Source organism: Arthrobacter sp. ISL-65, assembly GCF_018613795.1.
Lineage (GTDB): Bacteria > Actinomycetota > Actinomycetes > Actinomycetales > Micrococcaceae > Arthrobacter.
On sequence record NZ_JAGGPN010000049.1, the window covers coordinates 50,109 to 107,169 of the forward strand.

The 57,061-nt window shown below is 66.6% G+C and carries 52 protein-coding genes (1 of these 52 running past the window's edge); 35 read left to right on the forward strand and 17 right to left on the reverse strand.

What is annotated here, in order from left to right; all coding sequences use genetic code 11:
* Positions 1-6: 6 nt before the first annotated feature.
* On the forward strand, positions 7-258 hold the full coding sequence (locus J7I85_RS20400) for a hypothetical protein (protein ID WP_214856419.1): 252 nt from the start codon (positions 7-9) through the stop codon (positions 256-258).
* Between the two features lie 64 nt (positions 259-322).
* Here J7I85_RS20400 and J7I85_RS20405 read toward each other — a convergent pair whose 3' ends face one another.
* Entirely contained in the window at positions 323-580 is a 258-nt protein-coding gene (locus J7I85_RS20405; RefSeq protein ID WP_214856427.1) for a mycoredoxin, read from the reverse strand.
* Positions 581-682: 102 nt separating this feature from the next.
* On the opposite strand from J7I85_RS20405, the gene J7I85_RS20410 reads away from it, so the two are divergent.
* Positions 683-1,432, forward strand: a complete 750-nt coding sequence (locus J7I85_RS20410; RefSeq protein ID WP_214856434.1) for an SOS response-associated peptidase — start codon at positions 683-685, stop codon at positions 1,430-1,432.
* Between the two features lie 66 nt (positions 1,433-1,498).
* Here the strand turns inward: J7I85_RS20410 and J7I85_RS20415 are convergent, their stop codons facing one another.
* Positions 1,499-1,921 (reverse strand): VOC family protein, encoded by a 423-nt coding sequence (locus J7I85_RS20415; RefSeq protein ID WP_214856447.1) that lies wholly within the window; start codon positions 1,919-1,921, stop codon positions 1,499-1,501.
* A gap of 14 nt (positions 1,922-1,935) precedes the next feature.
* Between J7I85_RS20415 and J7I85_RS20420 the strand changes: the two genes are divergently transcribed.
* A complete protein-coding gene (locus J7I85_RS20420) occupies positions 1,936-2,262 on the forward strand; it encodes a chorismate mutase (RefSeq protein ID WP_214856449.1) in 327 nt (108 codons plus the stop codon).
* Between the two features lie 176 nt (positions 2,263-2,438).
* On the opposite strand, the gene J7I85_RS20425 is transcribed toward J7I85_RS20420, so the two are convergent.
* Positions 2,439-2,825 (reverse strand): hypothetical protein, encoded by a 387-nt coding sequence (locus tag J7I85_RS20425; RefSeq protein WP_102972335.1) that lies wholly within the window; start codon positions 2,823-2,825, stop codon positions 2,439-2,441.
* A 143-nt stretch (positions 2,826-2,968) separates the two neighbouring features.
* Here J7I85_RS20425 and J7I85_RS20430 point away from each other — a divergent pair, with 143 nt between their 5' ends.
* The 6 genes from J7I85_RS20430 to pdxS all read left to right on the forward strand — a co-directional run bounded on the left by J7I85_RS20430 (position 2,969) and on the right by pdxS (position 11,375).
* Entirely contained in the window at positions 2,969-3,334 is a 366-nt protein-coding gene (locus J7I85_RS20430) for a DUF6504 family protein (protein WP_214856451.1), read from the forward strand.
* On the forward strand, positions 3,331-6,927 hold the full coding sequence (locus tag J7I85_RS20435; RefSeq protein ID WP_214856453.1) for a DNA polymerase III subunit alpha: 3,597 nt from the start codon (positions 3,331-3,333) through the stop codon (positions 6,925-6,927). Before J7I85_RS20430 ends, J7I85_RS20435 begins: the two co-directional genes overlap by 4 nt.
* Positions 6,928-7,130: 203 nt before the next feature.
* Positions 7,131-9,095 (forward strand): threonine--tRNA ligase, encoded by a 1,965-nt coding sequence (thrS, locus tag J7I85_RS20440; RefSeq protein ID WP_251024635.1) that lies wholly within the window; start codon positions 7,131-7,133, stop codon positions 9,093-9,095.
* Between the two features lie 20 nt (positions 9,096-9,115).
* The gene (locus J7I85_RS20445; protein ID WP_214856473.1) at positions 9,116-9,703 is read left to right on the forward strand and encodes an HIT domain-containing protein; all 588 of its coding nucleotides are present in this window, start codon (positions 9,116-9,118) and stop codon (positions 9,701-9,703) included.
* Positions 9,693-10,313 carry a phosphatidylinositol phosphate synthase gene (gene pgsA / locus J7I85_RS20450; protein ID WP_214856474.1) on the forward strand — a complete coding sequence of 207 codons (621 nt, stop codon included), beginning with the start codon at positions 9,693-9,695 and terminating at the stop codon, positions 10,311-10,313. Before J7I85_RS20445 ends, pgsA begins: the two co-directional genes overlap by 11 nt.
* A gap of 135 nt (positions 10,314-10,448) precedes the next feature.
* The gene (pdxS, locus tag J7I85_RS20455) at positions 10,449-11,375 is read left to right on the forward strand and encodes a pyridoxal 5'-phosphate synthase lyase subunit PdxS (RefSeq protein ID WP_214856476.1); all 927 of its coding nucleotides are present in this window, start codon (positions 10,449-10,451) and stop codon (positions 11,373-11,375) included.
* Positions 11,376-11,533: 158 nt separating this feature from the next.
* On the opposite strand, the gene J7I85_RS20460 is transcribed toward pdxS, so the two are convergent.
* Positions 11,534-13,546: a M3 family metallopeptidase gene (locus tag J7I85_RS20460; RefSeq protein ID WP_214856483.1), complete on the reverse strand. Its 2,013-nt coding sequence runs from the start codon at positions 13,544-13,546 to the stop codon at positions 11,534-11,536.
* 100 nt (positions 13,547-13,646) lie between these two features.
* Here J7I85_RS20460 and J7I85_RS20465 point away from each other — a divergent pair, with 100 nt between their 5' ends.
* Positions 13,647-14,963 carry a CapA family protein gene (locus J7I85_RS20465; RefSeq protein WP_214856490.1) on the forward strand — a complete coding sequence of 439 codons (1,317 nt, stop codon included), beginning with the start codon at positions 13,647-13,649 and terminating at the stop codon, positions 14,961-14,963.
* Positions 14,964-15,006: 43 nt separating this feature from the next.
* Here the strand turns inward: J7I85_RS20465 and J7I85_RS20470 are convergent, their stop codons facing one another.
* The gene (locus J7I85_RS20470; protein WP_214856492.1) at positions 15,007-15,759 is read right to left on the reverse strand and encodes a type 1 glutamine amidotransferase; all 753 of its coding nucleotides are present in this window, start codon (positions 15,757-15,759) and stop codon (positions 15,007-15,009) included.
* Positions 15,756-17,045, reverse strand: coding sequence for a Mur ligase family protein (locus J7I85_RS20475; RefSeq protein ID WP_214856500.1), 1,290 nt, complete (start codon positions 17,043-17,045; stop codon positions 15,756-15,758). Before J7I85_RS20475 ends, J7I85_RS20470 begins: the two co-directional genes overlap by 4 nt.
* Positions 17,046-17,136: 91 nt before the next feature.
* Here J7I85_RS20475 and pdxT point away from each other — a divergent pair, with 91 nt between their 5' ends.
* The 9 genes from pdxT to J7I85_RS20520 all read left to right on the forward strand — a co-directional run bounded on the left by pdxT (position 17,137) and on the right by J7I85_RS20520 (position 27,227).
* Positions 17,137-17,868, forward strand: coding sequence for a pyridoxal 5'-phosphate synthase glutaminase subunit PdxT (pdxT, locus tag J7I85_RS20480; protein WP_214856507.1), 732 nt, complete (start codon positions 17,137-17,139; stop codon positions 17,866-17,868).
* Between the two features lie 3 nt (positions 17,869-17,871).
* Positions 17,872-18,627 (forward strand): YebC/PmpR family DNA-binding transcriptional regulator, encoded by a 756-nt coding sequence (locus tag J7I85_RS20485; protein WP_214856514.1) that lies wholly within the window; start codon positions 17,872-17,874, stop codon positions 18,625-18,627.
* Between the two features lie 31 nt (positions 18,628-18,658).
* Positions 18,659-19,237, forward strand: coding sequence for a crossover junction endodeoxyribonuclease RuvC (gene ruvC, locus J7I85_RS20490; protein ID WP_214856526.1), 579 nt, complete (start codon positions 18,659-18,661; stop codon positions 19,235-19,237).
* 82 nt (positions 19,238-19,319) lie between these two features.
* Positions 19,320-19,967, forward strand: a complete 648-nt coding sequence (gene ruvA / locus J7I85_RS20495; RefSeq protein WP_214856533.1) for a Holliday junction branch migration protein RuvA — start codon at positions 19,320-19,322, stop codon at positions 19,965-19,967.
* Positions 19,960-21,048, forward strand: coding sequence for a Holliday junction branch migration DNA helicase RuvB (gene ruvB / locus J7I85_RS20500; RefSeq protein ID WP_214856540.1), 1,089 nt, complete (start codon positions 19,960-19,962; stop codon positions 21,046-21,048). The genes ruvA and ruvB overlap by 8 nt, the downstream gene beginning before the upstream one ends.
* Before the next feature lie 233 nt (positions 21,049-21,281).
* The gene (yajC, locus tag J7I85_RS20505; RefSeq protein ID WP_214856908.1) at positions 21,282-21,677 is read left to right on the forward strand and encodes a preprotein translocase subunit YajC; all 396 of its coding nucleotides are present in this window, start codon (positions 21,282-21,284) and stop codon (positions 21,675-21,677) included.
* 100 nt (positions 21,678-21,777) lie between these two features.
* The gene (gene secD, locus J7I85_RS20510) at positions 21,778-23,535 is read left to right on the forward strand and encodes a protein translocase subunit SecD (RefSeq protein WP_214856550.1); all 1,758 of its coding nucleotides are present in this window, start codon (positions 21,778-21,780) and stop codon (positions 23,533-23,535) included.
* Entirely contained in the window at positions 23,535-24,551 is a 1,017-nt protein-coding gene (secF, locus tag J7I85_RS20515; RefSeq protein WP_214856557.1) for a protein translocase subunit SecF, read from the forward strand. The genes secD and secF overlap by 1 nt, the downstream gene beginning before the upstream one ends.
* Positions 24,552-24,833: 282 nt before the next feature.
* Positions 24,834-27,227: a bifunctional (p)ppGpp synthetase/guanosine-3',5'-bis(diphosphate) 3'-pyrophosphohydrolase gene (locus J7I85_RS20520; RefSeq protein WP_214856565.1), complete on the forward strand. Its 2,394-nt coding sequence runs from the start codon at positions 24,834-24,836 to the stop codon at positions 27,225-27,227.
* On the opposite strand, the gene J7I85_RS20525 is transcribed toward J7I85_RS20520, so the two are convergent.
* From J7I85_RS20525 to J7I85_RS20535, 3 genes are all read right to left on the reverse strand, one after another.
* Positions 27,108-27,845 carry a type IV toxin-antitoxin system AbiEi family antitoxin gene (locus J7I85_RS20525; RefSeq protein WP_251024618.1) on the reverse strand — a complete coding sequence of 246 codons (738 nt, stop codon included), beginning with the start codon at positions 27,843-27,845 and terminating at the stop codon, positions 27,108-27,110. The two genes, J7I85_RS20520 and J7I85_RS20525, sit on opposite strands and share 120 nt — an antisense overlap.
* 122 nt (positions 27,846-27,967) lie before the next feature.
* Complete coding sequence (locus J7I85_RS20530) at positions 27,968-29,722, reverse strand: DUF349 domain-containing protein (RefSeq protein ID WP_214856572.1); 1,755 nt, start codon at positions 29,720-29,722, stop codon at positions 27,968-27,970.
* A 72-nt stretch (positions 29,723-29,794) separates the two neighbouring features.
* The gene (locus tag J7I85_RS20535; RefSeq protein WP_214856580.1) at positions 29,795-30,604 is read right to left on the reverse strand and encodes a peptidylprolyl isomerase; all 810 of its coding nucleotides are present in this window, start codon (positions 30,602-30,604) and stop codon (positions 29,795-29,797) included.
* A gap of 262 nt (positions 30,605-30,866) precedes the next feature.
* Here J7I85_RS20535 and hisS point away from each other — a divergent pair, with 262 nt between their 5' ends.
* Positions 30,867-32,222 (forward strand): histidine--tRNA ligase, encoded by a 1,356-nt coding sequence (hisS, locus tag J7I85_RS20540; RefSeq protein WP_214856592.1) that lies wholly within the window; start codon positions 30,867-30,869, stop codon positions 32,220-32,222.
* A gap of 39 nt (positions 32,223-32,261) precedes the next feature.
* On the opposite strand, the gene J7I85_RS20545 is transcribed toward hisS, so the two are convergent.
* A complete protein-coding gene (locus tag J7I85_RS20545) occupies positions 32,262-33,521 on the reverse strand; it encodes an APC family permease (RefSeq protein WP_214856599.1) in 1,260 nt (419 codons plus the stop codon).
* Between the two features lie 99 nt (positions 33,522-33,620).
* Between J7I85_RS20545 and aspS the strand changes: the two genes are divergently transcribed.
* Together aspS and J7I85_RS20555 are read left to right on the forward strand one after the other, a co-directional pair.
* Positions 33,621-35,408, forward strand: coding sequence for an aspartate--tRNA ligase (aspS, locus tag J7I85_RS20550; RefSeq protein WP_214856606.1), 1,788 nt, complete (start codon positions 33,621-33,623; stop codon positions 35,406-35,408).
* A 127-nt stretch (positions 35,409-35,535) separates the two neighbouring features.
* Positions 35,536-36,333, forward strand: a complete 798-nt coding sequence (locus J7I85_RS20555) for a GNAT family N-acetyltransferase (protein ID WP_374102512.1) — start codon at positions 35,536-35,538, stop codon at positions 36,331-36,333.
* A 103-nt stretch (positions 36,334-36,436) separates the two neighbouring features.
* On the opposite strand, the gene J7I85_RS20560 is transcribed toward J7I85_RS20555, so the two are convergent.
* From J7I85_RS20560 to J7I85_RS20585, 6 genes are all read right to left on the reverse strand, one after another.
* Positions 36,437-36,652, reverse strand: coding sequence for a hypothetical protein (locus J7I85_RS20560; RefSeq protein ID WP_214856626.1), 216 nt, complete (start codon positions 36,650-36,652; stop codon positions 36,437-36,439).
* A gap of 28 nt (positions 36,653-36,680) precedes the next feature.
* Positions 36,681-38,087: an MFS transporter gene (locus J7I85_RS20565; protein WP_374102507.1), complete on the reverse strand. Its 1,407-nt coding sequence runs from the start codon at positions 38,085-38,087 to the stop codon at positions 36,681-36,683.
* Positions 38,088-38,097: 10 nt separating this feature from the next.
* Complete coding sequence (locus tag J7I85_RS20570; RefSeq protein ID WP_214856634.1) at positions 38,098-38,427, reverse strand: Dabb family protein; 330 nt, start codon at positions 38,425-38,427, stop codon at positions 38,098-38,100.
* Between the two features lie 2 nt (positions 38,428-38,429).
* The gene (locus J7I85_RS20575) at positions 38,430-40,115 is read right to left on the reverse strand and encodes an FAD-dependent oxidoreductase (protein ID WP_214856641.1); all 1,686 of its coding nucleotides are present in this window, start codon (positions 40,113-40,115) and stop codon (positions 38,430-38,432) included.
* A gap of 64 nt (positions 40,116-40,179) precedes the next feature.
* The gene (locus tag J7I85_RS20580) at positions 40,180-40,941 is read right to left on the reverse strand and encodes an SDR family NAD(P)-dependent oxidoreductase (RefSeq protein ID WP_214856649.1); all 762 of its coding nucleotides are present in this window, start codon (positions 40,939-40,941) and stop codon (positions 40,180-40,182) included.
* 106 nt (positions 40,942-41,047) lie between these two features.
* A complete protein-coding gene (locus tag J7I85_RS20585) occupies positions 41,048-41,833 on the reverse strand; it encodes an IclR family transcriptional regulator (RefSeq protein WP_214856651.1) in 786 nt (261 codons plus the stop codon).
* Between the two features lie 133 nt (positions 41,834-41,966).
* Here J7I85_RS20585 and J7I85_RS20590 point away from each other — a divergent pair, with 133 nt between their 5' ends.
* From J7I85_RS20590 to J7I85_RS20610, 5 genes are all read left to right on the forward strand, one after another.
* Complete coding sequence (locus J7I85_RS20590; protein ID WP_214856664.1) at positions 41,967-43,703, forward strand: FAD-dependent oxidoreductase; 1,737 nt, start codon at positions 41,967-41,969, stop codon at positions 43,701-43,703.
* A gap of 20 nt (positions 43,704-43,723) precedes the next feature.
* Positions 43,724-44,497 (forward strand): IclR family transcriptional regulator, encoded by a 774-nt coding sequence (locus J7I85_RS20595; RefSeq protein ID WP_214856677.1) that lies wholly within the window; start codon positions 43,724-43,726, stop codon positions 44,495-44,497.
* A gap of 144 nt (positions 44,498-44,641) precedes the next feature.
* Positions 44,642-45,964, forward strand: coding sequence for a cytochrome P450 (locus tag J7I85_RS20600; RefSeq protein WP_214856690.1), 1,323 nt, complete (start codon positions 44,642-44,644; stop codon positions 45,962-45,964).
* Complete coding sequence (locus J7I85_RS20605) at positions 45,957-47,252, forward strand: NAD(P)/FAD-dependent oxidoreductase (RefSeq protein WP_214856699.1); 1,296 nt, start codon at positions 45,957-45,959, stop codon at positions 47,250-47,252. The genes J7I85_RS20600 and J7I85_RS20605 overlap by 8 nt, the downstream gene beginning before the upstream one ends.
* Positions 47,253-47,262: 10 nt before the next feature.
* Positions 47,263-47,616: a 2Fe-2S iron-sulfur cluster-binding protein gene (locus tag J7I85_RS20610; protein ID WP_251024619.1), complete on the forward strand. Its 354-nt coding sequence runs from the start codon at positions 47,263-47,265 to the stop codon at positions 47,614-47,616.
* Positions 47,617-47,717: 101 nt separating this feature from the next.
* Here J7I85_RS20610 and J7I85_RS20615 read toward each other — a convergent pair whose 3' ends face one another.
* Entirely contained in the window at positions 47,718-48,392 is a 675-nt protein-coding gene (locus J7I85_RS20615; protein WP_214856700.1) for an acVLRF1 family peptidyl-tRNA hydrolase, read from the reverse strand.
* Between the two features lie 60 nt (positions 48,393-48,452).
* Between J7I85_RS20615 and J7I85_RS20620 the strand changes: the two genes are divergently transcribed.
* From J7I85_RS20620 to J7I85_RS20655, 8 genes are all read left to right on the forward strand, one after another.
* Positions 48,453-49,925, forward strand: coding sequence for a replication-associated recombination protein A (locus tag J7I85_RS20620; RefSeq protein WP_214856707.1), 1,473 nt, complete (start codon positions 48,453-48,455; stop codon positions 49,923-49,925).
* Between the two features lie 170 nt (positions 49,926-50,095).
* A complete protein-coding gene (gene rpsD, locus J7I85_RS20625; RefSeq protein ID WP_111905420.1) occupies positions 50,096-50,722 on the forward strand; it encodes a 30S ribosomal protein S4 in 627 nt (208 codons plus the stop codon).
* A 144-nt stretch (positions 50,723-50,866) separates the two neighbouring features.
* Positions 50,867-51,241, forward strand: coding sequence for a DUF948 domain-containing protein (locus J7I85_RS20630; protein ID WP_111905421.1), 375 nt, complete (start codon positions 50,867-50,869; stop codon positions 51,239-51,241).
* Between the two features lie 19 nt (positions 51,242-51,260).
* Positions 51,261-51,491 (forward strand): DUF6167 family protein, encoded by a 231-nt coding sequence (locus J7I85_RS20635; protein WP_214856708.1) that lies wholly within the window; start codon positions 51,261-51,263, stop codon positions 51,489-51,491.
* Positions 51,492-51,597: 106 nt separating this feature from the next.
* Positions 51,598-54,276: an alanine--tRNA ligase gene (gene alaS, locus J7I85_RS20640; RefSeq protein WP_214856714.1), complete on the forward strand. Its 2,679-nt coding sequence runs from the start codon at positions 51,598-51,600 to the stop codon at positions 54,274-54,276.
* Positions 54,277-54,282: 6 nt separating this feature from the next.
* Positions 54,283-54,882 carry a Holliday junction resolvase RuvX gene (ruvX, locus tag J7I85_RS20645; protein ID WP_214856721.1) on the forward strand — a complete coding sequence of 200 codons (600 nt, stop codon included), beginning with the start codon at positions 54,283-54,285 and terminating at the stop codon, positions 54,880-54,882.
* Positions 54,879-56,612, forward strand: a complete 1,734-nt coding sequence (gene mltG, locus J7I85_RS20650) for an endolytic transglycosylase MltG (RefSeq protein WP_214856728.1) — start codon at positions 54,879-54,881, stop codon at positions 56,610-56,612. Before ruvX ends, mltG begins: the two co-directional genes overlap by 4 nt.
* Positions 56,609-57,061 carry the 5' portion of a shikimate dehydrogenase gene (locus tag J7I85_RS20655; protein WP_214856740.1) on the forward strand. Its footprint extends 408 nt past the window's final position, so only the first 453 of its 861 coding nucleotides appear in the window; the start codon lies at positions 56,609-56,611; its stop codon lies off the right edge, out of view. Before mltG ends, J7I85_RS20655 begins: the two co-directional genes overlap by 4 nt.

The following is a 57,061-nucleotide window of genomic DNA, read 5'->3' on the forward strand; positions in this document are numbered from 1 at the left end:
TCGGTGATGTGCTATTCATCGCGGGCGGATTTCGGCTGGGACACCCGGAAGGATGCCGTCCGAAAGCCTGAGACGCACCGGAAACCGGCGCCGCCGGAAGCTGCGCCAGGGAAACCGTTGCCTGTGGACCATCCGGAACCCCGGACCCATGCGGACGACACCAGACTGTGGGCCTTCCTGGCCCGCCGTAAGGAGCCCCGCCGCAAAGAAGCCCACGCTCGCAGGCCGGTGCAGGACCGGATCGACGAAAAGGTCTGAACCAAACAGTAAAGGCACCGGATTCCGGTGCCTTTACTGGTGAATCTTAACTGCGGCTTCAGCCCTACGCGGCGAGCCTGCTCTTGACCTCGGCTGCGGACGGGTTCGTGGCAGCGGTGCCGTCCGGGAAGAGAACGGTGGGGACGGTGCGGTTGCCGCCGTTGATCTGCTCCACGAGGTCCGCCGTGCCGTCGACCTCTTCGATGTTGATCTCGGTGTAGCCGATGCCTTGGGCGTCCAGCTGCTTCTTCAGCCGGTTGCAGTAGCCGCACCAGGTGGTCGAGAACATGGTGATGGTGCCGTCTTCGGGGGTAAAGTCCACGGGCTCTCCTCGGATTGATATGGTCCTGTCGGTTTCCTTCCCCACAACCGTAACCCGGGCACCGGTATTCCCCAGCCTCTGTTGCAATGGCATGCTGGTGCCATGTGTGGACGTTACGTCATGGCCCGGGCAGTGGGGGATCTGCTGGCCGAATTCGACGCCGAGCTTGAGAACGAAACCGAAATCCCGCCGTCGTGGAACGTTGCGCCCACAGACGGCGCGCCTATCGTCCTGGAACGGCTTATCGACGGCGATACGGTGCGCCAGCTGCACGTCGCCCGCTGGGGCCTGGTGCCGTCGTGGGCGAAAAGCCCGGGCATCGGCGCGAAGATGATCAACGCCCGGAGCGAGTCGGTCCTCGAGAAGCCGGCCTTCCGCAAGGCTGTGCAGTCGAGGCGCTGCGCCGTCCCGGCGGACGGCTACTACGAATGGAAACAGGGCGAGGGCCGCAGCAAGCAGCCCTATTACGTCCACCCCCGTGACGAGTCCGCCATGGCCTTCGCCGGACTGTACGAGTGGTGGAAGGACCCGTCCGTGCCGCCGGGTGAACCAGCCCAGTGGATGCTCTCGATGTCCATCATGACGGCGGACTCGCCGCCGGCGGGAACTGAAGGCACGGTGTTCGCCGAACTGACATCGCTCCACGACCGCGTCCCGCTGCCCATGAGCCGCGACACCATGGCGGCCTGGCTTGACCCGCAGGTTGATGACGCCGCCGGCCTGGTGGACCTCGTCCGGTCCGGAGTGAAGGACGTTGCCGCCGGCTGGCGGGTGGATTCCGTGGGCAAGGCCGTGGGCAACGTTCGCAACAACTCCCCGGAGCTCATCGAGCCCGTGGAGGCACTCTTCTGACCCTGACTTTCTGAGGCTGCGGGTGCCGGGCAGGGGAGCTGACCGGAATCAGAGCCGAGCCTGCAATCAGACGGTGACCTGGCCGCCGTCGTCCACTGTCCAGGTGGGGTTGAAGGCAATCTCCCAGCGGAAGCCGTCCGGATCGGCGAAGTATCCGGTGTAGCCGCCCCACGGTTGGGTCTTGGGAGGGGCCACGACGGTCGCGCCGGCCGACTCTGCCTGGGCTATCACCTGGTTTACCTGCTCGGCGCTGCCGACGTTGTGGCTGAGCGTAATGCAGGGGACCGCGGTGGGAGCATCAACGGTGGCCTCGGCCTGCATCTGCCCGGCATCCCAGAGGGAAAGAATCAGACCGTGGTTGGCCTGGATAAAGACCGCCTCATCGGGAACCTCACGGTGGACCGGCCAACCCAGGCCGTCCACATAAAAGCGCCGGGAGGCGGCCACGCTGCGCACTCCCAATGAAATAAAATCGACTCTGGGCTGCATGGTTCGATACTGTCATGATCATGCCCACAAATCACGGAGACGAGAAAAATGCCCAGGCTGACCGGGAACAGCTCGCCGCCGTGCGGGTTGCGGTGGACGAGGTGGACGAGCAGATCGTCCACCTGATCGCCCGCCGCGAGCGCCTGATCCGCATCGCGGGAACCCTGAAAGGGGACGACGCCGAAGTGCGGGCGCCGGGACGCGTGGAGCGGGTCATCGAGCATGTGCGCTTGGCCGCCGAGAAAAAAGAAATAGACCCGGACATCGTGGAAAGCACATACCGGGCCATGATCTCGAAGTTCATCGAGCTTGAGATGAAAATCCACAACGACAACAGCTGAACTGTTGCTTCTGGCGGCGGACGCGTTCCGTCCGCTGAAGCGTTCTGGCGGCTGACGGGTTCCCCCGCAGCCGGGTGCATCCTGCAATGGGGGCCCCGCCGCTGACGGGCGCGCCGAGGCGCGGGGCCGGCTGATCCGGGCTGCTGCCCGGTGCCGCTCACGGGGGCGCTGCCCCTCTAGAGCTTCTCCTCGACAGGCACGCCGGACTGGAATTCCCGCCCGTCGGCCTCGCTGAACGCGGACATCAGGTGGCTCTTGTCCAGCCCCAGTACCGTGCTCATGGGGAAGTTGCCCGTGATGGTGTTGCCCGAGTGCTCAACGCTGCTGAGGTCGAAGTTCTCCTCCGTGCCGTCATGGCTGAAGGAGTAGATCGAGACCGCCTCGCCGTTCATGAACTCGATTCCCAGCCTCCGTTGATGAGAATAATCCGGAGTGGCAGCCACGAGCCCCACAACAAAGGCGCCCGATGCTGGAATGTTGCCGTCGATATCGAACCTGGCCACCAATGTGCTTTCTTTGGCGGCGATGCTTACCTGCTTCAGGAGCGCGTCATTGGAACTCATGGGACCATCCTGCCCTGTGAGCCGCCGTCCGTCCACACCCATCTAGGTTTTGTCCCCGGCCCGGCGTAGACTGGAACTATTCGAATACATATTCGAATGACTGCGTATTTTCTGCAGGATGAGATTGGTATCCGGAGGCACCCATGGGAACGTTCAGCGAGTCTGTTGACGTCGTCTGCGCACCTACCGGTGAGCCAGCGGAGCTTCGGTGGGGCGGCAGGGAATACCGGGTCTGCGCCGAACCCTTGCGCTGGTATGAACGCCGCCAGTGGTGGGCCGAAGAGCGGCGTGCCCCGCTGGGAAGCGGCCCCGGGCTTGTGGACCATGAGATCTGGCGGGTGCAGGTCGTGCCTGCCGGCAGAAGCAGCCCGCCGGAAACACCGGCTGCAAAACCACTGGAACCACTAACCCTTGACTTGGTGCGGCATGCCGGCAGCGGGCGCTGGCGGCTGCTCCGTATCCACGACGCCCTCCGGACCAAAGACGCACTCCATCACAAATCAGCATGAGCTTCACTCACCTACACGTTTCCACCGCCTTCAGCGCCCACTACGGTGTCTCCTGGCCAGACCAACTTGCCCAGGCAGCAGCGGCCCAGGGGGCAACCGCCCTTGGGTGCACTGACAGGGACGGTCTCTACGGCACAGTAAAACACCTCAAGGCATGCATGGCTGCCGGGATTGACCCGGTGGTCGGCGTGGATCTGTCAGTGTTCGACGACGAGGAGGACCACGACGCCGGGTTACCTGGTGAGCAGATGGCTGGCGTCCAATTTTCCAAAACCCGGTTTTCGGCAGCCCGCGTCACCGGACGGGTTGTGGTCCTGGCACATGGCCATAACAGCGGTGCGGGGTACAAGGCACTGTGCCGGCTGATTTCCGACGCACACGCCCGCACCACGGGCAAGGCCGGCGGAGCTGTGCCCGTTGCTGTCACCAGGGCTGAACTCGCCTCACGCGTGCTGGACCCGGAAACCCTGAAGCCGGTGCTCACCGTGCTGTTGGGCCCGGATTCCGACGTCGGCCTCGCACTGGGCGGGAGGCGGTACCTCCGGCCCCGCACCCTTTTCAAAGGCTGGCTGGACGCCATGCCCGCCGGGAGCGTCGCGGCAGAGATCGTGACCCACCTCAGTGCACCGGGTGCGCCCTTGAGCACGGCCCATGCGGTCCGCATGCTCAAGCTGGCGCAGGAGTATGGCGTGCCGGCTGTGCTCACCAACGCCGTCCGTTACTGCGAGGAGGACGGGGCGGCCACCGCCGACGTCCTGGATTCGGCCCGCACGCTCAAGTCGCTGCCCGAACTCTCCGCCGAGCCGCTGCTCCAGCCCAACGGGCAGGGCTGGCTGAAATCCCCGGACCAAATGGTGGAGCTGGGCAAGGAGATCATCCATGCCGCCGGCTACGGTGCCGCCGATCTCCAGGTGCTGCTCGCGCAGACTGCGGCGCTCGCGGACCGTTGCCGCATGGATCCCGTGTCCGACATGGGCTGGAAGCAGCCGGTGGTGCCCGAGGCCGCCGTCATCGGCATTGAGGGGGATCCGCTGGCAGAACTGGCCCAGCGCTGTGAGGCCGGTATTGCGCGGCGATTCCCCGGCATCTCCGGGAAGGCGGAAGCAGACATGCGCGCCCGGCTGCAGCATGAGCTGAAGATCATCGCCCGCCTCGGCTTTGCCTCCTACTTCCTCACCGTGGCCGAGGTTTCCCGCATGATCCTTGACATGAATGTGAGGGCGGCAGCCCGGGGATCGGGCGCTTCCAGTTTGGTCAACTACCTGATCGACATCAGCCAGGTGAACCCCCTCCAGCATGACCTGATCTTCGAACGGTTCCTCTCCGGGGACCGGTCCACGCTGCCTGACATCGACATCGATGTGGAAAGCGCTGAGCGGCACAACGTCTACCGGAAAATTTTTGACCGGTTCGGCTCACAGCGCGTCACGCTGATGAGCATGCAGAACGGCTACCGCGCTCGCGGCGCGGTGCGGGACGCCGGTATGGCTTTGGGGATGGACGACGGCGATGTCGGCGAGATTGCCAAACAGCTGTGGCGCTTTTCGGCACGGAAGTTCCGGGAGGCACTGGAGGAAAAACCGGAACTTCGCGAGTTCGCCGGACGGCTGGAACAGCGGGACTTTTCTGAGAACCAGCAGCTGGACCTGTTGGTGGACCTCACCGAACGGCTGGACCGCCTTCCGCGCCACATCTCCATGCACCCCTGCGGGGTGATCCTCGGTGATGCCACCCTGCTGGACCGGACCCCGGTCCAGCCCAGCGGCCTTGGCCTGCCCATGAGCCAGTTCGACAAACACGACATGGACCCGATGGGCATGCTGAAGCTGGATGTCCTGGGCGTCAGGATGCAAAGTGCCATGGCCTTTGCCGTGCGGGAGATCATCCGGATCCACCCCTCCAAGGCTGAAGTGGTGGCAGCCGGAGCCCATCCCGCTGGACCTGGTGGCAGCGGGCCGGACTACATCGCCGAGGACGGCTTGATCGACCTCAATGCCGTTCCCCTGGATGATGAGCCGACCTATGAGCTGATCAGAAGCACGCACACCCTGGGGTGCTTCCAGATCGAATCGCCAGGCCAGCGGGAGCTGGTGGGCAAGATGGCCCCGCGCGAGTTCAACGACCTCATCATCGACATCTCACTGTTCCGCCCGGGGCCCATGAAATCGGACATGGTGCGGCCCTTCCTTGAACACCGGCACGGCTTCGCGCCGGAGACCTACCCGCACCCTGACCTGAAGCCGGTGCTGCAGGAAACCCATGGGGTGACGGTCTTCCATGAGCAGATCCTGAGGACCTTTGATGTGATGACCGGCTGCGGGCTGGCGAAAGCCGACGAGTTCCGCAGGGCGCTGAGCAACGAGGTCAAGGAAGGCCAGGTGGAGGAGTTTTTCCGCCGCGAGGCAAAGGTCAGGAACTATTCGCCGGAGGTAGTGGACAAGGTCTGGGGCACCCTAAAGTCGTTCGCCAGTTTCGGATTCTGCAAAGCCCACGGCGCCGCCTTTGCCGTGCCCACCTACCAGTCGGCCTGGCTGAAGGCCCACCATCCGGAGGCGTTCCTTGCGGGCCTGTGGGAACACGATCCGGGCATGTACCCCAAGCGTCTCCTTGTGGCCGAGGCGCGGCGCATGGGCATCCCCATTCTTCCGCTGGACATCAACCGCAGCGGTGCCGAATACCGGGTGGAGCGTGTCACGGAGGGCCATGACCGTGGAAAGCTGGGAATCAGGCTCAGCCTCAACGGCATCTTCGGGCTGTCCGGTTCTGAACTGAAGCGGATCGTTGCAGGCCAGCCCTATGACTCCCTGGCGGATCTGAGGGCACGCTCCAGGCTGAGCAAGCCCAGCATCAAGCGGCTTGCCCAACTGGGTGCCTTTGACACGCTGCACCGGGAATCCGGCGGGACAGCCAACCGGGCAGACCTTGTCCACCACCTGCAAAGCCTGCAGAGCAAGTCAGTAAAGAAAGGCGCCGAGGTCATTGAGGGGCAACTCGCGCTGCCCCTCGGAGATATCGAGTTGCGGAACGTCAAGCCCGGGCTTCCTGAGCCCACCACGGTGGAGAATGTCCGGGCGGAACTTGACCTGATGGCGGTTGATGTCAGCGAACACCTGATGTCCAGCCACCGGCCGCTCCTGGACCGGCTGGGCGTCACCACTGCGGACAAGCTGCTGGGGCTGCGAAATGGCACGGAGGTACTGGTGGCCGGTGTGAGGATCGCCACCCAGACCCCGCCCATGCGCGGCGGCCGGCGTGTGGTCTTCATCAGCATCGACGACGGTACCGGGTGCGTGGATTCCGTGTTCTTCCACGAGGCCCAGGAGCACGCGGGCCCGCTGCTGTTCGGGACCCGGCTGCTGCTGATCCGGGGAACCACCAGGCGGACCGGTCCGCGCGGCATTAGCCTCAGCGCCAGCATGGCCTGGGACCTCAGCCAGGTGGACACCCTGCCGTTCCCTGAACGGGGGAACGCTGACCCGGGAAATCGGGAACCAAGGGACGTCGGACCAGATAAACCTGAACAGGACTTCTGGCAGCCGGGGCCGCTGGATGGCATCAGCAGAAACCTGGCCATCACCGGCCTCGGAAGCTGACCGGCCCTCCCATTTCCGCTTTGCCACCGCCATGTTCCTCTTTGCCACCGCCGTGGCGCTTTGGCTCGCCACTTCCGCAACAGATAACATTGACGAGGCTGGCTGTGGTCCCCGTACGCCACAAGCTACGAAGCCTGAACTTTGAATAGGAGACACCCGTGTCAGATGCCCAGCAGATCACCCTCATCGTCGATGGCGAAGAAATGAAGGTGACTACCGGGACCACCGGCGCGGAACTCTTCTTTGAGCGCCGCGACGTCGTTGTGGCCCGTGTTGACGGCGAACTTAAGGACCTGGATCAGCCCCTTGCCGAGGGTGCCGAGGTTGAAGGCGTCACCATCGATTCCCCCGACGGGCTCAACGTGCTGCGCCACTCCACCGCCCACGTCATGGCCCAGGCCGTGCAGCAGCTGCGCCCGGACGCCAAGCTGGGCATCGGCCCCTACATCACTGACGGGTTCTACTTCGACTTCGACGTCGCTGAGCCGTTCACCCCGGAAGACCTGAAGACCCTGGAAAAGATGATGCTCAAGATCATCAACCAGAACCAGAAGTTCGTCCGCCGCGTCGTCTCCGAGGACGAGGCCCGCGAAGCCATGAAGAACGAGCCCTACAAGCTCGAGCTGCTGGGCAAGAAGAACGAGGCCGCCGATGCCGGCGAAGGCGTCAACGTCGAAGTGGGCGCCGGCGACATCACCATCTACGACAACGTGGACCGCAAGAGCGGGGACAGCGTCTGGTGCGACTTGTGCCGCGGCCCCCACCTGCCCAACACCAAGCTCATCTCCAACGCCTTTGCACTGACCCGCTCCTCGGCGGCGTACTGGCTGGGCAACCAGAACAACCAGCAGCTGCAGCGCATCTACGGCACCGCGTGGCCCACCAAGGACGCCCTGAAGGCCTACCAGGAACGCATCGCCGAGGCCGAGCGCCGCGACCACCGGAAGCTTGGCGCCGAGCTGGACCTGTTCTCCTTCCCCGACGAGCTCGGGTCGGGCCTGCCGGTCTTCCACCCCAAGGGCGGCATAATCCGCAAGGCCATGGAGGACTACTCCCGGCAGCGCCATGTGGATGCCGGCTACGAGTTCGTCTACACCCCGCACATCACCAAAGGTCACCTGTACGAGGTGTCCGGCCACCTGGACTGGTACCGGGACGGCATGTTCCCCGCGATGCACATCGACGCGGAGCACAACGAGGACGGCACCGTCCGCAAGCCCGGCCAGGACTACTACCTGAAGCCGATGAACTGCCCCATGCACAACCTCATCTTCCGCTCGCGCGGCCGGTCCTACCGCGAACTGCCGCTGCGGCTCTTCGAATTCGGTTCCGTCTACCGCTACGAGAAGTCCGGTGTGGTCCACGGCCTGACCCGCGTGCGGGGCATGACACAGGACGACGCCCACATCTACTGCACCCGCGAGCAGATGAAGGACGAGCTCACCACCACACTGAACTTCGTCCTTGGCCTGCTCAAGGACTACGGCCTGGACGACTTCTACCTCGAGCTGTCCACCAAGAACGAGGACAAGTTCGTCGGCGACGACGCCACCTGGGAGGAAGCCACCCGCACCCTGGCCGAAGTGGCCGAGGCGTCCGGGCTGGAGCTCGTTCCGGACCCGGGCGGAGCCGCGTTCTACGGCCCCAAAATTTCGGTGCAGGCGAAGGATGCCCTGGGCCGCACCTGGCAAATGTCCACGATCCAGCTCGACTTCAACCTGCCTGAGCGCTTCGAACTCGAGTTCCAGGCCGCCGACGGCACCCGCCAGCGTCCGGTCATGATCCACCGGGCCCTGTTCGGTTCGGTGGAGCGGTTCATGGGTGTCCTCACCGAGCACTATGCCGGTGCCTTCCCGGCATGGCTTGCTCCCGTGCAGGTGGTGGGCATCCCGGTGGCGGAGGCCTTCAACGACTACATGTTCGACGTCGTCGACAAGCTCAAGGCTGCCGGCATCCGCGCCGAGGTGGACATCTCCTCGGACCGCTTCCCGAAGAAGATCCGCACGGCCAGCAAGGACAAGATCCCGTTCGTGCTCATCGCCGGCGGTGAGGACGCCGAGGCTGGCGCCGTCTCCTTCCGGTTCCGGGACGGCAGCCAGGACAACGGCGTGCCCGTGGCCGAGGCTGTCCAGCGGATCGTGGACGCCGTCCGCAACCGGACCAGCTAGCCGCGGCGGAGGGGGCACACGTGCAGGAGAACACAGGGTCGGGCTATCCGGGGGACGCGGAAGCAACGGACGATTTTGGCCTCGCCGGCGTTCCTGACGCCTTCCAACGGCTGTGGACTCCGCACCGCATGGCCTACATCAAGGGCGGGCAGCACCAGTTCAAGAACGAGGACGACTGCCCGTTCTGCATCGCGCCCGCGCGCACCGATGAGGAGTCGCTCATCGTGTACCGCGGACGCACGAGCTACGTGGTGCTCAACCTGTTCCCCTACAACCCCGGCCACCTGCTGGTGTGCCCCTACCGCCACGTTCCCGATTACACGGACCTGACGGTGGAGGAAACCGCCGAATTCGCCGACCTGACGCAGACCGCCATGCGGGTGCTGCGGAAGGTGGCGAATCCCGGCGGCTTCAACCTAGGCATGAACCAAGGGGTTGTGGGCGGGGCCGGCATCGCGGGCCACCTGCACCAGCACATCGTTCCGCGCTGGGGCGGGGACGGAAACTTCTTCCCCATCATCGCCCAGACCAAGGCAATCACGCAGACGCTCGACGAGGTCCGCCAGCAGGTTGCCGACGCCTGGCCCGGGGAGACGCATGCTGAATAGGCATGCGCGCGGGTTCTTCACCGCCCTGTTTACCCCGCTTGCACGCTGGCTTCTGAAAATTGGCGTCTCGCCGGACGCCATCACCATTGTGGGAACGGCCGGCGTGGTGGTCGGGGCCCTGGTGTTCTATCCGCTGGGCCAGCTCTGGTGGGGAACGATCTTTATCACCCTCTTCATCTTCTCCGACGTCATCGACGGCATCATGGCCCGGATGCAGAACCTCGGCGGGCGCTGGGGCAACTTCCTGGACTCCAGCCTGGACCGGTTGGCTGACGGTGCCCTCTTTGCCGGCCTGGCCATATGGTTTTTCACCGGCGGTGAGGATGCCCCCATAGCCATTGCCGCCGTCGTCTGCCTTGTCCTTGGCATGGTGGTCTCCTATGTCCGGGCGAAGGCCGAATCCCTCGGCTTCCAGGCGAACGTGGGCATTGCCGAACGTGCTGAACGGCTGGTCTCCGTGCTGGTGATCACCGGCCTCACCGGCGTCGGACTGCCGCCCGTTGTGCTGCTGGCGACCCTGGTGCTGCTGGCGGCGGCTAGCCTCGTCACGGTGGTCCAGCGCGTCCTGGCTGTGCGCATCCAGTCGCTGGAAGACTCCGAGCAAACCTGATTAAGCCGGGCTGCCGCCGTGGGACTAGTATTAGAACTGCCCGGTCAATGGATCCGGTAATCCGGTGTGTGCAAAAACGGCATGTCCGTGCCTGCGCTGCCGGCGAAGGTCATCTAGCTACCCATAGGGGTTTTTGTGTCTACACCTGATGTAAGCAACGAAGCCGGCTCGTCCGCCAACAGCGTGACGGGCAGCAACCGCGTCAAGCGCGGCATGGCAGAGATGCTCAAGGGCGGCGTCATCATGGACGTCGTCAACGTCGAACAGGCCCGCATCGCCGAAGACGCCGGTGCCGTTGCCGTCATGGCGCTGGAACGCGTTCCGGCCGACATCCGCGCCCAGGGCGGCGTGTCCCGCATGTCCGATCCGGACATGATCGACAAAATCATCGACGCCGTGTCCATCCCGGTCATGGCAAAGGCCCGGATCGGTCACTTCGTCGAGGCCCAGGTCCTGCAGTCCCTCGGTGTCGACTACATTGACGAGTCCGAGGTCCTGACCCCGGCCGACTACGTCAACCACATCGACAAGTGGAACTTCACGGTTCCGTTCGTGTGTGGTGCCACCAACCTCGGTGAGGCCCTGCGGCGCATCAACGAGGGCGCGGCGATGATCCGGTCCAAGGGCGAGGCCGGCACCGGGGATGTCTCCAACGCCACCGGGCACATGCGCCAGATCCGCGCCGAGATCGCCAAGCTTGCTGCCCTGCCCGAGGACGAGCTGTACGTCGCGGCCAAGGAACTGCAGGCACCGTACGAACTGGTCAAGGAAGTTGCCGCGGCCGGCAAGCTTCCCGTGGTGCTGTTCACCGCCGGCGGTATCGCCACCCCGGCCGACGCCGCCATGATGATGCAGCTCGGCGCCGACGGCGTGTTCGTCGGCTCCGGTATCTTCAAGTCCGGCAACCCGGCCCAGCGTGCGGCCGCCGTCGTGAAGGCCACCACCTTCTTCGATGACCCGGACGTCATCGCCAAGGCCTCCCGCGGCCTGGGCGAGGCCATGGTAGGCATCAACGTGGATGAGATCCCGCAGCCGCACCGCCTCTCCGAGCGCGGCTGGTAACAGCCGCCTTGCGCTCCTAATTAGTACGACGACGACGGCCGGTCACCTTCCAAGGTGACCGGCCGTCGTCGTGCGTCTAACCCAACAAGGTAGCAGCTGTGGGCGTTTCCATCGTGGGGAACGCCCTGTGGTGCTACCTACTTTGGGGAGCGGGGCGATTACTCGAGGCCGCGGCGCTTGAGGAGGGGCTCGAGGGCGGCGTCGCGGCCGCGCAGGGTGCGGAACGACTCGAGCGGATCCCGGCTGTTGCCGCGGGAGAGCAGCTCGGCGCGGAACCGGTCGCCGTTGGCCCTGCTGAGACCGCCGTTCTCGGTGAACCAGTCCACGGTCTCGGCGTCCAGCACTTCGCTCCAGATGTAGGAGTAGTAGCCCGCAGAGTAGCCGTCGCCCGCGAAGATGTGTTGGAAATAGCCAGTGCGGTAGCGCGGCGGAATCAGCGGATGGGCAACCCCTGCCGCGGCCAGTGCCTTCGCCTCGAATTCCAGGGCGTCCTGCGGAACGCCGTCGGTGTCCAGAACGTGCCAGGCCAGATCCAGCAGCGCCGCACCGAGGTACTCCGTGGTGGCGAACCCCTCGCCCCACAGGCGGGACTCGTTGAGCCGGTCGACGACGTCCTGGGCCAGCGGCTCCCCGGTGGCATGGTGGCGGGCGTAGTTGGACAGCACCTCGGGCCACATGATCCACATTTCGTTGACTTGGGACGGGTACTCCACAAAGTCCCGCGGCACCGATGTGCCGGAGAAGCGGGGGTAGGTGACGTCGGAGAACAGCCCGTGCAGGGCGTGGCCGAACTCGTGGAACGCCGTGCGCACCTCATCGAGCGTGAGCAGCGTGGGCTCACCTGCGGGCGGCTTGGAGATGTTCAGGTTGTTGATGACCACCGGCTTGGTGCCCAGAAGTGCCGACTGGTCAACCAGCGAATTCATCCACGCCCCGCCCCGCTTGGTTTCGCGGGTGTAGTAGTCGCCGAGGAACAGCCCCAGTTCTGTTCCGTCCGCGTCCCGGACCTCCCAGATCCGGACGTCCTCGTGGTAGCCGGCAAGGTCCCTGCGCTCATGGAAGGTGATGCCGAAGAGCGAGGTCGCGGCGAAGAACACGCCATCCGTCAGTACCCGGTCCAGCTCGAAGTACGGCCTGAGGGCCTGCTCGTCCACCGTGTACCGGTCCCGCCGCACCTTGGCGGAGTAGTAGGCCCAGTCCCAGGCCTCCAGCGGGTGGCCTGCGCTCTCGGCCAGGGCGGCTGCCTCGGCGTCGGCGTTCCGGACGGCGGCGGGCGCCAGCCGGTTCAGCATGGACCGGACGGCTCCGAAGTCCGGAGCCGTCTGCCGGTCCACCACCAGTTCGGCATAGTTGGCGAACCCCAGCAGGGCGGCTTTTTCGGCGCGGAGCCGGACCAGGGAGTTCACAACGTTGAGGACGTCGAGGTCACCGCCGGTGCTGCCGCGGGCCACGGACGCTTCGAAGAGCCGCCGGCGCACGTCCCTGTTGTCCAGTGCGGCCAGGGCCGGCTGGTTGCTTGGCTGGATAAGCGTCAGGAGGAACTTGCCGTCATGCCCGGCTACCCGGGCTGCTTCCGCGGCGCTGGCGATCTCGTCTCCGGGTAGGCCAGCCAGGTCATCGGCGCTGTCCAGCAGCAGGGCGGCGGACTTCATCGCCTCCTTGACGCGCTGCCCGAATTCCGTGCCCAGCCGGGACAGTTCGGCGTTCAGCGAACGGAGCCGGTCCTGGCCGGCGTCGTCCAGCTGAATCCCGGACTGGCGGAATTCCTTGAGGTACTCCTCGACGAGCCTTCCGGCTTCGGCGTCCAGACCCGCGGTATCCACGGCGGCGAACCGCTCGTAGAGTGCCCGGTTCAGGTACACGGCATCCTGATGGGCGGCGAAGCGGGGCGACAGTTCGGTCTCCAGCTTCGTGATGGCCTCGGAGGCGTCGGCCGAAACCAGGGTGAAGAAGGAAGCCGCGGCCCGGTCCAGCAGCCGGCCGGACTTCTCCATGGCCAGTACCGTGTTGTCGAACGTGGCCGGTCCGGGGTTGTCCACGATGGCCTGGATCTCGGCCAGGTGCTCGGTGAGCCCGGCGTCAACCGCCTCGGCGTAGTGGTCGTCGTCGATGCCGGCAAACGGCGGCAGTCCGAAGGGCAGGGCGCTGGGGGAGAGGAGGGGATTGGTCATGAAGCAACCCTTTCATGCAGCTCAGCGGTGCACAATGTTTTGGCGTGGTTCTACGGGCGGGTTGCCTGCCGTCGGCGGGCCGCGGACTTACGCTGGGGTCATGGGGAACAACAACGTCTCTGGCCGTGCGTTTCAAGCGGCCGCTGCTGCACTGCTGATGGCGGGGCTGGTGTCCTGCGGCGTGGCCGCCGAGCAGGCCCGGCCGCAGCCGGCCAGTGAGTCCGGCAGCCAGTCCGGCAGCCAGCCTGCCAGTGCGGCCGGCCAGCCCTCGAGCCCGGCAGCGCAGTCCAGCGCCGGGAGCAGTGCAGCGCCCACGTCGACGGCGGACCCCACACCTAGTGCCGTTGCGACCCCAACCCCGGGTGCCGGTCCCGCGTGCGCGGCGATCCGCTGCACGTCCGTCCTGGTCACCGGTGACATGCTGGTGCACACCCAGCTGTGGCAACAGGCCCACGAAGATGCCGTAGCCGGCGGGGTCAAGGGACTGGACTTCGGTCCGCTGCTGGAAGGGCAGAGGCGCTACATCGAACAAAGCGACATAGCCATCTGCCACCAGGAAACGCCGGTGGCCCTGCCCGGGGGACCCTTCTCCGCATACCCTTCCTTCAACGTCCCGCCGCAGATTGCCGCTGCCGCCAAATCGGTCGGCTACCGTGCCTGCACCACGGCCAGCAACCACACCATCGACCAGGGCACCGAGGGCCTCGCCAGGACACTGGATGTGCTGGATACAGTAGGTCTGCAGCACACCGGCTCCTACCGCACGCAGGCTGAGTCCAAGGGCATCCTCATCCTGCAGACCGACGCCGCCCGGATTGCCGTCATTGCGGGCACCTACGGACTCAACGGGCAGGTCCCGGAACAGCCGTGGCAGGTGGACATGCTCGACGCGCCCGCCATGATCGCCAAGGCCAAGGAGGCCAGAAAGCTGGGCGCGGACATCGTCCTGGCCGCCATGCACGCGGGGGACGAGTACGCCAGTGCCCCGAACGCCCAGCAGCTGGAAGTGGCGCACGCGCTGGCCGACAGCGGCCAGTTCACCATGATCTACGGGCACCACACGCACTCGGTGCTTCCCGTCGAAAAGTACAAGGGAACCTGGATCGCCTACGGCCTGGGCAACGGCGTGACAGAACTGTCTCCGACGTATGTTGTCAACAACGAGGGCCTGCTGCTCCGGGCACAGTTCAGCCAGGACAGTGCCGGCAAGTGGACCGCATCCGACGTCGCCTGGGCGCCGTCGGTGATCGTCAGCGCCCCCTATCGCTGGTGCTCTGTGGCCGCGGACGCCCCGCAGGGCGTCTGCGCCAGTCCCGCGGCAGACGCCGACACCCGGCTGCGGACCAAGCAGGTAGTGGAGTCGATGGGCGCGGCGCAGGCCGGAGCCCGGGAGCTGCTGGTCACCAAGGAACGTTGAATCTGGAGCGGTGAAACAGGACGCTGACCCGTTCGGGTTATTCCTAACGCGGCCGGCGGGCCGCGTGCTCGCGGGCCAGAACGGCGAAGCGGTCATCCGCTTCGCCGGGAGTGAAGGTTCCATACTTGCGTTCGACGGCGGTCCGGATCAGGAAGTCGGCAATGGCCGGGTTCTTGGGCAGCAGGGAACCGTGCAGGTAGCTGGCCACGATGTTGCGGTACCGGGCTCCTTCCTGGCCGTCGCTGCTGTTGTTGCCGGTGCCCTTCGCCACCGTCCCCAGCGGTTCGACGCCGGGACCAAGGGTGGTCTGGCCGCTGTGGTTTTCGTAGCCCAGGACCTCGCCGAACTCGGCGGTAGTGACCTTGACGTTGCCGATCAGCCGCTCATCCGTGCCGTGGGTCTCCACGTCCAGAACTCCGATGCCTGGAATGACCGGGCCTGAGCGGGTCTTGAAGAAGCGACCGAACAGCTGGTACAGCCCGCAGATGAGCAGCATCGGCGTGCCTTCCTCGGCCATTCCCTTAAGGAGGCTGGATCGTGACTGGAGGTCGTCCTGGATGACGAGCTGGCCGCTGTCCTGCCCGCCGCCGCCAAGGATGATGTCCACGCCCTCCGGGAACTCGTCGCCCACGTTGTACTCGAGCAGCTCCGGTGTGTATCCGTGCCATTTCAGGCGTTGCTGCAGCACCAGGGCGTTGCCCCAGTCGCCGTAGATGTTCATCTCCCGCGGGTACAGCTGCAGAACCCGGATGGTTCCCTTTGACGCGGTAGTGCCGGCGGTCGATTCGGGGGTCATGAGACCACCTCCACTGTGGTGATTTTGGACAGCTCACGGCGTATGGCGAGCATTGCGGTGTAGGTGCAGAAGACGCGCTTCGGCTTGCCTTTGCCCTTGCGGATGAAGTCGGCCAGTGCAGCCGGGATGTCGGTGTCCACCGCCCCGATCTGCACTTCGTCGTACTGCAGGCGCAGGGCCATGTCATACGCCCGGGAACCGCTGACCTGGTCCACGCCGTCCGCGCGCAGTGAGTCGAAATCAACGTCCCACAGCCAGGACATGTCGCGGCCGTCAGCGTAGTTGTCGTTGATCGCGATCATCGTGGCGTAGCCGCCCGAGGGGAACGACTTGAGGCCCAGACGGAAGCCGCTCGGGTTCTTGACCAGGACCAGATCCAGCGGGAGCCCGTCCACCGTGAGGCTTTCGCCGCGCCCAAATGCCGGGGCCACCTCGGACAGGGCCTTCAGCAGGGTGCCGTGGTCCGCCGTGGCGGCGCCGCTGCCGCAGATGCTGCGGGCCAGGGCCAGCGCAGCCGCGGCGTTGAAGATGTTGTAGACGCCGCGGAGCTTCATCCCGGTGGTGACCGTGACGCCGTCGTACTCAAAGTCTGCGTCATCGGCACCCACGCGGCGAAGAACGACGTCGGCCTGGGGCCTTTGCGGTACCGCAGGTACGGGGCTGCCCGGCCCAGCGCGGAGTTCATCGTCGCTGGGGAAGGTGCCCAGCAGGGAGTCGTCCAGGCCGAAGTAGAGGACCTCGGGGCCCTGCAGCGTACCGGCGATCCGGGCCACCCGCGGGTCCTCGCGGTTCAGCACCACAGTCCCCGTTGTCTTGGAGGCGATGTGCTGGAGGAGCTGGGCTGTCTTGTCGATCTCACCGAAGCGGTCAAGCTGGTCGCGGAGCACGTTCAGCAGGAGGCTGTAGCGCGGCGGGACGCGGTTGACGAAATGCACGGCGTGGGCCTCGTCCAGCTCCAGCACGGCGATATCGGCCTCGAGCCGTCCGCGCCAGTCGACGTCGCCGATCAGGGCGGCTGCCACGCCCCGGGTGAAGTTGCTTCCCGTGCGGTTGGTGAACACCTTCAGGCCCTGGCTTTCCAGCAGCTCTACCACCATTTTGGTGGTGGTGGTCTTGCCGTTGGTGCCGCTGACTACGGCCACGCCGTGGGGGAGGGTGGACAGGGTCCGCTGCATGAACCCGGGGTCGATTTTTTCGACCACCAGACCGGGTAATGCAGAGCCTCCGCCTCTGAGCCGGGAAACCCGGCGAACGAACTTGCCGAGCGGAACGCTAAGGGAAAACATGCTCTGTAATATATCCCAGCAACGGCATGCAATGTGGCGGACGGCCGGCGGCGGGAGCGGCTGCCCGCCGCCGGGACACTATGCTGTTTGGATGACCGATTCCCTTTCCAGCGCCCTTCCGCGCCCTGCCGGCGTGCCCGAAAAGCCCGGCACTGGCCTGCGCATAGGCGTCCTGGCGCTGCAGGGCGACTTCCGTGAGCACCTTCGGGCAGTCGAGACAGCGGGCGCCGCCGGCGTGGGTGTCCGCCGACCCGCGGAGCTCGACGGACTCGACGGACTCATCATCCCCGGCGGCGAGTCTACGGCGATCGACAAGCTGGCCCGCGCGTTCGACCTCGCCGAGCCGCTGCGCCAGCGGATCGCCGAGGGCCTCCCGGTGTACGGCTCCTGCGCGGGCATGATCCTGCTGGCGCACGACATCGCCGACCCCGCCGCAGACCTGGCCGGCAACCCCCAGCAGACGTTCGGCGGCCTGGACATCACGGTGCGCCGCAACGCCTTCGGCCGCCAGCGGGAATCCTTTGAGACTGATCTTGAATTCAAGGGGCTGGAGTTCAGCGCCACTGAGCACGGCGTGGCGCCGGTGCACGCGGTGTTCATCCGCGGCCCCTGGGTGGAGCGCGTGGGCCCTGGCGTTGAAGTCCTGGCGCAGGTGGAACCGGCCGACCAGGAGCACGCCTCCCACGCGGCCGATCTGCAGGGCACGGCTAGAATTGTTGCAGTGCGTTCAGGCCAGCTGCTGGCCACCTCCTTCCATCCGGAAGTGACAGGCGAGAAGCGCGTGCATGAACTTTTTATCCGCATGATCAGAGGAGAAGCGTAAAGCATGTCAGGCCACTCCAAATGGGCAACGACCAAGCACAAGAAGGCCATCCTTGATAGCCGCCGGGCAAAGTCGTTCGCCAAGCTGATCAAGAACATCGAAGTTGCCGCCCGCATGGGCGGCCCGGACCTTTCCGGCAACCCCGGCCTTGAACTGGCCGTCACCAAAGCGAAAAAGACGTCGGTTCCCGCCGACAACATCGACCGTGCCATCAAGCGCGGCGCCGGCCTCACCGGCGAGGTCGTGGACTACACCGAGATCATGTACGAATGCCGTGGCCCGCAGGGTTCGGCGCTCCTGATCGAGTGCCTCACGGACAACAAGAACCGCGCGGCCTCCGAGGTCCGCCTCGCAATCTCCCGCAACGGCGGCACCATCGCCGATCCCGGTTCGGTCAGCTACCTGTTCTCCCGCAAGGGCGTTGTCACCCTGCCCAAGAACGGCCTCAGCGAGGACGACGTCCTGATGGCGGTGCTGGACGCCGGCGCCGAGGAAGTCAAGGACAACGGCGAGACCTTCGAAATCCATTCGGACCCGAAGGACCTGCAGGCCATCCGCGACGCGCTCAAGGAAGCCGGCATCGACTACGACACCGACGAGGCCGAGTTCGTGCCCTCCATGGAGGTGCCGCTGGACCTGGATGCCGCCAAGAAATTCATGAAGCTCGTCGACGCCCTCGAGGACCTCGACGACGTCCAGAACGTCTACAGCAACGCTGACCTCAGCGACGAAGTTCAGGCTGCCCTGGACGCCGAGTGATCTTCGGCGTGGCGGACCGGGGCGGTTGCACGTGACGCTGCGCGTACTTGGCATCGACCCCGGACTGACCCGCTGCGGCATCGGCGTGGTGGACGTCGAAAAGAACCGCCGGGCCACCATGGTGGCGGTTGGCGTGGTGGGAACGTCGCCCGAGGAGACCCTCGACCAGCGGCTGCTGGTGATCGCCTTGGCCATCGACGACTGGCTCGACCGTTACGAGCCGCACGTGCTGGCGGTGGAACGTGTTTTCTCGCAGCTCAACGTCAGCACGGTCATGGGCGTGGCCCAGGCTTCCGGCGTCGTCATCGCGGCCGCGGCCCGGCGCGGCATCCCCGTAGCTTTACACACGCCGTCGGAGGTCAAGGCGGCGGTGACCGGGAGCGGTTCCTCGAACAAGGAGGCCGTCACCAAGCTGGTCACCAAGATTCTCCGGCTCGATGCTCCGCCGCGTCCCGCGGACGCGGCCGACGCTCTGGCCCTCGCCATCACGCACGCCTGGCGGGCGGGCAGCGGTGCCACCGTAGCCACCACCGGCCCCGGCAGCCAGTCGCTCACGCCCGCCCAGCGCGCGTGGGCCGAGGCGGAGGCCAAGGCGCGCCGTGCACGGTGAATGTCGCCGGCGCTTGTTAGGGTATTCGTAGATATGTTCGGATAGTCGGTTCTTTGCCGGCGCAAGTTCAGGAGCCCCGGCCTTGATTAGTTTTCTCCGCGGAACCGTGGCGCACGTCGGACTGTCCACCGCCGTCATCGACCTCAACGGCGCCGGCATGAGCGTCTACGCGACGCCGCAGACGCTCAGCAAGCTGCGGGCCGGCGAGGAGGGAAAGCTTTTCACCTCCCTGATCGTCCGGGAGGATTCCCTGACCCTGTTCGGCTTCGCGAGCGACGACGAACGGGAAGTTTTTGACGTTCTGCTCAGTGTCAGCGGAGTGGGTCCGAGGCTCGCCCTTGCGGTCCTCGCCGTGCACGACCCCGAAGCCATCCGCGTGGCGGCGCACACCGGGGACAGCAAGACGTTCACTAAGGTCCCGGGCATCGGCCCGAAGGTCGGCGGGCGCATCGTTCTTGAACTCGCCGGGAAACTGGTTCCGCACGGCACGGCGACGCCCGCGGGAGCGCCGGCTGCGTCATCGGAAGGCGTCTGGAAGCCGCAGGTCGTGGCCGCCATGACCAGCCTGGGCTGGTCCGAAAAGGACGCCACGGGCAGCATCGACAAGGCCCTCGCAGACGCGCCGGAACTTGCCGGCGAAGGCAACGTTGCCGAGATCCTGCGCACCACGCTGCGCTGGCTCGGCCAGGACGGAGCCCGGGCGGGCAACAGGGTAGGCAGCCGTGGCTGAGCCGTCCCTGGTCGCCGGGGGAGAAGAGCCGGAGGAGCGGGCCATCGAGGCGGCGCTCCGGCCCAAGAACCTCGATGACTTCGTAGGCCAGCACAGGGTCCGCAAACAGCTTTCCCTTGTGTTGCAGGCATCCCGGATGCGCGGGCGCAGCGCGGACCATGTGCTCTTTTCCGGTCCTCCCGGCCTCGGCAAGACCACACTCGCCATGATTGTCGCTGCCGAGATGAACGCCCCGCTGCGCATCAGCAGCGGCCCGGCCATCCAACACGCGGGCGACCTCGCCGCCATACTTTCCTCACTGTCAGAGGGCGAGGTCCTCTTCCTCGACGAAATCCACCGGATGTCCCGTCCGGCCGAGGAAATGCTCTACATGGCCATGGAAGACTTCCGGGTGGACATCGTGGTGGGCAAGGGGGCCGGTGCCACGGCCATTCCGCTGGAGTTGCCGCCCTTCACGCTGGTGGGTGCCACCACGCGCGCCGGACTTCTTCCGGGTCCGCTCCGGGACCGGTTCGGGTTCACGGGCCACCTGGAGTTTTATTCGGTGGAGGAACTGGAGCTGGTGCTGCGCAGGTCCGCCGGCCTCCTCGACCTGAAGGTGAATTCGGCTGGTTTCACGGAAATCGCCGGACGGTCACGCGGCACCCCGCGCATTGCCAACCGGCTGCTGCGGCGCGTCCGGGACTGGGCGCTGGTCCACGGGATTGAACAGATTGACGCCCGGTCCGCTTCTGCCGCACTGGACATGTATGAAGTGGATAAACGCGGGCTGGACCGGCTGGACCGGTCCGTGCTGGAAGCGCTGATCACCAAATTCGGCGGCGGTCCGGTGGGACTGTCAACCCTGGCCATCGCCGTCGGGGAGGAGCCGGAGACCGTGGAGACGGTCGCCGAGCCGTACCTGGTCCGGGAAGGGCTGCTGGGCAGGACGCCAAGGGGCCGGATCGCCATGGCCCCGGCCTGGACCCACCTTGGGCTGGCAATACCAGCGGGGGTCTTTGGGCAGGAAACCCTGGACCTTTTCGAGGCCGGGCCGGGCGATGAAGAATCGTCATCTGAATGGGTTTCCAGCACCCAATAGCAGCGCCCTCCCAGCTTTTCCCTCTAGACTGGAAAGACGCTCGGCACGTCCGGGCTTTGTTTCCGTGTCCCGCTTCGGCGGGCCGCCCGCGCCGGTTTCCCGTGTCCGGGCGGGCAGCCCGGTACAAAGCGGACGTCGCTGTCAACCAGCTACGCAAGTACAGAACGGAACTTCACTTGTTCGGACATATTAGTGCCCAGGCCCAGCCGCAGTCCGGCGGCGGCATCGACATCATGACCATTCTGCTGTTCGTCATGCTCGGCGTTTTCATCTTCATGATGTTCCGCCGCAACAAGAAAACCCGGCAGCAGCAGACCGAGCTGCAGTCGCAGTTCTCTCCGGGCGTCGAGGTCATGACCAGTTTCGGACTGTTCGGCCGGATCGTGTCCATTGACGAGGCGGAGAACAAGGTTGTCCTGGAACTGTCGCCCGGCCACCTGGCCACCGTCCACCGCCAGGCCGTGAACAAGATCGTGGAACCCGCCGTCGAAACAGAGGCTGTTCCCGACGACGCGTCGGCACTGACGGCCGAGGACTCGCTGGCCCCTGAAGCCAAGGCCGGTACGGTCGACGAGACTCCGGACGAAACCCTCAAGCGCCTCAATGACGAGGGCAAGAAGGACATCTAGTCCGCTGCTTCCGCACAGCACAGCTGTCTACGGCTGCGGAGCCGCCGGGTGCGACAAGGCTCGCACCGGCGGCCCTCCGCAATTAATAGAAAGATAGGCAATGGCACGAACTGGCCGCAATAAACCATCCCTTCGGGTGCTGGTCTGGCTTGGCGTAATCCTGGCTGCCATGACGGCCGTCCTTGCGGGCGGCACAATGTCCGGGGTTGCCAGCTGGACCCCGAAGCTTGCCCTGGACCTGGAGGGCGGCACCCAGATGATCCTGGCCCCCAAGGTTGAGGGTGGCTCGGACATCAATGAGGAGCAGCTCAACCAGGCGGTGGCCATCATCCGCCAGCGTGTGGACGGCTCCGGCGTTGCTGAGGCTGAGATCAGCACCCAGTCCGGCCGCAACGTGGTGGTGAGCCTGCCCGGCACCCCGTCCACGGAGACCCGCGCCCTCATCCAAGCCTCCGCGGACATGAATTTCCGCCCGGTCCTCGTCACCGGCGCGGGCGCAGCGGTGCCCGCCGCGGAGCGGACACCCGCCGCCCAGCTGCCGAAGCCGACGGCCAAGCCGGCGAATGCCAGTGATTCCAACTGGATCACCGCGGACGTCCAGAAGCAGTTCGAAGCCCTTGACTGCGACAACCCGGCCCAGGACAAGCAGGAACGTTCCGATCCCGCCAAGCCGCTGGTCACCTGCGAGCCTGCCACGGACCAGACACCCGCGATCAAATACATCCTGGGTCCGGTCGAGGTCAAGGGTGTGGAGATCCAGGGCTCGACGTTCCAGCTCCAGCAGGGCGCCCAGGGTGCCGTCACCAACGAATGGGCTGTGAACATCCAGTTCAACGCGGAGGGAACGGCCAAATTCAAGACCGTCACCGAGCGCCTTAACCAGTTCTACGTTGCCGCAGGCGGCGAGACCGGCAGCGATCCCAAGTCGCAGTTCGCCATCGTCCTGGACAACCAGGTCATTTCGGCCCCGCGGTCCCAGGCAGTGATCACCGACGGACGCCCGCAGATCACTGGCGGGTTTACGGAGCAGTCGGCCAAGGCACTGTCCGACCAGCTCCGGTTCGGTGCCCTGCCCATCAGCTTCGACATCCAGAGCGAGCAGCAGATCTCCGCCACCCTCGGCGGTGAGCAGCTCCGGATGGGCCTCCTCGCCGGCCTGATCGGCTTGCTGCTGGTGGTTGTTTACTCCTTGTTCCAGTACCGTGCGCTTGGCTTCGTCACCATCGCGTCGCTGGTGGTGGCGGGTGCGCTCACGTACCTCGCCATTGCCATCCTTGGCTGGACCGAGAATTACCGGCTCTCCCTCGCCGGTGTGGCCGGCATCATCGTGTCAATCGGCCAGACCGCGGACTCCTTCATCGTCTACTTCGAACGCATCCGTGATGAGCTCCGCGAAGGCCGCGGCCTGGTGTCGGCCGTGGAGAACGGATGGAAGCGGGCCAAACGGACCGTCCTGGCATCCAAAGCGGTCAACCTCCTGGCCGCACTGGTGCTGTACTTCGTGGCCGTCGGCAACGTGCGGGGCTTTGCCTTCACCCTCGGCCTGACCGCCATCGCCGACCTCATCGTCGTGTTCATGTTCACGCACCCGACGCTGCAGCAGCTGGCCAGGACCCGGTTCTTTGGCGAAGGCCACAAGTTCTCCGGTCTTGACCCCGAGCGCCTCGGTGCAGTGCCGCTCTACCGCGGCGCCGGCAGGCTCCGCAGCCCCGAGGACAAGCCGTCAGTGGTGCGCGCCAAGAACACCGGTGCCGCGGCTGAGGCTGAGCGCCGGATGACCATCGCTGAACGCCGCCGCGCGGAGCAGCAGGAGCAGCTCGCCGGTTCCTCCAAGGGCCCGGCCAAGGAGGGCAAGTAATGTCCAGTTTCGCGAAATTCGGCAACGAGCTCTACACAGGGAAGCGTTCCTACAACTTCGTCGGGGCCAAGAAGATCTGGTTCATCGTGGCCGCCGTTGCGGTTGCGCTGTCGATCCTGATCCCGGTGGTGAAGGGCGGCTTCAACCTGGGCATCGAGTTCCGTGGCGGTTCCGAGTTCACGGTGTCCAACGTCAAGACCACCGAGGCATCCGTAGGCGAGAAGGCTGTCCACGACGTCGTTCCCGGCAGTGTGCCGCGCGTCGCCAACGTCGCCGGAACCACCATGCGGATCCAGACGGACAAGCTCTCCGACGACGAGACCCTCAAGATCAAGGAGGGCCTCACCAAGGCCTACGGCGTGACTGACAACGAGGTGACCTCCACCTTCGTCGGCCCCACCTGGGGCGCTGACGTCACCAAGCAGGCCCTGATTGGCCTGGTGGTCTTCGTTGCCCTCGCGACGGTCCTGATGGCCCTCTACTTCCGGACCTGGAAGATGTCCCTCTCGGCGATCGCGGGCATGCTCGTCACCATGTTCATCACGGCCGGTGTGTACGCCCTCAGCGACTTCGAGGTCACGCCGTCGGCGATCATCGGGTTCCTTACGGTGCTCAGCTATTCGCTGTACGACACCGTGGTGGTGTTCGACAAGATCCGTGAAAACACGGCGGACATCGATTCCTCCACGCGCCGGACCTTTGGCGAGGAAGTCAATCTGGCCGTCAACCAGACCCTGGTACGCTCCATCAACACCATGATGGTTGCCATCCTTCCGGTCGGGGCGATTCTGTTCATCGGGGCCGGCCTGCTGGGTGCCGGAACCCTGCGCGACCTGTCGCTCGCACTGTTCGTCGGGATCCTGATCGGCACCGCCGCGACGATCTTCATCGCCGCACCGATGTACGCCTGGCTGCGCCAGGGCGAGGCGCCGCTGGTCAAGCAGGCCCAGCGTGTCAAGCAGCGCCGCGCGGACGCCGCTGCCAAGGCTGCAGCCGTCGAGCCAGCAAAAGCCTAGGGCCCGCAAAAGCCTAGGGCCGCAAAAACCCAGGGCGCCTGCCAACGCCTGGAGTACCTGCCCTTAGACCGGATGCCGTCACCGTGACGGCATCCGGTCTTTGCGTTGAGCCCCTGTGTGCCTCCCGTTGAGCGCCTGTATGTCTCCCGCCGGGCCCTCCGGGTACCCGGCTGGGTACTGGGCTGCATACTGGGCGGGGCCGTTGGTGACGGACGCGGTTATCGGTCGGGCCCGGAGCGGGAATACACTGGGATAATTAAACGGGTCGTGAGGGGTACTTCATTGGAAGAAGGTTCGACGTCGGCGCCAACGGCTGCCGGAGGCAACGGTCCGGGCCAGGGACAGCAGACTGGTCTGGTGGCTGCCGGGCGCCCGGCGCCGGGCGTGCCCGTGGACAGCTCCGGCGTCCGGCCCACCTTCCCGGGCCGGCGTGAGCGGACGAGGTCCCGCCTGGCACGGCTGACGGGCCGGAGCACCGCGACGTACTCACCCATCCTGGAACCGCTGCTGCGGACCGTCAGGGCGAACAACCCCAAGGAAGACTTCGACCTCATTCAGCGGGCGTTCGTGGTGGCGGAGCAAAGCCACCGCGGGCAGAAGCGCAAGAGCGGCGATCCCTACATCACCCATCCCGTCGCCGTCGCGACGATCCTCGCCGAGCTGGGGCTGAGCGGCACCACCCTGGCGGCTGCGCTGCTCCACGACACCGTGGAGGACACGCCCTACACCCTTGAGGACCTCCGGGCGGACTTCGGCCCCGAAGTCGCCATGCTGGTTGATGGCGTTACCAAGCTGGACAAGGTCAGCTTCGGCGAGGCAGCCCAGTCCGAGACTGTCCGCAAGATGGTCGTGGCCATGGCCAAAGACATCCGCGTACTAATGATCAAACTTGCGGACAGACTGCACAACGCGCGCACGTGGCGGTTCGTCTCCGCCGAGTCTTCGGCCCGCAAAGCCCGGGAAACCCTGGAAATCTTTGCGCCGCTGGCACACCGGCTCGGCATGAACACGATCAAGTGGGAGCTCGAGGACCTGTCCTTCGCGGCGCTGTATCCCAAGGTGTACGAGGAAATCGTCCGCATGGTGGGCGACCGCACGCCGGAGCGCGAAAAGAGCCTCAGCGTGATCCGGAACCAGATCGCCGACGATCTGCGCACCGCCAAGATCAAGGCCACGATCACCGGCCGGCCCAAGCACTATTACTCGATCTACCAAAAGATGATCGTCCGGGACAAGGACTTCGACGACATCAACGACCTCATGGGCGTCCGAGTCCTGGTGGACTCGGTCCGCGACTGTTACGCCGCCCTGGGCACCCTGCATTCGCGCTGGAACCCGCTGCCTGGCCGGTTCAAGGACTACATCGCGATGCCGAAGTTCAACATGTACCAGTCCCTCCACACCACGGTGATCGGCCCGGGCGGCAAGCCTGTTGAAATCCAGATCCGGACGCACGAGATGCACCGCCGCGCCGAGTACGGCGTGGCCGCGCACTGGAAGTACAAGGACCAGCCGAACCGGACCGCCACCGGACCCGGCAGCCCGCGAGACGGTGACATGGGCTGGCTCCGCTCCCTCGTGGACTGGCAGCAGGAGACCTCCGACCCCGGCGAATTCCTCGACTCGCTGCGGTTCGAGATCAACGCCCGCGAAGTGTTCGTCTTCACCCCCAAGGGTGAGGTCATGGCGCTGCCCGCCGGGTCCACGCCGGTGGACTTCGCCTATGCCGTGCACACCGAGGTGGGCCACCGCACCATCGGAGCCCGGGTCAACGGCAAGCTCGTGCCGCTCAACAGCGAGCTGAACCATGGCGACTGGGTGGAGATTTTCACCTCGAAGGCCGAGGGCGCCGGGCCCAGCCAGGACTGGCAGCACTTCGTCAAGAGCGCCCGGGCACGCAACAAGATCCGGCAGTGGTTCAGCAAGGAACGCCGCGAAGAGGCGATCGACCGCGGCAAGGAGCTGCTGACCCGCGCCATGCGGAAGCAGAACCTTCCCCTGCAGCGCCTCATGACGCACGACGCGCTTGCCGCCGTGGCCGAGGACTTCAAGTACGTCGACATTTCCGGGCTGTATGCCGGAGTTGGCGACGGCCACACCTCCGCGCAGTCCGTCATGGAAAAGCTCGTCGAGAGCCTTGGCGGCAATGAAACACCCGATGACGACCTCACCGAAGTCAGCATTCCCACCCAGGTCAGCAAGGCGCGGTTCTCGGATTCCGGCGTGGTGGTCCGCGGCGTGGGCGACGTCTGGGTGAAGCTGGCCCGCTGTTGCACTCCCGTGCCGCCGGACCCGATTCTCGGTTTCGTCACGCGCGGCTCGGGCGTGTCGGTGCACCGCACGGACTGCACCAACGTCGCCGGCCTCAAGGACCAGCCTGATCGGATCGTGGACGTGGACTGGGCGCCGACGCAGTCAAGCGTCTTCCTGGTGGAGATTCAGGTGGAGGCGCTGGACCGGAAGTCGCTCCTCTCCGACGTGACGCGCATACTTTCGGAGAACCACGTGAACATTCTGGCGGCGAGTGTCCACACGTCCACGGATCGCGTGGCCATCTCAAAGTTTGCCTTCGAGATGGGCGACCCCAAGTACCTCAGCCACGTGCTCAGTGCTGTGCGGAGGATCGACGGGGTGTTCGACGTCTACCGGACCACGGGCAACCGCCGGAGAAGCTAACAGCGACAGCTTCTCCAGGGCTGCATTCTTGTGCGGCAGCCGTGGCATCGCCTCGACCGCCAGGACCAGGAGCCGGAGCCTGACATCGAGTTCGGGCTTCGCCAAGAGCAGCCGGAGGGCAGGAACTGCCCTCTCGGCCTCAACATGCAAGGCGATGTCCAGTGCCGTCCGGAGCGGACTCGAGACCATCAGGCCGCCCAGGCTGACGACGTCGAACGGTCCGAGCCGGACTTCGTGGAGCGTGCAGCCGCGGGTCGAGCGAAGGCTGGAGATGCGGCGTTTGGCGTCCACCAGTAAGGCCAACCGGTCCGGCTCGCGGGCGCACCCGTAAATCCAGGCCGCCGTCATCCGCCCCGCCACCACACGCCGCCGCACCGGCGCCGGCACCCCGTGGGCAGCGGCCCGTGCCCGCAGCTGCGGGGAGGCGGCAGTCCCGGGAACGGTGTAGCCGTGCTGATAGAGCTGCGTGAGCACGCCGTCGGACGCCATGGACTGGAGCTCCGGCCAGGTGAAGGGCAGCCCCGGCGAATAGAGCTCCAGCAGCTGTGCGGGGGAGTCCGCGGGCGGTGAATCGCCCCGTGCCTGCGAAAAAACAGGGGGCTGGGAGTACGGTGCCATTCCGTCATCCTGCCGGACGCGGCCTTAACAGGTAAGGCCCCGCCCCGGTTATGTGGATAACCGGAACGGGGCCCGTACGGCTGCTGCTTGGGAGAGCCGGACTAGCTTGGTAGGGCTGTTGCTTAGGAAAGCTCGCTAGCCGAACGCTGAATCTGGTCCAGCCATGCCTGGCGTGCTTCCAGGGCTTCCCGGGCGGCCTTGATCTTGCGCTGGTCGCCCTTCTTCTCTGCCTCGGCCAGGTCATCCTTCAGGCCGGCGATGGCGGATTCGAGCTGGCTCAAGGCGCTGTTGGTGCGGGCCTTGGTCTCCGGGTTGGAGCGCTGCCACTTCTCGTCCTCGGCCTGGCGGACTGCATCCTCGATCCGGCGCAGCCCGGCCTCAATCCGGCCCATGTCCGCACGCGGAACCTTGCCTGCCTCTTCCCAGCGGTCGTGAATGGACTGCAGGGCCTTCTTGGCGGCGGCGATGTCCTTGACCGGTACGATGCCGGAAGCCTCCTCGAGGAGCGCCTCCTTGACCACCAGGTTCGCGGCGTATTCCTGGTCGATCTCGTCGTTGGCAGCCTGGCGCGAGCTGAAGAAGACGTCCTGCGCGGCACGGAACCGGGCCCACAGGGCGTCGTCATCCTTGCGGCTGGCACGCGGCGATGCCTTCCACTCGTCCATCAGCCGGCGGTATTCTCCGGCGGCGAAGCCCCAGTCTGTGGACGTCGACAGTGCCTCGGCGTCCGCAATCAGCTTCTCCTTGGCCGACTTCGCCGCCGAGTTGTTGCTGTCTAGCTGGGAGAAGTAGGCGCGGCGGTGCCGGTCGAAGACGGTCCGGGCGGCGCGGAAACGCTTCCACAGGGCGTCCTCGTTGCTGCGGCCGAGCCGTACGCCGCTCTTCTGCGCGGTCTTCCAGCTTTCAAACAGCTCGTTCATGCGCGCGCTGGACGTCTTCCACTGAACCTGGGCCGGATCGGTTCCGGAGATGGCCTCGGCTTCGGCCACGATGGCCTCACGGGCGGCCAGCTCGGCGGCGCGAACGGCGTCGTGCTGAGCCTTTTCCGCCTTCTCCAGCTCCGTGATCTGGGTGGACAGGGTGTCCAGCCGGCTCTCAGCGGAACGGATGTCGCCCACCATGTTCCGTTCGGCGAGCTGCTCCCGCAGGTGCGTCACGGTCTTCTGCATGTCAGTGGTGGGGGCCTTCGAGGCCACGCGCTGTTCCAGCAGGACAACCTGGGCGACGATGTCGTCGTACTTCCGCGCGAAGTAGGCCAGGGCCTCGTCGTTGCTGACGTCCGGGTACTGACCGACCGGATGCTCCTCGCCGTCGATGGTCAGGAAGACGTGGCCGTCGCCCTCCACCCGGCCCCAGCGGGCGGCTTCGGCAAGCGACGTGGCAGGCGGTGCCTGCACCGGAGCCGTAGTGGAAGCCGGACCTGCCTTGGGTCGGGCGGCAAAGGCGGCCGGCGTCGGCGCGGGCCGGGGTGCCGGCGTCGGACTCGGTGACGGTGCGGGGCTGGCTGCCGGCTTCTCCTGCACGGCGTCCGGCTGCGGGCTGGCGGCGGCCTCCGCCGGGGCAGTGTCCTCCGCCGGAGCGTTGTCCTCCGCCGGGGCAGTGTCCTCCGCCGGAGCGTTGTCCTCCGCCGGGGCAGTGTCCTCCGCCGGAGCGTTGTCCTCCTGCACAGCCTCCGGTTGCGGGCTTTCCTGGGTGGCGTCGGGCTGTACCGCCTCGTCGGGCTGTGCCGCATCGTCGGGCTGTACCGCCTCGTCGGGCTGCGTCGCCTGCACGGGCTCGGCCGCTTTCACGGACTGTGCTCCATCCACGGTCTCGGGGGAAGCCTGGACCTCGGTCACTTCGGCTGCTGTTTCGTCGGATTTCTGACTGTCTGTCACCGCTAAAAGTCTTTCGCTTGGAGGAAAATACTCATTCACTAGTCGCCTGTGGCCGCTGGCTCCACAAGGTTCCTACTTCAGAGAAAATGAGTCTATCGTGACTGGTTCCGCAGGTGCGCCGTCCGTGTCACTTTCGCCCGGCTTAAGACCTGCCGCCGCAATCTTGGTCACGGCGTCCAAGCCTGACGTCACCTTGCCCACGACGGTGTAGCCGCCGGCGGAGTCGGCCGGAATGACCGTGTCCTTGTAGACGATGAAGAACTGCGTGCCGTTGCCGTAGGCGTTATTACCCGTGCGGGCCACGGCAATGGTGCCGGCAGGGTATTTGTTGTTTGCCGGCGTGTTCTCCAGCGGCCCCCAGGTGTAGTTGGGGTCGCCCTGGCCATCGCCGGTCTTGGAGCCGCACTGCAGGACGCCGAAGTTCTCGGCGGTGGTGAGGCGGTGGCAGCTGACGCCCTTGTAGTAGTTCTGGTCGGCCAGGGACTTGAACACGGCGGCTGCCTGTGGGGCCTTGGTGCCGTCCAGCTGCACGCCCAGGGTGCCGCTATTCAGCTTCAGTTCGCCGGTGAACGTCTTGCCGGCCGCCGTCGCGGGCTTGGGGATGTTCGCAGCATTGGTCTGGGACGCTGACGGAGTGGCGGAGCCGGACGCCGAACCGGACGGCGTCTTCAGGTCCGCCTCGGCGGCAGCGAATTCCTCTTCGGTCGGGTTCCCGGCAAACAACGTCAGTTGAAGCACGACGGCGAGCACCACCGCTGCGGCTCCCGCACCTCCCGCTACCAGGTTGTCCCGCTTGCGGCGCTTCTCCTGGTCACGTCGAAGCTCGCGTTTGGCTTCCATCTGCTGGATGCGCCTCTTGGCTTCGCGTGGACTGGCCGCCACGGGTCCTCCTCATTGTTTGTCACTGCCGGACCGGGCTAGCCCCTGAAGGCATTCCCGGCTGCAGATTGCGCTGCGGCAGCCCGCCAGTGCCCGGCCTCCCGCATTAGAGATGCAGGCGCCGAAAGCATAAACTGACTGCCGCACATAAGTTTATGCAGAACAGGCTGGACTCCCGCCGCTGCCGCCCCCGTTTGGTTCACATGTCGACGCGGAACACGGCGCAGCGGCTCCGGCCTTCGTTTACCTGAGGAGAAATTCCACCATGGCACGCACCGCCTCCCTGTCCGGATTCCCCGAGTGGCTTCCCGAGGAGCGGCTGGTGGAGCAGCATGTCCTGGACTCGCTGCGCCACACCTTCGAACTGCACGGCTTCTCTTCCATTGAGACCCGCGCCGTGGAAACCGTGGGCCAGCTGCTCCGCAAGGGCGACATCGATAAAGAGGTGTATGGCCTGAGCCGGCTGCAGGACGACGAGGGGGAGGAAGCCGGGAAGGGCAAGCACGATCCGCACGCCCTAGCACTGCACTTTGACCTCACAGTGCCCTTCGCCCGGTACGTCGTGGAAAACGCCGGCTACCTGGCCTTCCCGTTCCGCCGTTACCAGATCCAGAAGGTCTGGCGCGGGGAGCGTCCGCAGGAAGGCCGCGCCCGCGAGTTCACCCAGGCTGACATTGACGTGGTGGGCGACGGCGAGCTGCCCTTCCGCTACGACGTCGAAATCGCCCTGGTCATCGCGGAGGCGCTGGGCGCGCTTCCGATTCCGGAGTTCCGGCTGCGCATCAACAACAGGAAGCTTGCCGAGGGCTTCTACCGCGGCATCGGCCTGACCGACACCGCCGGAGTGCTGCGCAGCATCGACAAGCTGGAGAAGATTGGCCCGGACAAGGTGGCTGAGCTGCTCAAATCCGAGCTCGGCGCCACCGACGAGCAGGCGCAGGCGGCCCTGAAGCTTGCCGGCATCAAGACCGAGGACACGTCCTTCGTGGCGCAGGTCCGGTCGCTCGGGGTCAGCAACGACCTCCTGGAGGAGGGCCTGAACGAACTCGAACAGGTGATTGAGGCTGCTGTGAAGCGGGTTCCGGGCAAGGTTGTCGCAGACCTGAGCATCGCCCGCGGACTGGACTACTACACCGGAACTGTCGTGGAGACCGTCCTGGTGGGCCACGAGCAGCTCGGATCAATCTGCTCCGGCGGCCGCTACGACGCCCTGGCCAGCAAGGGAAACCGGAAGTTCCCCGGCGTCGGGCTGTCCATCGGCGTGACCCGGCTCGTCTCGCGCATCCTCAGCCAGGACTTGGCCAAGGCTTCCCGTTCCGTGCCCACGGCAGTGTTCGTGGCGCTCACCTCGGACGAGAGCTGGGGCGAAGCACAGGACGTGGCCACGGAGCTGCGCAGCCGCGGCATCGCCGCCGAGGTGGCCGCCAAGGCCGAGAAGTTCGGCAAGCAGATCAAGTTCGCAGACCGGCGCGGCATCCCCTTCGTCTGGTTCACTGACGAGGACGGCAAGCACCAGGTGAAGGACATCCGCTCCGGGGTGCAGGTCGACGCCGATCCGGCGACGTGGACGCCGTCGGACGAGGACATCCGCGTCCAGGTCGCAGCCACGCCGGCGAGCTGATCACCGCGGCGCCGGCTTCCTCCGCCGTCCCTTCCCGGATCAGCGCAACCGCCGCTTCCGGAACGCAAGCACGACGGCGCGCCCGGCGAGTCCGGCGCCCATGACGGCCGCCATGCCGAGTACCGAGGCCGTCGGCAGGGTGAACGCCAGGACCAGGCAGCCGGCCAGCCCTACGGCGTTGAGCCACTTGGGCGCGTGCCGGGGCCGCTCCCGGAGCGTGAACGCGGCGGCGTTCGTTACCGCGTAATACAGCAGGACGCCGAAGCTGGAAAAGCCGACCACCGTCAGCACGTCGGTGGTGAGCAACAACAGGACGACGACGGCGGCCACCGCCAGTTCGGCGGTTACCGGCACCGGATGGCGCCCACCCAGCCGGGCCAGGGGACCGGGGAGGTCGCGTTCGCGGGCCATCGCCATGGCCGTGCGTCCCACGCCGGTGATGAGGGCGAGCAGAGCGCCGAGCGAGGCGGCGGCGGCGCCTGCCTGGACGGCCGGTGCTCCGGCGGCCAGCCGGGACTGTTCCACGGCGTCGAGCAGCGGCGCCGTGGAGGAGGAAAGCACGTGCGCCGGAAGATGCGCCAGGAGCAGCGCCCCCAGCAGCAGGTAGATGACCAGGGCGCCGGCCAGGGCCCCGAGGATAGCGCGCGGAATGACGCGGGCCGGGTCCTTGACCTCTTCGCCGAGCGTGGCGATGCGCGCGTATCCGGCAAAGGCGAAGAACACCAGGCCTGCGGCGGGCAGAATGCCCCAGCCGCCGCCAGCCTGTGCAGAAACGGTGCTCCCGCCGTCGGCAACATGCGGCCCCACAATGCTCGCCGCGGCCACGAACGCCAGGGTGGCCAGGACGATGGCGAGCAGGATGCGGGTCAGGAAGGCGGTCCGGGTGATGCCGAGCAGGTTCACGCCTGTCAGTGCGGCGACCGCTGCTATGGCCACGGGCGTGGCGTAACCCGGCGCAACGTACTGGCCGAAGGTCAGCGCCATGGCCGCGCAGGAGGCCGACTTGCCCGTCACGAAACCCCAGCCGGCGAGGAAACCGGGCCACTCGCCAAGCTGCTTCCGGCCGTAGACGTAGGTGCCGCCGCTTTGCGGATACCTTGCCGCGAGCTGGGCCGAGGCGACGGCGTTGCAGTACGCCACGGCGCCGGCAAGGGCTATGGCCACGAGCAGCAGCTCTCCGGCCAGGCGGGCCGCCGGTGCGAAGACGACAAAAACGCCGGCGCCGAGCATGGATCCGAGCCCGATGGCTGTTGCGTCGCCCACACTGAGTCTTCGTTGCAGCTGCTGGTGCTTGGTCATGGCAGGGCAGGAACCTTTCAAACGGGTAAACTCGGACGGGATCGTTTCCGCAACGATCGTATTTAAACTTCATTCTGTCTTCCTTCTGAAAGGAATGCTGTGCTGCGCACACATGACCTCGGATCCCTTCGCTCCGAGCACATTGGACAAACCGTAACCCTGGCAGGCTGGGTCGGCCGCCGTCGTGATCACGGTGGTGTCGCATTCGTCGATCTGCGTGACGCCTCGGGCGTGGCGCAGGTGGTGGTCCGTGAGGAAGAGGTCTTCCACGGGCTGCGCAACGAATACGTGCTCCAGGTGACCGGAACGGTCTCCAAGCGCCCGGAAGGCAACGAGAACGCTGCCCTGGCCACGGGCGAGGTGGAGGTCATGGCGGACAAGGTGGTCATCCTCAACACCGCCGACGCACTGCCCTTCCAGATCGATGAGCACGTGGAAGTGGGGGAGGAAGCCCGGCTCAAGCACCGCTACCTGGACCTGCGCCGCCCCGGCCCCAGCCGCAACATCCGCCTCCGGTCCGAGGCCAACCGCGTGGCCCGCGACCTGCTGCACGACGAGGGCTTCGTCGAAATCGAGACGCCGACCCTGACGCGTTCGACGCCGGAAGGCGCCCGTGACTTCCTGGTCCCGGCCCGCCTGGCGCCGGGTTCCTGGTACGCGCTGCCGCAGTCACCGCAGCTGTTCAAGCAGCTCCTGCAGGTGGGCGGCTTCGAGAAGTACTACCAGATCGCGCGCTGCTACCGCGATGAGGACTTCCGTGCCGACCGCCAGCCGGAGTTCACCCAGCTGGACATCGAGGCGAGCTTCGTCGAGCAGGACGACATCATCCGCCTCGGCGAGAACATCGTTAAGGCCGTCTGGAACCTGATCGACGTCGAAATCCCGACGCCGATCCAGCGCATCACCTACGCCGACGCCATGGCCCGCTTTGGCTCGGACAAGCCCGACCTGCGGTTCGGCCAGGAGCTGACCGAGCTGACCGAGTTCTTCAAGGACACCAACTTCGGCGTCTTCAAGGCGCCCTACGTCGGTGCCGTCGTCATGCCCGGCGGTGCCTCGCAGGCCCGCCGTGCACTCGATGCCTGGCAGGAGTGGGCCAAGCAGCGCGGCGCCAAGGGCCTGGCGTATGTCCTCTACAAGGAGGACGGCGAGCTCGCCGGCCCGGTGGCCAAGAACCTCACCGAGACCGAACGCGCCGGCCTGGCCGACGCCGTGGGCGCCAAGCCGGGCGACTGCATCTTCTTCGCTGCCGGCGAGAAGACCCCGTCCCGCGCGCTGCTGGGTGCTGCCCGCGTCGAGATCGGTCACCGCACCGGCCTGATCGACCCCAGCGCCTGGGCCTTCTGCTGGGTGGTCGACGCCCCCATGTTCGAACCCGCCGCTGCCGCGGTGGCGTCGGGCGATGTGGCCGTCGGTACAGGCAAGTGGACGGCAGTGCACCACGCCTTCACCTCGCCGAAGCCAGAATTCCTGGACAGCTTTGACCAGGACCCGGAGGCCGCGCTGTCCTACGCCTACGACATCGTGTGCAACGGCAACGAGATCGGCGGCGGATCCATCCGTATCCACGAACGCGAAGTGCAGGAGCGCGTCTTCGAGCTCATGGGCCTGGACAAGGCCGATGCCCAGACGAAGTTCGGCTTCCTGCTGGAGGGCTTCAAGTACGGCGCCCCGCCGCACGGCGGCATCGCGTTCGGCTGGGACCGCGTGGTGGCTCTGCTGGCAGGCGTGGACTCGATCCGCGACGTCATTGCCTTCCCGAAGTCCGGCGGCGGCCACGATCCTTTGACCGACGCCCCGGCGCCCATCACCGGGCAGCAGCGCAAGGAGGCCGGCGTCGACTTCAAACCCGAGGCCAAGAAGCCCGAAGAGAAGAAGGCCGACTAGCTTCGACAGGCTGGTTGGCTGAACGCAGCAAGAGCTCCCCGGAAACGGGGAGCTCTTGCTCTTTACTGCCCGGTCGCGGCGGATGGAGGATACCCGCGTGGAAGTCTTGTCCGGTCTGGAAGCGTTGATGGATGCCGCCTGGCCGGCCCCCGAACGTCACGATACCGGCGCGTGGGTGCTCCGCGCTGCCCGCGGCGTCACGCAGCGGGCGAACTCAGTCTGGCCACGGGTGCCTGCCGCAGACGCCGCCGCTGCTGTCCGGGACGCCGCTTCCTGGTACCGGCAGCGGCGGCTTCCGGTGATCTACCAGATCTTCGACCACGACGACGCTGCCCCGCTGAATGCCGTGCTGGACACCCTGGGTTACACCAGGCAGTCCGAGACCCTGGTCATGTCCCGGCGTGCGGAGCCGCGGGACAGCCTTCCGGTAAGTGCCGGCGTCGAAATCTCGGAGCGTCCGTCGGCGGAATGGCTGGAACTGTGGTGGTCCGTGGACGGCCGCGGCGGCGCCGCGGAGCTGGAGACTGCCCGTGCCATCCTCACCGGCTGCCCGGCGCTGTACGCCCTGGTGAGGGACGACGACGGCGGGCCGGCCGCCGTCGGACGCCTTGCCGTTGTTCACGGCTGGTCTGTTGATCCCGGCGGGGCTGCTGTTCCCGGCGCGGCAGTTCCCGGCGCGGCGGGCAGCTGGGGCGGGCTGTACTGCATGGCCACCAGGCCCGACGCGCGGCGCCGCGGCTACGCCACCCGGATCCAGCAGGCCCTGGTCCGTGCGGGTGCGGAGCGGGGGCTGGCCGGCTACTGGCTGCTGGTGATGGCTTCGAACTCCGTTGCCCGGGAGCTGTACACCCGGGCAGGGTTCGGTGAGGTGTCCCGGTATTGCTACCGGCAAGAGCGGCCGCGGCGAGCCCTGACCGGCTGCTGAGCTGTGCCTCCACCCCGCCGTTTCGACGGTTCCCCGCCCCTACGACGTTGCGCAACGTCTAACGGGCAGGGAACCGTCGAAACGGAGCGGAAGCTGCGCGGTGTTACGGGGCTTCGGGCACGTAGTGGAGGCCCATCCACGGGGCGGTGACCAGCTCGCCGTCGAACGCGTCCTGCGTGTCCGGGGACTGTGTGGCCGCCGGGAGTACTTCAGCGGTAGCAGCGGCTTGCGGATGTTGCTGCCGGGTCGCCGGCAACTGCGGGACCTGGACCGGCCAACGGTGCGGGTACCTGATGCGGCGGCTGGTGTGTTGCGTCATGGTCTTTTCCTTCCGGGCGGTTTTGGGCTCAGCGGTGCTGAAGGGCGGGCTGCTGTGCTTCGGCCTGTCGCCGGCGAGCGATGCCCGCGAGGTACGGGCCGCCGAGCTCCTCGATCGGTGTGGTCGCCGTTTCCCGGGACCAGAATGCGGACCCTGCGGCGATGAGCATGCAGACGGTGCCGAAGACGGCAACCGGAACCCAGCACCATGCCCCGGGAGCCAGCAGCATCCCGGCGATCATCGGGCCAAAGCCGGCGAGGACCAGGCCGAACTGGTTCCCCAGCGCCATTCCGGAGTACCGGACCGGCGCTGCGAACTGTTCGGCGAAGAACGCCGGCCAGATGCCGTTGAAGCCCGAGTACAGCAGCGTCATGTTCAGGAACGCGGCGAGGAAGACCAACACGATGTTGCCCGAGGACAGGGCCATAAAGTACAGGAAGATCGTGACGGAGCAGCCGATCGCTGCAGTCAGCAGGAGCGGGCGGCGGCCGATCCGGTCGGACAGCCTGGCCGCCAGCGGCATGGTGAACATGGACAGGCCGATGGCCACGGCGTTCACGGTCAGGATGGACGCCCGGTCAAAACCGGCGCCGGACGTGGCGTAGGCGAGTCCGAAGACGGTGAAGATGGTCTGCATCACGGACATGATGGACATTCCCGCCACCCGCAGCACATCCGCGGCCTGGAAGCGGAGCACTTCCTTGACGGGCATCGGGGCCACCTGGCGGCGCTCCTGGGCCTCTTCGAAGACTGGTGTTTCGTCCAGGTGCGTGCGGACCCAGTAGGCGATGGCCAGCACCACGATGGAGAGCCAGAACGGGATGCGCCAGCCCCAGCTCATCATGGCTTCCCGCGGCAGTGCCGTAACCGGGATGAAGACCAGGGTGGCCAGCACCATGCCGGAGGCGTACCCCGTCATCACGAAGCTGGTGAAGAACCCGCGCCTGCCTTCGGGCGAGTGTTCGAGCGTCAGGGTCGAGGCGCCCGCCGATTCCGCGCCGGCGGAGAAGCCCTGCGCCAGCCGGCCCGCCACCAGAAGGATGGGAGCCCAGACGCCGAGCTGCTCGTAAGTGGGCAGGAATCCGATGCCGAGGGACGACAGGCCCATGATGCCGAGCGTCAGCAGCAGGATCTTCTTGCGGCCCAGCTTGTCGCCGAAGTGGCCCATCACCAGTCCGCCAACAGGCCTCGCCACGTACGCGACGCCGAAGGTGGCGAAGGCGCCGATCAGACCGATGGCCGGGTCCGCGGAGGGGAAGAACAGGTGGGGGAACACAAGTGCGGCGGCGGTGCCGTAGATGAAGAAGTCGTAGTACTCCAATGTGCTGCCGAGGAAGGACGCCAGGGCGGCCTTGCGGGGCGTCTTCCGCGGGGCCTGCTGGGGAACCTGGCGCGGAACCGGCAGAGGAACCCGCGGTGATGGGGTAGTGGTCACGGGAATCTCCTTAAGACTGCGTTGTCTCCATGGGCGCCGGCGCGGTGTCCGGGAGGTGGAAGTCCACCGCGAGGATCTGCCGGCTGTTGGGGAACGAGTACGCCTTCAGCGGCTCGTGGAGCGGGTGCGTGTTGTAGACGGCGATGTCCTCGACGTTTTCAAAGTCGGCCACGATGGCGTAGTCGAAGGAGCGTTCGGTGTTGAGGACGTCCGGGCCATGGCTCAGGCTGAGCATGCCGGGGATCTTTCCGGCCATGTTGTTGAGCCCGGCAATCCAGGCCTGCCGGTGGGCCGGCGGAAAGTCGGGCTTGAACTGGAAGAGCACGGTGTGGCGGATCATTTTCAGGCACCCACCAGTTCCGTAGCCGGCTGGGCCGCAGTGCTGTCCTCGGCGGACCAGTACTCGGGGGACTGGCCGGCAAGGGTGCGGCCGGCGAGGTAGCCCATGGTCATGATGGGCCCGAGGGTGGCGCCGGCGCCCGGGTAGCCTGCCGCGTAGGCGTTTTCCGTGGTGTTGCCGGCGGCGAACAGGCCCGGGATGGGGCGGTTGTCGACGTCGAGCACGCGGGCTGACCCGTCGGTGGCCACGCCGCCATTGGTGCCGAAGGCGCCGTTCACCACCTCCAGCGCGTAGAAGGGCCCGGATTCGAGCGGGCCCAGTGAAGGGTTCGGCCACGGGCAGTCGGCGTCGCCCCAGTACTTGTCGTAGGCGCTTTCGCCGCGGCCGAAGTCGGGGTCCTCGCCGTTGGCCGCGAACTCGTTGAACCGGGTCACTGTGGATTGCAGGTTCTCCTCCGGAACGTTGATCTTCGCGGCGAGTTCAGCCAGCGTGGGCGCCTCGATCAGGTAATCCGGCGTCGGCTGGCCCGCGCGGTGGGCAAGGATGCCGTAGCGCTCCAAGTAGCCGTGGTCCACAATCACGTGCGCCGGGGTGTTGAGCGTGCGGTTGGCGGCGGAGTCCCAGGACTGCAGGCTGCGGGCGAGGTCGTTGTAGTTCTGCGACTCGTTGGCGAAGCGGCGGCCGTGGCGGTTCACCATGATGGACCCCGGGCCCTGGCGCTCGAACCGCAGCAGGGTGCCGATCGCCTGCCCGTCTCGGGTGTCGCCGGTGACGGCCATCGGCGCCCACCAGGCTTCGCGGGTGCCGCGGGTCTGGCCGCCGATGCGCTGCGACATCCGCAGCCCGTCACCGGTGTTCGAGGGCGGCGAGCACATGGTGTAGAGCCGGGACGCCAGCATCGAGTCGGCCAGGGCCTTGTCCCATTCGAAGCCGCCCGTCGCGAGCACCACGCCGTCGCGGGCATGGAACGCTTCGCCGGTTTCCAGTTCGACGCCGGTCACCCGGCCGCCGTCGGTGAGCAGGCGGTGCCCGCGTGCCGCGGTGACAAGCGCGGCTCCGTCGCGGACCAGGCTGGCGAGCAGCATGGACACGAGCGCCTGTCCCTTGGCCACGAGGCCGGCGTCCTGACGACCAGCCAGTTCGTCCCACGGGAACTTCGTGAAGGCGCCCCACTCCTCGTATTCCTGCATGGTGAACGGGGCCCGGCCGTCACTGCGCACGTGCGCGCGGAGGCCGCCCAGCGCTTCGGCGCTGTTGAACAGCTCGGGCTCAATCGTGCGGCCGCCCGCCACTGCACCGGGGAGATCCTGCCGGTAATCGGGGAAGTTGTCGAGGAAGATGAAGCGGACGCCGCACTCCGCCTCGACGAAGCGGAGCATCTGGTCGCCATAGTTCAGCGCGGCGTCCAGCAGGTCCTCGCGGCCCCGGCCGCGGGCTACGGCCCGCACATACTCGGCGGCCGCTGCCTTGGAATCGGTGATCCCGGCCTTCCGTGCGTGGTGGCTGTCCGCCACCCAGAGCATGCCGCCGGACACGGCGGAGGTCCCGCCCAGCAGTTCACTCTTTTCGAGGACGACGACGGACTTGCCGGCGCGGGCGGCGGTGGCCGCCGCGGTGAGTGCGCCCGCACCGGAACCGACGACGACGACGTCGTAAGTGTCCGCGAAGGTGCCGTTGATGAATTTCATGGGGTGTTGCCTTTCAAAACGAAGATGAGGGGTGCTGCCGCAGTTGGGCAGCGGGGGCGCGGCGTCAGACAGCGGTGTAGCCGCCGTCGATGACGAGCTCGGAACCGGTGGTGAAGCGCGACTCGTCCGAGGCCAGGTAGAGCACGCCGTACGCGATCTCGTCCGGTTCGCCCTGGCGGGGCAGCGGGTTGGAGCCCACCAGCTGCTTGTAGTAGGCCTCAGGACCGATGTCCGACTGTTCGGCGGAGCGGCGGCTCATCCTGGTGTTCATGGATCCGGGATGGATGGAGTTGACCCGGATGCCGTGGCCGCCGTAGGCCGCTGCGTCCGACTTGCTCAGGAGCCGCACAGCGCCCTTGGTGGCGTGGTACAGCGGCACGTTCCGGCCGCCGGTGAGGCCGTGGATGGAGGAGAAGTTGACGATGCTGCCGGTGCCTTTTTCGATCATGCCGGGGACAACGTGCTTGGTCATCAGCCAGACGCCCTTGACGTTGACGTTGAAAATCGTGTCGAAGTCGGCCGTCGAGGCGGTGTGGGAAGCTCCTGCCGGGCCGATGATGCCGGCGGCGTTGACCAGGATGTCCGGGGTGCCCAGTTCGTCCCGGACCCGGCGGATGGCGTCGGCGACGCTGGCCTCGCTGGTGACGTCGACGTCGTACTCACTGATGTTTTCGTGGGCAGTGGCGGCGGGGGCGCCGGCAACGTCCATGCTGGCAACCTTCGCGCCGTGTTCGGCAAGGAGGGCGGCGGTGGCGCTGCCCAGGTCTCCGCGGCCTCCGGTGACAATGGCGGTCTTTCCGGCCACGCGGTTCTGGATGGGATTCATGTGGTGCTCCTCGTGATCCTGCAGCCTCGTCGCTGCTTCCCAGCCAGCGTGGCAGGGGACCTATGAGGGGAACCACACGATTGCCGATGAACGGCAAAACCGGCTGTCAGTGGCTTTGCCGGAGCGTTCCCTTCAGCTCGCCCCGCCAGCCCAGGGCGCGGGAGATCCCGCGCGCCGCGGCCATCAGCACGGGCACCCGGGCAGGCGCGTTCTCCTCGTTGCGCGGCACCACCACGCTGAGCGCGGCGCGGACAGTGTTGTCGGGTCCGAACACCGGGACGGCGATGCCGCTGGACTCCGGCACGATCACCCCTGGCATGGCGGCAAACCCGCGCTGCCGGATCTCGGCCAGGTGGCGCCGGAGCGCTGCAGGCTCGGTCAGTGTGGTGTCGGTGAACTTCGTCAGGGGCCGGGCCAGGAAGGCGTCCTGGTACGCGGCGGGGGAGTGTGCCAGCAGCACCAGTCCCGAGGACGTGGCGTGGACCGGCAGCCTGCCCGCGATCTTGGTGATGTCCACGATCGTTTTATCTGAGCCCAGCCGCTCGATGTACAGGACCTCGTCCGAATCGAGGATGCCCAGCGTGGTGGAGTGCTGCACCACCGCCTGGACGTCCTCCATGAACGGCAGCGCGGCTTCCCGCAGGCCCAGCATCTTGGAGCCCCGGGAAGCCAGTTCCCACATCCGCGTGCCGATGTGGATGTCGCCGCCGGGCTCTCGTTCCAGCAGCCGCTCGAGCAGCAGGTCATTGACCAGCCGGTAGACGGTGGTCACCGGCAGGCCGGTGCGGCGCCCCAGCTCGGCAACGCTCATGGCGGGGTGCCGGTCATCGAAGGCGCTCACGATCTTCACGAAACGTCCGATGATCGACTCGCCGGATGCGGAGTTGGCCACTGTTCCTCCTGTCGATTCCCGCTCAATGGTAATCCTCCTCCCGGGTGGGCGTGCTTCCGGATCTACTGGGGGTTTGTCAGTCAACGCCTGCCGCCGCAATGGGGTGGCCCGCAGGCAGAACGGAGCAGGAACCATGACAGAAACCGCAAAGACGGCGGTCTGTGACGTCCTCGTCATCGGATCGGGTGTGGCCGGGATGGCCGCAGCATTGAAGGCCGCCTCGCAGGGATTGAGCGTGATCGTCGCGGAAAAGGAACAGTACTTTGGCGGAACCACCGCCATTTCCGCGGGATGGGCCTGGGTCCCCGGCAACAAGCACGGCGTGGCGCAGGGTGATACCCGCGGGGACGCCGAGACCTACCTGAAGAACCTGGCGCCCGAGACGTTCAACGAAGCGGGAGTTCGGAACTTCCTGGACACAGTGCCTGAAGCGATCTCCTTCTTCGAAAACGAAACCGACGTGAAGTTCACTTACCCCGAGAAGGCCCCGGACTACCAGATGGATCTGCCCGGGGCGAAGCTCTCCGGCCGGGCCATCCTCCCGCAGGACGTGGACGCGCGGGTGCTCGGGGACAAACGGCTCCTGATGCAGCCGTACATGAGCTCCTACACCGTCTTCGGTTACATGCCGCAGGTGGGGCCGGACATCAACGAGTTCTTCCACGTGAACCAGTCGGTCAAGTCCTTCATCTATGTCGCCAAGAAGCTGCTGCGCACCTGGGCCGACGCCGCCCGCTACAAGCGTCCGGTTCTCCGCTCCAACGGCAACGCCCTGATGACCCGCATGGTCAAGAGCGCCGACGACCTGGGCATCAGGCTGTGGAAGTCCTCACCGGCGCTGTCCCTCACCAGGGACGACGCCGGGACCGTCACCGGTGCGGTCATCGGGGGAGAGCACGCCGTCACCGTCACAGCGCGTGCCGGCGTCATCCTCGCCGCCGGCGGCTTCTCCGGGAACAGGGAACTGCGGCAGCGCTATTTCCCGCACGACGCCGGCGGCGACGACCACTTCACGCCCACCGTGGGCCACGGCGGGGACGCCGCCACCCTGGCCATGGGCGCCGGCGGATACATTGACGATTCCGTGTTCAGCGTTGGCTCCTGGGCGCCGGTGACCGTGTTCAGGTACCTCAGCGGCGGACAGCGTCTCTTTCCGCATCTGCGGGCCATCGGCCTGCCCGGGCTGATCGCCGTCGACCGCCACGGCAGGCGCTTCGGCAACGAGGCCCTGAGCTACCACGACTTCGGCGGGGCCATGATCGGGCACAACAAGGACGAGGACGGGACCTTCGGCTACGTGATCGGCGACGCGAAAACGATGCACAAATACGGCATCGGCTACGCCAAGCCCTGGCCGATGCCCCGCGGCTACTTCTACCGGACCGGCTACCTGGTCAAGGGGAACACCCTGGCGGAGCTGGCCGGGAAGCTCGGCATCGATGCCGCAGGCCTGGAAGCCACCGTCGCTGAATTCAACCCGGCGGCTGAGCGCGGCGTGGACCCGGCGTTCGGCCGCGGGTCCACCCAGTACAACCACTTCCGGGGCGACCTCGAGCACAAGCCGAACCCGAACCTCGCGCCGGTGGGCAAGGGCCCGTACTACGCGGCGAAGATCCAAATGGGCGACCTGGGCACCTTCGCCGACCTCGGCGTCAACGAACACTCTGAAGTGGTCACGGCTGAGGGATCAGTTGTTCCCGGGCTCCTGGCCGTGGGCGCCGCCGCAGTGAGCGTCTTCGGTGGCGGGTACCCCGGCTACGGCTCCCACATCGGCCCGGCTTTGGTGTTCGGTTACCGTGCGGGACGGGACATCGCCAGGCTCGCGGCGGAGCGGAACGCGGCGCGGCCGGCCAACGTGGCGGCGAACTAGACGCCGGGCCGGAGACAGCCATGGCCAATTCGACATCGGGGGAATCGGTGATCAGCCGCGTGGTGCGGCTCATGAGCGCCTTCGACCGGGACCTGCCGGCCATGACGCTCTCCGGCCTTGCCCGCCGCGCCGGCCTCCCCCTGACCACCGCGCACCGGCTCGTGGATGACCTGGTCCTCCACGGCCTGATTGAGCGGCTGCCGGACGGGAACCTCTGCTCCGGGATGCGCATGTGGGAGCTCGCCGCCCGGGGCTCGCGTGCGCTGAACCTGCGCGAGCTGGCGCTGCCCTTCATGGAGGACGTCCAGGCCGCCGTCCACCAGCACACCACCCTGGCCGTGCTGGACCACGGCACCGTGCTGTACGTGGAGCGCCTCTCCTCTCCGCACTCCAGCCTGGACGCCGCTCACATTGCCCAGCGGATGCCCATTCATGCAGCTTCGTCGGGCCTGGTGCTGCTGGCGTTCTCGCCGCCCGCTGTCCAGGCCGAGGTGCTCGCGAAGCCCCTAAAGGCGGTGACCCCTGAAACCATCACCGACCCAGCCCTCATCCGTAAGCACCTGGCCGAAATCAGGCAGCGCGGCTATGTGGCCCTGCCCGGCATTGGCGTCACCGAGTGGACGGGCATCGCCGTGCCCGTCTTCGGGCCCGGCAACACGATCACTGCGGCGCTCAACGCCATCGTGCCGCGGCAGGAAGCGGCCGTTCCCTCGACCGTCCCCGCCCTGCTGACCGCGGCGCACGGGATCTCCCGTGCACTGAAATCCGGCCCGGCTGAAGGCCGGCCCAGCTGAATTCCGCCCAGCCTGTAGAGCAGGCAGACTTTCGCAACCGATGAACGGAAGACCTCTGGGGGCGGACGCGGCGGATCCCGCACTGTGGAGTGAGAGGCGGATCACATCGGATCACGCCGAAGCCAACCGGAAAGAAGGACGATGATGTCTTGCCCACTGACAGCAACACCCCCGCTCTCCACGCTCGTCGCCACCGTTGAAAGCAGGGACGTCAGCACCGGCGGAAGCGCAGGTGAAAGCAGCACCGCACTGCCTCCGTACTCGCACGAACTGGACTGGCCCAAGGACATGGCGCCCTTCAAGGTGGTGGACGACGGGACCCAGGGGGATCCTTACCGCCACTACCAGTGGATGCGCGAGAACGCCCCGGTGCTCCGTGCCCATTCACCCGTATCGGATGTCTGGTTCATCTCCCGGTACGACGACGTCCGCCGGGCCATGCGGGCACCGAAAGTCTTCTCCTCGCAGGTTGTGGACCCGGTCCCGCTGACCTTCCTGACGCTGTTCGACGCACCCAACCACACGAGGCTCCGCCAAGTTGTAGCGCAGGCCTTCACGCCTAAGGCCATCGCCCGCTTCGAGGACCGGGTGCGGGAGAACGCCGAAAAGTACCTGGCACCGATGCTCGCCGCCGGCGGCGGGGACGCCGTGGACGAGTACGCCATCCCGCTCAGCATGTCCACCATCAGCGCCCTGCTCGACGTTCCGGCCGAGGACTTCGAGAAAATGAAGTTCTGGTCAGACGAAACCTTCAGCTACTTCGGCCGGCTGGCCCGCAACGCCCAGGGCACTGGTACCGACGAGCAGAGCACCCTCGAGTTCTTCGCTTACCTGAAAGGCACCATGGAGCGCCTGTACCGCGAGGAGAGCGACTCCGCCGGCGGACACATCGCCCGGATGTGGAAGGAAGGCCTGCTCAGCGAGAAGGAAGCCAAGGAACTCTGCGCCTTTGTCTTCGTCGCCGGCCATGACACCACCACCATCCTGCTGGCCAACGCGTTCCGGATTTTCAGCGAACAGCCGGCCCTGCTGGAGCGGATCCGGCGGAATCCGGACGACGCGAACCTCTTCGTCGAGGAACTGGCCCGCTACCGCGGCACCGTCCAGCGGGCCAGCCGGATCACCACGGAGGAGGTGGAGGTTGCCGGTGTGACGATTCCCGCCGGCGCCATTGTCCGCCTGCTGCCCGCCGCAGCGAACCGGGACAGCAGCAAGTATCCCGACGGCGAGCGCTTCGACATCGACCGCAACACCGACGGCCACCTGGGCTTCGGGCACGGGGTCCACAGCTGCCTCGGTGCGCCCCTTGCCAGGCTTGAGGTCCTGGTGACGGTGAAGCTCCTCGCGGAGAAGCTCACCTCGCTCACGCTGGATCCGGACAAGCCCATCGAGTACGTGCGCGGCAACAACCTGACCAACTCGGGCCCGGAACACCTGCACGTGATGCTGGAGGAGACTAATGCGTAGCGGGACAGGCGCCGCACCTGTAATGACCCGGAACCCGGTGGTCATCGCCGGCGCTGGACACTCCGGCGTCGCTGTCGCCGCGGGGCTCCGCTCCCGGGGCTGGGAAGGCGGCGTCTTGCTGATCGACGCGGAGAACGAACTGCCCTATGAACGGCCGCCGCTCTCCAAGGAACTCCTGAAGGACGGCGCCTCCGATGAGTCAGCCGTGCTCCGCAAGGAGAAGTTCTATGCGGACAAGGGCATCGACCGGCTCGCCGGGGTAACCGCGGAGTCCATCGACAGGGACAGCCGGACAGTGCTGCTGTCCGACGGGACGCGGCAGGCATACCACCGGCTCGTCATCGCCACAGGTTCGCGGGCGCGGCCCCTCACCGTGCCAGGTGCCGGTCTGCCGGGAGTCAGATCCCTGCGGACCCGGGGCGACGCCCTCGAACTCAAGCGGCTGCTGGTCCGGGGAGCGCGCGTGGCCATCATCGGCGCCGGGTACATCGGACTGGAAGTGGCCGCAGCGGCGGCCGCGAAGGGCTGTGAAGTCACAGTGCTCGAATTCCAGGACCGCGTGATGAGCCGGGTAACGTCAGGCCCCGTCTCGCGCCACTTCGAGCAGCTCCACGGGCGGCACGGGGTGCGGTTTGTCTTCGGCGCCGCGGTCACGTCGATCGACGGCGGACAACGGGCCGAAAGCGTAACCGTCGCCGACGGCACCGTCTTTCCTGCCGACGTCGTACTCGCCGGGATCGGCGTCCTGCCCAACGAGGAGCTGGCCGCGGACGCCGGCCTCGAGTGCCGGGACGGCATCCTCGTGGACGGGGACGGCAGGACTTCCGATCCCGCCATCTATGCCAGCGGGGACGTCACGCGGTTCACCAGTCCCATCGACTGCGCCAGCCAGCGGCTCGAGTGCATCCAGAACGCGCAGGCACAGGCAGACCGGGTTGCCGCGCACATCACCGGCCAAGCGGCCGCTGAACCGGAAATCCCCTGGTTCTGGACCGTCCAGCACGGTGTCCGGCTGCAGACCGCGGGCGTCCGCCATCCGGAGGACCAAGCGATCGTCCGGGGCGAACCCTCCGACGGCAAATTCTCAGTGGTCTACCTCCGTAAGGGCCGACTCGCCGCCGTCGACACCATCGCGCACCTGGCCGACTTCCGCACGGCCAAGCGGCTGATCGCGCAGGGAGCCCGGATCGACCCGGCCCTGGCCGCGGACCCCGGCATCCCCCTCTCCGAAGCCACTTCCGGCACCCCCAACCACTCCGACGCTGACCTTGCAGCAGCCCGATCCTAAGGAAACCGACATGAGCAACACCAGCATGAGCAACACGGCCATGAGCAGCAACACACTGACCGTCGTCGACCGCGAAGGCGCCACCCATGACCTCGAATGGGAGCCGGACCAGAGCATGATGGAGGCCCTGCGGGACAACGACCTGCCCGTGCTGGCATCGTGCGGCGGCACCGCCTCCTGTGCCACCTGCCATGTGTTCTTGGAGCAGGACGTCTTCTCTACCTTGGAAGAGCGCAGCGAGGACGAACTCGAGCTGCTCGTGGAGGCCGAGGGCTACCGGGAATGCGGCTCGAGGCTCTCCTGCCAAGTGGGCTTCAGCCGGGACCTCAACGGGGTCACCGTGACGCTGGCCCCTGAGGACTAGACGCCCGACGGCCGATACGACGGTTCCCCGCCCACACGACGTTGCGCAACGTCTAGTGGGCGGGGAACCGTCGAAACGGCCGCTTCTCCCGCAGCAGGGCGCTACCTTCCGGGCGGGTCCGTCACTGTCACCCGCACCGCGCAGGCGTCCGCTGCGGCCTTCTTCAGGACAGCCGCACGGGGATCGGGAACATCAAGGTAGGCCAGGCGCGGCAGGCCTGCCCAGGGCTTAAGGGCAGGGTGCGCCAGGACTTCGTCGGCCAGGCCGCGGTCGCCGCCCGGGAGGATGTACTCGAAGGCCTGGCCGCCAAACACAAGCCGTGCCTGCTCCGCCACCGCCTCCACCACGGCATCCGCCTGGTTGGCGCGGCGGCGGGCGAACCTCTGCTGCGACTGGCCGCCGGCGGCGGTGCGGGACTGCACATACTTGGAACCGGTCTTGGCGGCGAGGATGGTCCCCTCGCTGGCCACGGCCACGCCGTATCCTCCGCGGCGGACCAGGACCAGGCCGAGCGTGCGCGGCTGGGAAGCCAGGGAAGCCAGACGTTCCACGAGGCCGGATCCCCGCCCCGGCCGGCCGTCGTCCGGCCACGGTGCCACCAGCAGTGCGGTGGCACCGTCTGCGGCAGCCAGCCGTATGCCGTCGTCGTGGTCCTCATACTCCAGGTCACCGTGGCTGGCGGCGAACCGTTCAACCCATCCGGCCAGCCGCGGACCGGGGACGAGCGCGGTCCTGGTGGACACCGGACGTCCCTGCGTCGGACGGCTGCCTGGCATCGCCATTCCCTGCTTTCGTGGCCGGATTTTTCCTGCTGATTCTAGAAGTAGCCTATCTATGTGGATGATCTCTTTGGTTCGGCGGCACAGGACAGCGACGACGGCGACAACGACGCCGACGGCGACGCTGCCGAATCGGCCCAGTCCCGATCGGCCCAGGCCCGGACCAGCCAGTCCCGTTCCACGCAGCCGCGCAGCCCGCTGGCGGTCAGGATGCGTCCCCGCACGGTGGACGAGGTGGTGGGCCAGCAGCATCTGCTGGGCCAGGGTTCGCCGCTGCGGCAGCTGGCAGCCGGTGCCGATGCCGCCGGTCCGGCTGGCCCCAGCTCGCTGATCCTGTGGGGGCCGCCGGGGACCGGGAAGACCACGCTGGCCCACGTGATCGCGCGGGGACCCGGGCGCAAGTTCGTGGAACTGTCCGCCATCACCGCCGGGGTCAAGGATGTCCGCCGCGTCATGGACGACGCCCTGACCGCCCGTGACCTGTACAAGACCACCACCGTCCTGTTCCTCGACGAGATCCACCGCTTCAACAAGGCGCAGCAGGACGCGCTGCTGCCCGGCGTCGAAAAGGGCTGGGTGGTCCTGGTGGCGGCAACGACGGAGAATCCTTCGTTTTCGGTGGTGTCGCCGCTGCTGTCCCGCTCCCTGCTACTGACGCTCAAGCCGCTCACCGACGCGGACATCGAGGGCCTGTTGGTGCGGGCCGTCGAGGATTCCCGCGGGCTGAACGGCAACGTCCGGCTCAGCGACGAGGCCCTGGAACATCTCGTCCGGCTTTCCGGCGGGGACGCCCGCCGGGCGCTGACCGCGCTGGAAGCCGCGGCCGGCGTCGCGTTCGGTGACGCGGACGACGTCGAAAGTTCCGGTGCGCGGGGAGGTGACGCTGAGCAGCCGGTCACCGTGGAGCTGCAGCACACCGAGCGTGCCCTGGACGCCGCAGCCGTCCGTTATGACCGCGCCGGGGACCAGCACTACGACGTGGCCAGCGCGTTCATCAAGTCCATCCGCGGGTCCGACGTGGATGCGGCACTGCACTATCTCGCACGGATGCTGGAGGCGGGGGAGGACCCGCGCTTTGTCGCCCGGCGGATCGTGATCTCGGCTGCGGAGGACGTGGGAATGGCGGATCCGACCGCGCTGCAGACCGCGGTGGCCGCGGCGCAGGCCGTCCAGCTCATCGGAATGCCCGAAGGCCGGATTGTCCTCGCCGAGGCGGTGGTCCACCTGGCCACGGCGCCAAAGTCCAACGCGGCCTACATGGGCATCAACAAGGCGATCGCGGACGTGCGGGCGGGACTGGGCAACGGGATCCCGGCGCACCTGCGCGACGCGCACTATCCCGGGTCCAAGCAGCTCGGCCACGGGGTGGGCTACAAGTACGCCCATGATGCGCCGCATTCGGTGGCCGCCCAGCAGTATCCGCCGGACGACCTCGTGGGCCGCGACTACTACGAGCCCACGGCCAACGGTGCGGAGCGGGACATCGCCGTCCGGCTTGAGCGGCTGCGGAAGATCATCCGGGGCCAGTGAGGTTCTGGTAAGCTTGATCGTTGTCTGGCAAGGCGCGGACGCACAATCCACCAAATTTCTTATTTGATGAGGTTATGCCTGTGCCCAGTAGCAAAAGGCAGCGGTTGGCCGATGCTCTCCATCTGGGAGGCCAGTAACACTGACACACCGCAGATATTGGAAGGACACAAGTGGCTAACAACACTCGTGCTCGCCGTACCGCACGCCTCTCGCGTGCACTCGGCATCGCTCTGACCCCCAAGGCCGCCAAGTACATGGAGCGCCGTCCGTACGGCCCCGGCGAGCATGGCCGTGCCCGCAAGAAGCAGGACTCCGACTACGCCGTACGTCTGCGCGAAAAGCAGCGTCTGCGCGCCCAGTACGGCATCCGCGAAGCCCAGATGACCCGTGCCTTCGAAGAAGCACGCCGCACCAAGGGCCTGACCGGTGAAAACCTGATCGAACTGCTCGAAATGCGTCTCGACGCCCTCGTGCTGCGTGCAGGCTTCGCCCGCACCATCGCCCAGGCCCGCCAGCTGGTTGTGCACCGCCACATCCTGGTTGACGGCATCCGCGTTGACCGCCCGTCGTTCCGCGTCGGCGAAGGCCAGCTCGTCCACGTGCACAGCCGCAGCGAGACCATGGTCCCGCTCCAGGTTGCAGCAGCCGGCGCGCACCGCGACGTCCTGCCCCAGGTTCCGGCCTACCTGGACGTCAAGCTTGACGCCCTGCAGGCACGCCTGGTCCGCCGCCCGAAGCGCTCCGAGGTCCCCGTGACCTGCGAAGAGCAGCTCGTCGTCGAATTCTACGCACGCTAAATTCCGGCAGCGTATACAAAGAAGCCCGTGGCAAGCGCCGCGGGCTTCTTTGTATGTAAGGTACTCGGGGGACATTTGCGGCTGCAGCAGTTTGGCCGCCGCGCCCCGGTACGGTTCCACGGAGTTTCAAGGAGATGAACGTCTATGTCTGGTGGCGATATTGCCGGCCTGATCGCGGCCGGGGTATTTGCGCTCCTGGTCCTGTTGCTTGCTGTGCCCATCCTCAAGCTGGGGCGGGTGTTCGACGAAGTGCGGACATCCATCCGCTCCATCAGCGACGGCGCCACCCCGCTCATGGACGAGGTCACCGCGACAGTCTCCACCACTAACCAGCAGCTGAAGAAAGTGGACGGCATTGCCTCCAACGTTTCGGATGCCTCGGCCAACATCTCCGCGCTGTCCTCCCTCGTGGCCGCGACAGTTGGTTCGCCGCTGATCAAGGTGGCCGCGTTCAGCTACGGCGTCCGTTCCGCATTCGCCGCCCGCAAGAAGCCCGCCACCGGCCGCCGCAGCCGCTAAGCCCACCCGGAGAACTGAAATGAAACGACTTGTCTGGATGGGAATCGGCGTGGCCATCGGGGTCATCGCGTTCCGCAAGGTCACCGAGGCGCAGTCCGCGCTCGGTCCCGAAGGCCTGAACCGGGCCGTGGGCCGCCTCGCCGACGGCGTCTACGACTTCGCCGACGCCGTCCGCGCCGGCATGCGCGAACGGGAAACGGACCTTCGCGCCGCGCTGGGTGTTGAATCCCAGGACCTCGCCCGCCGCTAAACGCGCGAGAATTAAAACCTGCAGTGCCGTCCAACACCGGAACTGCGTTTGAATCAAACTGTCACGCGCCAGCATGCGTGAACCAAGAAGGGTAAGTAATCAGCTCATGAAGTCGCAGGAGATCACAAAGCGCTGGGTGGATTTTTTCGTCAGCAAAGGCCACACGGCGGTTCCCTCCGCATCGCTGGTCTCCAGCGACCCCTCCCTGCTGTTCACGGTTGCCGGCATGGTTCCGTTCATCCCGTACCTGACCGCGCGCGAGGAACCGCCCTACTCCCGGGCCACCAGCGTCCAGAAGTGCATCCGCACCGGTGACATTGAGGAAGTGGGCAAGACCGCCCGCCACGGCACCTTCTTCCAGATGTGCGGCAACTTCTCCTTCGGGGACTACTTCAAGGAAGACGCCATCAAGTTCGCGTGGGAGCTGCTCACCACCAGCGTCGCCGACGGCGGGTACGGACTTCCGCCGGAGCTTCTGTGGGTGACCGTCTACGAAGAGGACGACGAAGCCGAGGAACTCTGGCTCAAGAACACCGGAGTGCCCGCAGAGCGCATCCAGCGCATGGGCAAGTCGGACAACTACTGGTCCACCGGCCAGCCCGGCCCGGCCGGCCCCTGCTCGGAGATCTACTACGACCGCGGCCCGGCCTACGGCGTTGAGGGCGGACCCATCGCCGACGAGAACCGCTACGTGGAGATCTGGAACCTCGTGTTCATGCAGTACCAGATAGACAACGTCCGCTCGAAGGTCGAGTTCGACATCATGGGCGAACTGCCCAAGAAGAACATCGACACGGGCCTGGGCATGGAACGCCTCGCCATGATCCTGCAGGACGTCGAGAACATGTACGAGACCGACCAGGTGCGCCCGGTCATCGACATGGCCGCCAAGCTCTCGGGCAGGGAATACACCTCCGCCGAGACGGAGGATGACCCGCACCACACCGATGACGTCCGCATGCGCGTTGTTGCCGACCACATCCGTTCGGCCCTGATGCTCATCGCCGACGGCGTCACGCCCTCCAACGAAGGCCGCGGCTACGTGCTGCGACGCCTCATCCGCCGTGCGGTCCGCTCCATGCGCCTGCTGGGCGTGGAACAGGCCTGCCTGCCGGACCTGCTGCCCGCCTCGCGCGACGCCATGAAGGGCGTGTACCCCATCGTGGACACGGACTTCGACCGCATAAGCCGGATCGCCTACGCCGAAGAGAAGGCGTTCCTGCGCACCATCGCTTCCGGCACCGCCCGGCTTGAGGATGCCGTCAACGAATCCAAGGCTGCCGGGCGTCCCCTTTCCGGCGCCGACGCATTCGCGCTGCACGACACCTACGGCTTCCCCATCGACCTGACGCTCGAAATGGCCGAGGAAGCCGGCCTGAAGGTGGACGAACCCGAGTTCCGCAAGCTCATGCTCGAGCAGCGCCAGCGCGCCCAGGCCGACGCCAAAGGCAAGAAGGGCGGCCACGCCGACCTCTCCGCCTTCCAGGAACTCCTGGCAGAAGGCGAAACCGTCTTCACCGGCTACACCGACCTCGAGGGCGAGTCCCGGGTCCGCGGCATCCTCAGCCGCGGCAGCAAGGTGTCCCAGGCAGCCACCGGCGACGAAATCGAACTCGTGCTCGCCGAGACCCCGTTCTACGCCGAGGCCGGCGGCCAGGCAGCCGACACCGGGCTGATCACCGGCGACGGATTCGTCGTCGAGGTCCTGGACGTCCAGCGTCCGATCAAGGGCCTGAGCGTGCACAAGGCCATCGTCCGCGAAGGCGAGATCGCCTCGGACGCACTGGTCCGTGCCGCGGTGGACCGCGAACGGCGCCACGCTGCAGAGCAGGCGCACACCGGAACGCACATCGTTCACGCGGCGCTGCACCAGATCCTCGGCCCGCAGGCCACCCAGCGCGGTTCGTTCAACAAGGCCGGGTACCTCCGGTTCGACTTCGCCTGGGGTGAAGGGCTCAGCGCCGCCACCAAGTCCGAGGTCGAGGAAGTCTCCAACCTCGCCATCCGGAACAACTTCCACGTGGACACCAAGGTCATGGGCCTCGCCGAGGCCAAGGCTCTCGGCGCCATGGCGCTGTTTGGCGAGAACTACGGCAGCGAGGTCCGGGTTGTGGAGATCGACGGCGCGTGGTCCCGCGAGCTGTGCGGCGGCACCCACGTGTCCAACACGTCCCTGATCGGCAGCCTGTCCCTGCTCGGGGAGCAGTCCGTCGGATCCGGAAACCGCCGCGTCGAGGCGTTCGTGGGCATGGACGCCTTCCGGCACCTGGCCGCCGAACGTGCCCTCGTGACCGAACTCACCGAGATGCTCAAGGTGCCGTCCGGGCAGCTGGCAGACCGGATCTCCGCGACCCTCACCAAGCTGAAGGCCACGGAAAAGGAACTCGAGCGGCTCCGGAAGGAACAGCTCGCGGCCGCTGCCGCCCAGCTCGCCGGAACCGCCGTGGACGCCGCCGGCGTCCGGGTCATCGCGCACGATGCCGGCCAGGTCAGCGGTGCCGACGACATCCGTGGTCTGGCCCTGGACCTACGCAACCGGCTCGGCTCGGAAGCCTCCACGGTTGCCGTGGCCGGCGTCAGCAATGACCGCCCGGTCATCCTGGTGGCCACCAATGAAGCCGCCCGTGAAGCCGGAGTCAAGGCCGGCGCGCTGGTCCGGCTCGCCGCCGGGATCCTCGGTGGCGGCGGTGGCGGCAAGGACGACGTGGCCCAGGGTGGCGGCACCGACGCCTCCAAGGTCGGCGCCGCACTGTCCGCCGTCGTCGATGCCGTCACCAGGCGCTAACAAACCGTGACTTCTTCCGCTGAGCCGCACGTCCACCCCCGGGGCATCAAACTGGGGGTGGACGTGGGGACCGTCCGCGTCGGCGTCGCCATCTGCGACCGGGACGAGATCCTGGCCACACCGCTGAAGACTCTGGACCGGAATCCCAAGAAGAATTCGGATGTCCGGGTCATTGCCGCCCTGGCCTCGGACCGGGGAGCCGTGCAGATATTTGTGGGCCTGCCACGGACCATGAAAGGCGAGGAACACGCCTCAGCCCGCATGGCCACGGAGTACGCACAGCTGCTGGCTGACGAGCTGGAGCGAGCCGGTTCGGACGTTCCGGTACACCTGGTTGACGAACGGCTCAGCACCGTCACGGCCCACCGCAACCTTCACGAAGCTGGCATGAGCAGCAAAAATCACCGTAAAGTGGTGGATCAGGTTGCGGCTGCGGGAATCTTGCAGCACGCCATCGACATGCAAAAAGCCAGGGGAACGGATGTGGGGAGCCGTGTGCGCGCGCTTCCCCGTGCGGGGCTGCCCGGACACGCCGCCGCAGGTATTGCTGAACGGCCTGACCCGGAAAAGGAAACACAATCTTCAGAGGATGGAAAGCTACAGTGAGCCCGGTCAATAGCGACGACTCCTCCGGCGACCCCTTCGCGGACGCCGGACGGCCCCTGACACGCAAGGAGATCCGCGCCCGCGAGAAGTCCGTCACTGCCGAGTCCGGCGATGCCGTGCCCGAGCAGGCCTACGAGTCCGGTGAAGAGGTGCACGTTGGAGTGGGCGCCGCACAGCGGACCGAGGCTTCGGCTTCGGACTCTGCTTCCGGTTCGGATGGTGCCCGGACTGCGGCAATAGCGATACCTCCGGCGGCCGTTCCCGCCGCATCCCCTGTCCCGGAAGCCCACATTCCTGACGCCCAGGTTCCCGCTGCCCAGGCTGTTCCCGCCACCGAGGTTCCCGACACTCCGCCGGTTCCGCCGACCATCCACGACCCCGCCGAACATGGGGAAGCAGCCGCGCACACGGGCACTGCCACACACGAGGAAGCGGCATCCGGGGCTCACGGCGTCCAGGCCGAAGACGCGCCGCACTTTGCGGAATTTGCGGGTGGCCACCATGGGCCTCAGGGAGGCGTCCTCCACCATGAGGATGGCCACCACTATGACATCCACCACGACGCATTAGGCCACGACACCTACGAGGACCATGAGCACTACGAGCAACAGGCCGTGGGGCATCAGCTCCTGGCCGGTGCCGAAGACGTAGCCACGGTGGCCCGGCCATCCAAGAAAGTCCGGCGCCGGCGCCGCCTCGTGGCGCTGCTGCTGACGCTCGCGCTGTTCGTCACTGCCACCGTCGTAGGGGCGCAGTTCCTGAAACCGCTGCTGGGGAACGACAAGCCTGCCGACTTCCCGGGCCCCGGCGCCGGCCAGGTCAAGGTATCGGTCGATCCGGGCGAAGGTCCGGTGTCCGTTGCGGCCAAGCTGGAAGACGCGAAGGTGGTGGCCAACGCCGAAACCTTCATGGTAGCCCTGACCGCCTCCGGCGGCACTCTGTCGCCGGGGGAGTACGACTTCAAACAGGAAATGAAGAACTCCGACGCCGTCTCCGTACTTCTCAACGAGGGACAGGCGAAGGTCATGTACTTCGCCCTCAGCGCAGGCCTGCGGATCGATGAATCCCTGCAGGCGATCTCGGAGGGATCCGGTCTTTCGCTGGCGCAGCTAAAGGCGCTCAGCGACTCGCCCAAGCAGTTCGGACTGACGGCCAAGGCGAAGAACCTGGAAGGGTTCCTGGCGCCGGGGGAGTACCGTTTCCCGCTGGGAACCACCTCCAGGGAGATCCTCACCAAGCTGGTGAAGACCACCCAGGATGAACTGAAGGCACAGGGCGTCACGGACCCCGCCAAGCAGTATGACGCCGTGACCGTTGCCAGCATCGTGCAGGCAGAGGGCGGCCAGGCCGAGTACAAGGACGTGGCGGGGGCCATCTACAACCGGCTGAAGCCCACCAACACGGAAACCAATGGCCTGATCCAGTCGGACGCCACAGTCACGTACGGCCTGGGCAAGAAGACCTTCCACATCGACGAGGCCGAGAAGGCCGACAAGTCCAACCCGTACAACACGTACGCCATCCAGGGCCTGCCCGCCGGGCCCATCGGATCGCCGGGCAAGAATGCGATCGACGCGGCGGCCAAGCCGAACGACAACGATTACCTGTACTGGGTGACCATCAACCTCGACACCAAGGAGACGAAGTTCTCCAAGACGCTGGCCGAGCACAACGGCTACGTCGAGCAGTACAACGCCTGGTGCGAGGCCAACCCGGGCCGTTGCGTATGAGCCTGCGGGCAGCCGTCCTGGGGCACCCCATCGGCCATTCGAAGTCACCGGCGCTTCACCTTGCCGCCTACGCGCGGCTCGGTGCGGACATCGGCTACAGCGCCATCGATGTGACTGAAGAGTCGCTGCCGGCGTTCATGGACTCTGTCCGTGCCGAAGCCGGCTGGCGGGGACTGTCCGTCACCATGCCGCTGAAGAAGGCCATGGTCTCTGAGGTGGACGAGGTCCGCGGCGTGGCCCGGGTCCTGGGCGTCATCAACACCGTGGTGTTCGAAGGTGTCGGGGAGGCCACCCGGCGCATCGGCTATAACACCGACGTCGCGGGGATCGTCAACGCCCTCCGCAACGCCGGGGCCAGTGACGCGCCCGCGGGCGTCATTCTTGGCGGCGGCGGAACCGCAGCCGCGGCAGTGGCGGCCCTGCAGGAGCTTGGAGCCGTGTCTGTGGAC

What these genes read in the sequence shown, in the direction of transcription:
- J7I85_RS20400 (WP_214856419.1), top strand. Translation starts at nt 7, where the DNA reads ATGTGCTATTCATCGCGGGCGGATTTCGGCTGGGACACCCGGAAGGAT.
- J7I85_RS20410 (WP_214856434.1), top strand. Translation starts at nt 683, where the DNA reads ATGTGTGGACGTTACGTCATGGCCCGGGCAGTGGGGGATCTGCTGGCC.
- J7I85_RS20415 (WP_214856447.1), bottom strand. Translation starts at nt 1,921, where the DNA reads ATGCAGCCCAGAGTCGATTTTATTTCATTGGGAGTGCGCAGCGTGGCC.
- J7I85_RS20420 (WP_214856449.1), top strand. Translation starts at nt 1,936, where the DNA reads ATGATCATGCCCACAAATCACGGAGACGAGAAAAATGCCCAGGCTGAC.
- J7I85_RS20425 (WP_102972335.1), bottom strand. Translation starts at nt 2,825, where the DNA reads ATGAGTTCCAATGACGCGCTCCTGAAGCAGGTAAGCATCGCCGCCAAA.
- J7I85_RS20430 (WP_214856451.1), top strand. Translation starts at nt 2,969, where the DNA reads ATGGGAACGTTCAGCGAGTCTGTTGACGTCGTCTGCGCACCTACCGGT.
- J7I85_RS20435 (WP_214856453.1), top strand. Translation starts at nt 3,331, where the DNA reads ATGAGCTTCACTCACCTACACGTTTCCACCGCCTTCAGCGCCCACTAC.
- thrS (WP_251024635.1), top strand. Translation starts at nt 7,131, where the DNA reads ATGAAGGTGACTACCGGGACCACCGGCGCGGAACTCTTCTTTGAGCGC.
- pgsA (WP_214856474.1), top strand. Translation starts at nt 9,693, where the DNA reads ATGCTGAATAGGCATGCGCGCGGGTTCTTCACCGCCCTGTTTACCCCG.
- J7I85_RS20460 (WP_214856483.1), bottom strand. Translation starts at nt 13,546, where the DNA reads ATGACCAATCCCCTCCTCTCCCCCAGCGCCCTGCCCTTCGGACTGCCG.
- J7I85_RS20465 (WP_214856490.1), top strand. Translation starts at nt 13,647, where the DNA reads ATGGGGAACAACAACGTCTCTGGCCGTGCGTTTCAAGCGGCCGCTGCT.
- J7I85_RS20470 (WP_214856492.1), bottom strand. Translation starts at nt 15,759, where the DNA reads ATGACCCCCGAATCGACCGCCGGCACTACCGCGTCAAAGGGAACCATC.
- J7I85_RS20475 (WP_214856500.1), bottom strand. Translation starts at nt 17,045, where the DNA reads ATGTTTTCCCTTAGCGTTCCGCTCGGCAAGTTCGTTCGCCGGGTTTCC.
- pdxT (WP_214856507.1), top strand. Translation starts at nt 17,137, where the DNA reads ATGACCGATTCCCTTTCCAGCGCCCTTCCGCGCCCTGCCGGCGTGCCC.
- J7I85_RS20485 (WP_214856514.1), top strand. Translation starts at nt 17,872, where the DNA reads ATGTCAGGCCACTCCAAATGGGCAACGACCAAGCACAAGAAGGCCATC.
- yajC (WP_214856908.1), top strand. Translation starts at nt 21,282, where the DNA reads ATGACCATTCTGCTGTTCGTCATGCTCGGCGTTTTCATCTTCATGATG.
- secD (WP_214856550.1), top strand. Translation starts at nt 21,778, where the DNA reads ATGGCACGAACTGGCCGCAATAAACCATCCCTTCGGGTGCTGGTCTGG.
- secF (WP_214856557.1), top strand. Translation starts at nt 23,535, where the DNA reads ATGTCCAGTTTCGCGAAATTCGGCAACGAGCTCTACACAGGGAAGCGT.
- J7I85_RS20525 (WP_251024618.1), bottom strand. Translation starts at nt 27,845, where the DNA reads ATGGCACCGTACTCCCAGCCCCCTGTTTTTTCGCAGGCACGGGGCGAT.
- hisS (WP_214856592.1), top strand. Translation starts at nt 30,867, where the DNA reads ATGGCACGCACCGCCTCCCTGTCCGGATTCCCCGAGTGGCTTCCCGAG.
- J7I85_RS20545 (WP_214856599.1), bottom strand. Translation starts at nt 33,521, where the DNA reads ATGACCAAGCACCAGCAGCTGCAACGAAGACTCAGTGTGGGCGACGCA.
- J7I85_RS20555 (WP_374102512.1), top strand. Translation starts at nt 35,536, where the DNA reads ATGGATGCCGCCTGGCCGGCCCCCGAACGTCACGATACCGGCGCGTGG.
- J7I85_RS20560 (WP_214856626.1), bottom strand. Translation starts at nt 36,652, where the DNA reads ATGACGCAACACACCAGCCGCCGCATCAGGTACCCGCACCGTTGGCCG.
- J7I85_RS20570 (WP_214856634.1), bottom strand. Translation starts at nt 38,427, where the DNA reads ATGATCCGCCACACCGTGCTCTTCCAGTTCAAGCCCGACTTTCCGCCG.
- J7I85_RS20575 (WP_214856641.1), bottom strand. Translation starts at nt 40,115, where the DNA reads ATGAAATTCATCAACGGCACCTTCGCGGACACTTACGACGTCGTCGTC.
- J7I85_RS20580 (WP_214856649.1), bottom strand. Translation starts at nt 40,941, where the DNA reads ATGAATCCCATCCAGAACCGCGTGGCCGGAAAGACCGCCATTGTCACC.
- J7I85_RS20590 (WP_214856664.1), top strand. Translation starts at nt 41,967, where the DNA reads ATGACAGAAACCGCAAAGACGGCGGTCTGTGACGTCCTCGTCATCGGA.
- J7I85_RS20595 (WP_214856677.1), top strand. Translation starts at nt 43,724, where the DNA reads ATGGCCAATTCGACATCGGGGGAATCGGTGATCAGCCGCGTGGTGCGG.
- J7I85_RS20600 (WP_214856690.1), top strand. Translation starts at nt 44,642, where the DNA reads ATGTCTTGCCCACTGACAGCAACACCCCCGCTCTCCACGCTCGTCGCC.
- J7I85_RS20605 (WP_214856699.1), top strand. Translation starts at nt 45,957, where the DNA reads ATGCGTAGCGGGACAGGCGCCGCACCTGTAATGACCCGGAACCCGGTG.
- J7I85_RS20610 (WP_251024619.1), top strand. Translation starts at nt 47,263, where the DNA reads ATGAGCAACACCAGCATGAGCAACACGGCCATGAGCAGCAACACACTG.
- J7I85_RS20615 (WP_214856700.1), bottom strand. Translation starts at nt 48,392, where the DNA reads ATGCCAGGCAGCCGTCCGACGCAGGGACGTCCGGTGTCCACCAGGACC.
- J7I85_RS20630 (WP_111905421.1), top strand. Translation starts at nt 50,867, where the DNA reads ATGTCTGGTGGCGATATTGCCGGCCTGATCGCGGCCGGGGTATTTGCG.
- J7I85_RS20635 (WP_214856708.1), top strand. Translation starts at nt 51,261, where the DNA reads ATGAAACGACTTGTCTGGATGGGAATCGGCGTGGCCATCGGGGTCATC.
- alaS (WP_214856714.1), top strand. Translation starts at nt 51,598, where the DNA reads ATGAAGTCGCAGGAGATCACAAAGCGCTGGGTGGATTTTTTCGTCAGC.